Annotated in this window: 35 protein-coding genes, 6 tRNA genes and 1 riboswitch; of the genes, 16 read left to right on the top strand and 25 right to left on the bottom strand. The window is 72.5% G+C overall.

What is annotated here, in order from left to right; genetic code table 11:
• Positions 1 to 278: 278 nt before the first annotated feature.
• Positions 279 to 827 carry a MarR family winged helix-turn-helix transcriptional regulator gene (locus tag IF55_RS33245; protein WP_030888819.1) on the bottom strand — a complete coding sequence of 183 codons (549 nt, stop codon included), beginning with the start codon at positions 825 to 827 and terminating at the stop codon, positions 279 to 281.
• Positions 828 to 968: 141 nt separating this feature from the next.
• Between IF55_RS33245 and IF55_RS33240 the strand changes: the two genes are divergently transcribed.
• Positions 969 to 2,282, top strand: coding sequence for an MFS transporter (locus tag IF55_RS33240; protein WP_030888822.1), 1,314 nt, complete (start codon positions 969 to 971; stop codon positions 2,280 to 2,282).
• A 169-nt stretch (positions 2,283 to 2,451) separates the two neighbouring features.
• On the opposite strand, the gene IF55_RS33235 is transcribed toward IF55_RS33240, so the two are convergent.
• Together IF55_RS33235 and IF55_RS33230 are read right to left on the bottom strand one after the other, a co-directional pair.
• Positions 2,452 to 4,512 carry a SpoIIE family protein phosphatase gene (locus tag IF55_RS33235; protein WP_030888827.1) on the bottom strand — a complete coding sequence of 687 codons (2,061 nt, stop codon included), beginning with the start codon at positions 4,510 to 4,512 and terminating at the stop codon, positions 2,452 to 2,454.
• A 246-nt stretch (positions 4,513 to 4,758) separates the two neighbouring features.
• Positions 4,759 to 6,054 carry an NAD(P)/FAD-dependent oxidoreductase gene (locus IF55_RS33230; RefSeq protein ID WP_245661610.1) on the bottom strand — a complete coding sequence of 432 codons (1,296 nt, stop codon included), beginning with the start codon at positions 6,052 to 6,054 and terminating at the stop codon, positions 4,759 to 4,761.
• A 473-nt stretch (positions 6,055 to 6,527) separates the two neighbouring features.
• On the opposite strand from IF55_RS33230, the gene IF55_RS33225 reads away from it, so the two are divergent.
• Positions 6,528 to 7,295 (top strand): TetR/AcrR family transcriptional regulator, encoded by a 768-nt coding sequence (locus IF55_RS33225; RefSeq protein WP_030888831.1) that lies wholly within the window; start codon positions 6,528 to 6,530, stop codon positions 7,293 to 7,295.
• A gap of 1,175 nt (positions 7,296 to 8,470) precedes the next feature.
• Positions 8,471 to 10,195, top strand: a complete 1,725-nt coding sequence (locus IF55_RS33215) for a sigma-70 family RNA polymerase sigma factor (protein WP_078645672.1) — start codon at positions 8,471 to 8,473, stop codon at positions 10,193 to 10,195.
• Between the two features lie 127 nt (positions 10,196 to 10,322).
• Here IF55_RS33215 and IF55_RS33210 read toward each other — a convergent pair whose 3' ends face one another.
• A complete protein-coding gene (locus IF55_RS33210; RefSeq protein WP_030888835.1) occupies positions 10,323 to 12,440 on the bottom strand; it encodes an asparagine synthase-related protein in 2,118 nt (705 codons plus the stop codon).
• 1,044 nt (positions 12,441 to 13,484) lie between these two features.
• On the opposite strand from IF55_RS33210, the gene IF55_RS33205 reads away from it, so the two are divergent.
• The 6 genes from IF55_RS33205 to IF55_RS41285 all read left to right on the top strand — a co-directional run bounded on the left by IF55_RS33205 (position 13,485) and on the right by IF55_RS41285 (position 19,929).
• Positions 13,485 to 14,930 carry an NsdA family TPR-like regulatory protein gene (locus tag IF55_RS33205; protein WP_030888837.1) on the top strand — a complete coding sequence of 482 codons (1,446 nt, stop codon included), beginning with the start codon at positions 13,485 to 13,487 and terminating at the stop codon, positions 14,928 to 14,930.
• 395 nt (positions 14,931 to 15,325) lie between these two features.
• Positions 15,326 to 16,543, top strand: a complete 1,218-nt coding sequence (gene lhgO, locus IF55_RS33200) for an L-2-hydroxyglutarate oxidase (RefSeq protein WP_037966626.1) — start codon at positions 15,326 to 15,328, stop codon at positions 16,541 to 16,543.
• A 386-nt stretch (positions 16,544 to 16,929) separates the two neighbouring features.
• On the top strand, positions 16,930 to 17,649 hold the full coding sequence (trmB, locus tag IF55_RS33195; protein ID WP_078645670.1) for a tRNA (guanosine(46)-N7)-methyltransferase TrmB: 720 nt from the start codon (positions 16,930 to 16,932) through the stop codon (positions 17,647 to 17,649).
• A gap of 202 nt (positions 17,650 to 17,851) precedes the next feature.
• The gene (locus IF55_RS33190; protein WP_048832972.1) at positions 17,852 to 19,291 is read left to right on the top strand and encodes a PrsW family intramembrane metalloprotease; all 1,440 of its coding nucleotides are present in this window, start codon (positions 17,852 to 17,854) and stop codon (positions 19,289 to 19,291) included.
• A gap of 57 nt (positions 19,292 to 19,348) precedes the next feature.
• On the top strand, positions 19,349 to 19,804 hold the full coding sequence (locus IF55_RS33185; RefSeq protein ID WP_030888851.1) for a very short patch repair endonuclease: 456 nt from the start codon (positions 19,349 to 19,351) through the stop codon (positions 19,802 to 19,804).
• Positions 19,801 to 19,929 (top strand): hypothetical protein, encoded by a 129-nt coding sequence (locus IF55_RS41285; RefSeq protein WP_281181161.1) that lies wholly within the window; start codon positions 19,801 to 19,803, stop codon positions 19,927 to 19,929. The genes IF55_RS33185 and IF55_RS41285 overlap by 4 nt, the downstream gene beginning before the upstream one ends.
• 287 nt (positions 19,930 to 20,216) lie before the next feature.
• On the opposite strand, the gene IF55_RS33175 is transcribed toward IF55_RS41285, so the two are convergent.
• Positions 20,217 to 21,203 (bottom strand): type IV toxin-antitoxin system AbiEi family antitoxin domain-containing protein, encoded by a 987-nt coding sequence (locus IF55_RS33175; protein ID WP_048832971.1) that lies wholly within the window; start codon positions 21,201 to 21,203, stop codon positions 20,217 to 20,219.
• Positions 21,204 to 21,455: 252 nt separating this feature from the next.
• On the opposite strand from IF55_RS33175, the gene IF55_RS33170 reads away from it, so the two are divergent.
• Positions 21,456 to 21,755, top strand: a complete 300-nt coding sequence (locus IF55_RS33170; RefSeq protein ID WP_030888862.1) for a hypothetical protein — start codon at positions 21,456 to 21,458, stop codon at positions 21,753 to 21,755.
• Positions 21,756 to 21,911: 156 nt separating this feature from the next.
• On the opposite strand, the gene IF55_RS33165 is transcribed toward IF55_RS33170, so the two are convergent.
• The 6 genes from IF55_RS33165 to IF55_RS33140 form a co-directional block, all read right to left on the bottom strand.
• Positions 21,912 to 22,856 carry an aldo/keto reductase gene (locus IF55_RS33165; RefSeq protein WP_030888865.1) on the bottom strand — a complete coding sequence of 315 codons (945 nt, stop codon included), beginning with the start codon at positions 22,854 to 22,856 and terminating at the stop codon, positions 21,912 to 21,914.
• Positions 22,857 to 22,983: 127 nt separating this feature from the next.
• Positions 22,984 to 24,195, bottom strand: a complete 1,212-nt coding sequence (locus IF55_RS33160) for a M23 family metallopeptidase (protein ID WP_398245537.1) — start codon at positions 24,193 to 24,195, stop codon at positions 22,984 to 22,986.
• A 201-nt stretch (positions 24,196 to 24,396) separates the two neighbouring features.
• Positions 24,397 to 24,545, bottom strand: a riboswitch (cyclic di-AMP (ydaO/yuaA leader).
• A 276-nt stretch (positions 24,546 to 24,821) separates the two neighbouring features.
• On the bottom strand, positions 24,822 to 26,063 hold the full coding sequence (locus IF55_RS33155) for a PP2C family protein-serine/threonine phosphatase (protein WP_063764083.1): 1,242 nt from the start codon (positions 26,061 to 26,063) through the stop codon (positions 24,822 to 24,824).
• A gap of 369 nt (positions 26,064 to 26,432) precedes the next feature.
• Positions 26,433 to 27,995 (bottom strand): DEAD/DEAH box helicase, encoded by a 1,563-nt coding sequence (locus IF55_RS33150; protein WP_030888874.1) that lies wholly within the window; start codon positions 27,993 to 27,995, stop codon positions 26,433 to 26,435.
• A gap of 220 nt (positions 27,996 to 28,215) precedes the next feature.
• Entirely contained in the window at positions 28,216 to 28,419 is a 204-nt protein-coding gene (locus IF55_RS33145; RefSeq protein ID WP_030888878.1) for a cold-shock protein, read from the bottom strand.
• 181 nt (positions 28,420 to 28,600) lie between these two features.
• Positions 28,601 to 29,392: a DUF6227 family protein gene (locus tag IF55_RS33140; RefSeq protein ID WP_030888881.1), complete on the bottom strand. Its 792-nt coding sequence runs from the start codon at positions 29,390 to 29,392 to the stop codon at positions 28,601 to 28,603.
• A gap of 283 nt (positions 29,393 to 29,675) precedes the next feature.
• On the opposite strand from IF55_RS33140, the gene IF55_RS33135 reads away from it, so the two are divergent.
• Entirely contained in the window at positions 29,676 to 30,146 is a 471-nt protein-coding gene (locus IF55_RS33135) for an SRPBCC family protein (RefSeq protein ID WP_030888884.1), read from the top strand.
• Between the two features lie 61 nt (positions 30,147 to 30,207).
• Here the strand turns inward: IF55_RS33135 and IF55_RS33130 are convergent, their stop codons facing one another.
• The 11 genes from IF55_RS33130 to IF55_RS33080 all read right to left on the bottom strand — a co-directional run bounded on the left by IF55_RS33130 (position 30,208) and on the right by IF55_RS33080 (position 41,811).
• Complete coding sequence (locus tag IF55_RS33130; protein ID WP_157854520.1) at positions 30,208 to 31,515, bottom strand: MFS transporter; 1,308 nt, start codon at positions 31,513 to 31,515, stop codon at positions 30,208 to 30,210.
• Between the two features lie 67 nt (positions 31,516 to 31,582).
• The gene (locus IF55_RS33125) at positions 31,583 to 32,704 is read right to left on the bottom strand and encodes an alpha/beta fold hydrolase (RefSeq protein ID WP_030888889.1); all 1,122 of its coding nucleotides are present in this window, start codon (positions 32,702 to 32,704) and stop codon (positions 31,583 to 31,585) included.
• Complete coding sequence (locus IF55_RS33120) at positions 32,701 to 33,534, bottom strand: TauD/TfdA family dioxygenase (protein ID WP_030888890.1); 834 nt, start codon at positions 33,532 to 33,534, stop codon at positions 32,701 to 32,703. The genes IF55_RS33125 and IF55_RS33120 overlap by 4 nt, the downstream gene beginning before the upstream one ends.
• A complete protein-coding gene (locus tag IF55_RS33115) occupies positions 33,531 to 34,370 on the bottom strand; it encodes a TauD/TfdA dioxygenase family protein (protein ID WP_030888892.1) in 840 nt (279 codons plus the stop codon). Before IF55_RS33115 ends, IF55_RS33120 begins: the two co-directional genes overlap by 4 nt.
• A gap of 149 nt (positions 34,371 to 34,519) precedes the next feature.
• A complete protein-coding gene (locus tag IF55_RS33110) occupies positions 34,520 to 35,647 on the bottom strand; it encodes a hypothetical protein (protein WP_051776222.1) in 1,128 nt (375 codons plus the stop codon).
• Complete coding sequence (locus IF55_RS33105) at positions 35,644 to 36,543, bottom strand: radical SAM protein (protein WP_030888896.1); 900 nt, start codon at positions 36,541 to 36,543, stop codon at positions 35,644 to 35,646. The genes IF55_RS33110 and IF55_RS33105 overlap by 4 nt, the downstream gene beginning before the upstream one ends.
• A 67-nt stretch (positions 36,544 to 36,610) precedes the next feature.
• Positions 36,611 to 37,492 carry a TauD/TfdA dioxygenase family protein gene (locus IF55_RS33100; RefSeq protein WP_157854522.1) on the bottom strand — a complete coding sequence of 294 codons (882 nt, stop codon included), beginning with the start codon at positions 37,490 to 37,492 and terminating at the stop codon, positions 36,611 to 36,613.
• Positions 37,493 to 37,824: 332 nt separating this feature from the next.
• A tRNA-Lys gene (locus IF55_RS33095) sits at positions 37,825 to 37,897 on the bottom strand.
• 185 nt (positions 37,898 to 38,082) lie between these two features.
• Positions 38,083 to 40,383: a DEAD/DEAH box helicase gene (locus tag IF55_RS33090; RefSeq protein ID WP_030888902.1), complete on the bottom strand. Its 2,301-nt coding sequence runs from the start codon at positions 40,381 to 40,383 to the stop codon at positions 38,083 to 38,085.
• Positions 40,384 to 40,685: 302 nt separating this feature from the next.
• Entirely contained in the window at positions 40,686 to 41,321 is a 636-nt protein-coding gene (locus IF55_RS33085) for a hypothetical protein (protein WP_157854524.1), read from the bottom strand.
• A 139-nt stretch (positions 41,322 to 41,460) separates the two neighbouring features.
• Entirely contained in the window at positions 41,461 to 41,811 is a 351-nt protein-coding gene (locus IF55_RS33080) for a metallopeptidase family protein (RefSeq protein WP_030888909.1), read from the bottom strand.
• A gap of 234 nt (positions 41,812 to 42,045) precedes the next feature.
• Here IF55_RS33080 and IF55_RS33075 point away from each other — a divergent pair.
• The 3 genes from IF55_RS33075 to IF55_RS33065 all read left to right on the top strand — a co-directional run bounded on the left by IF55_RS33075 (position 42,046) and on the right by IF55_RS33065 (position 42,539).
• Positions 42,046 to 42,118 (top strand) — tRNA-Glu (locus IF55_RS33075).
• 250 nt (positions 42,119 to 42,368) lie between these two features.
• Positions 42,369 to 42,443, top strand: a tRNA-Asp gene (locus tag IF55_RS33070).
• Positions 42,444 to 42,465: 22 nt separating this feature from the next.
• Positions 42,466 to 42,539: transfer RNA gene (locus IF55_RS33065), tRNA-Phe, on the top strand.
• Between the two features lie 54 nt (positions 42,540 to 42,593).
• Here IF55_RS33065 and IF55_RS33060 read toward each other — a convergent pair.
• The 3 genes from IF55_RS33060 to IF55_RS33050 form a co-directional block, all read right to left on the bottom strand.
• Positions 42,594 to 43,055 carry a nuclear transport factor 2 family protein gene (locus IF55_RS33060; RefSeq protein ID WP_030888912.1) on the bottom strand — a complete coding sequence of 154 codons (462 nt, stop codon included), beginning with the start codon at positions 43,053 to 43,055 and terminating at the stop codon, positions 42,594 to 42,596.
• A gap of 16 nt (positions 43,056 to 43,071) precedes the next feature.
• Positions 43,072 to 44,673: an FAD-dependent monooxygenase gene (locus IF55_RS33055; RefSeq protein WP_048832967.1), complete on the bottom strand. Its 1,602-nt coding sequence runs from the start codon at positions 44,671 to 44,673 to the stop codon at positions 43,072 to 43,074.
• A 409-nt stretch (positions 44,674 to 45,082) separates the two neighbouring features.
• The gene (locus IF55_RS33050; protein ID WP_030888918.1) at positions 45,083 to 45,808 is read right to left on the bottom strand and encodes a TetR/AcrR family transcriptional regulator; all 726 of its coding nucleotides are present in this window, start codon (positions 45,806 to 45,808) and stop codon (positions 45,083 to 45,085) included.
• A gap of 152 nt (positions 45,809 to 45,960) precedes the next feature.
• On the opposite strand from IF55_RS33050, the gene IF55_RS33045 reads away from it, so the two are divergent.
• Positions 45,961 to 46,035 (top strand) — tRNA-Asp (locus IF55_RS33045).
• A gap of 4 nt (positions 46,036 to 46,039) precedes the next feature.
• Positions 46,040 to 46,113 (top strand) — tRNA-Phe (locus IF55_RS33040).
• Positions 46,114 to 46,127 lie beyond the last annotated feature (14 nt).

The following is a 46,127-nucleotide window of genomic DNA, read 5'->3' as shown; positions in this document are numbered from 1 at the left end:
CTTCCGGCGTGGTCACTACGTTAGCGGATTTCCCTGGCGACTCATAATCGAGCCGGTGGTCCGAATTCCGGCATGCCGAAATTCATCCCGTTCAGGGGCAGTGCTTGTAGTGATGTGCCGCCGGTGCGGCCGAGGTGGCTGCCGCAGAACCGTTACGGCTCCGTGGCAACTCGGAGAACACTACGGACGGAACACGGCCGTGTCAACCCACCCGGACGCATCCCAGCCGGGCCGGGCGCGTCGCGGTCGCAGTCGCCGTCGCAGGCTCGGTCGCGGTCTCAGTCGAGGTCGTTCAGGCGCCCGCCGGCGTCCGGCTGGGCGTCCTCCACGCGGCGCAGCAGCCGGGTCAGCATCTCGCCGAGCGCCACGCGCTCCTCGCCGGAGAGGTCCTGGAGGAGGTCGCCCTCGAAGATGGTCGCCATCCGCATCGCCTCCAGCCACTTGGCGCGGCCTTCGCTCGTGATGCCGATGATGACGCGGACCCGGTTGTTCTCGTCGCGCTCCCGCGTGACGAGCCCCTCCCCGACCATCCGGTCGATGCGGTGGGTCATGGCCGCCGGGGTCAGCCCGAGGCGCTTCGCCAGCTCGCCGGGGCCCATGCAGTAGGGCTCGCCGGCCAGTACGAGGGCCTTGAGCACCTCCCACTCGGTGTTGCTCATGCCGAGGTCGGCGGTCTGTCGTCCGTACGCGACGTTCATACGGCGGTTGAGGCGGCTCAGGGCCGAGACGACCTTCTCCACCTGCGGATCTAGGTCATGGAACTCGCGCTGGTAGGCGGCGATCTGTTCGTCGAGGCTCGGCTCTGGTGGGCCGGGGATGTCAGCCATGCGCCGCAGTATGGCACGAGAGATTGGCGTTAAAGCCCTTTGATATGTACTCTTTAGCTTCGAACTTTAGAGTTGAAGTCTTCAGGCTTGGACTCTACCCGCTTCAACCCACCCCAATCCTCACTTGCCTAGGAGGTGAGCGTGACCACCGCGATGGGCGCAGCGCTGCGCCGGATCCAGCTCGGCAACGCACTGAGTGCGTTCGGCAACGGCTTCACCGTCCCCTTCCTGTTCATCTATGTGTCCCAGGTGCGGGATCTCGGCGCGAGTACGGCAGGCATCGTCCTCGCGACGTTCGCCGTGGCCGCGCTCGCCGTGCTGCCCTTCACCGGTTCCGCGATCGACCGCCGGGGGCCGCTGCCGGTCGCCGTCGTCGGCACGGTGTCCGCCGCCGTCGGTTCCATGGGGCTCGGCCTGGCCCAGACGGAGCCGCTGGCCATCGCCGCCGCCGCGCTCCTGGGCGCGGGCATCGCGGTCATCCAGCCGGCGCTGGCCACGATGATCGTGTGGTGCTCCACCCCGGCCACCCGGTCGCGCTCCTTCGCGATGCAGTTCTTCCTGAACAACCTCGGGCTCGGCGTCGGCGGACTGCTCGGCGGCCAGCTCGTGGACACCTCGGACCCGTCGAGCTTCGTGCGGCTGTTCGCGATCGAGTCCGTGATGTTCCTGGTGCTGGGCGCGATCCTCGCGACCGTACGGCTGCCGAACGCGGCCAAGGTCGAGAACGCGGTGCCGCAGGAGGCCGCCGCGAAGGGCGGCTGGCGGACGCTGCTCTCCGACCGGGCGATGGTGCAACTGTGCGTGCTGGGCTTTGTGATGTTCTTCGCCTGCTATGGGCAGTTCGAGTCGGGCCTGTCCGCGTACGCCGTCGAGGTCACCCGGATCTCCCCCGCGACGCTGGGCGTGGCGCTGGCCGCCAACACCGCCGCCATCGTGCTGGCGCAGTTCGTCGTGCTGAAGCTCGTCGAGCGGCGGCGGCGCAGCCGGGTCATCGCGCTGGTCGGGCTGGTCTGGACCGTGGCGTGGGTCGCGGCCGGGGTCTCCGGCCTGGTGCACGGCGCGCAGGCCATCGCCACGACGCTGCTCATCTCGACGTACGCGCTCTTCGGGCTGGGCGAGTCGATGCTGTCGCCGACGATGGCACCGCTGGTGGCCGACCTGGCGCCGGCCCGGCTGGTCGGCCAGTACAACTCGGCCTTCGCCCTCGTGAAGCAGCTCGCGCTGGCGATCGGCCCGGCCGTCGGCGGGCTGATGGCCGGGGGCGGCATGTACGTCGCCTATATAGCGATGCTGGTCGTGTGCTCGCTCGGGATCAGCGCCCTCGCGCTGCGGCTGGGGCGGCGGCTCTCCGTACGGCAGGACAACCCGCTGCGCGCGCAGACGGCGCAGGCCCAGACGGCGGAGGCGGCGGCGGAATCGGCGGACTCGACGAGCTCGGTCGCCGTGGCCGCCTGACGCCGGCCCGCCGCCCGTACGCTCCCCCGTTCCCCCATCATCCCGTCGTCCCTCACGGCCCGGAAGCCGACGCTTCCGGGCCGCGGTCGTGTGCCCGTACGCCCGTCACGCCGCGCCCGGGCCGTCGATACGCCCGTACGTCCGTACGCGGACTCTCGTGCGTACGGGCTCACCCCATGGGGAGGGCGAATTCGCACCAGACGGCTTTTCCGCCGCCCGGGGTGCGGCGCGAGCCCCAGGAGGAGGCGATGGTGGCGATGATCGAGATGCCGCGGCCCGCCTCGTCGGCCGGCTCGGGCTTGCGGCGACGCGGGAGGTGGTCGTCCCCGTCGGTGACCTCGATTATCAGGCGGCGGTCCGTACGGCGCAGTCTCAGTCGCATGGGCGGGGTGCCGTGCTGGAGGCTGTTGGCGACGAGCTCGCTGGCGGCCAGGACGCCCAGGTCGCGCAGTTCGTTGGGGAAGCGCCAACTGGCCAGCACGCCCGACGCGAAGGCACGGGCGCGCGGGGCCGCCTCGATGCCGCCCAGCAGCTCCAGCGCGGCGTTGTGGAACAGCTCGGCGTCGTGGCCCGTGCGGGCGGGGTGCTGGAGCACGAGCACCGCGACGTCGTCGTCGTGCTCCGCGGTGATGCCGAGCGCCCGGAGCAGCCGGTCGCACATGACCTGCGGCGAACCCGTGGCCCCGGCGAAGGCGCGCTCCAGGGAGGCGACGCCGGTGTCGATGTCCTCGTCGCGGCGCTCCACCAGGCCGTCCGTGTAGAGGACGGCGCTGGACCCGGGGCCGAGCGGCACGGACCCCGAGGTGTGCAGCCAGCCGCCGGTGCCGAGCGGCGGGCCGGTGGGCTCGGCCGCGCGGCGGACGGTGCCGTCGGGGTCGCGGACGAGGATGGGCAGATGGCCCGCGGAGGCGTAGACGAGCCGGCCCTCGTTGGGGTCGTGGACGGCGTAGACGCAGGTGGCGATCTGACTGGCGTCGATCTCGGCGGCGAGGCCGTCGAGGAGCTGGAGGACCTCGTGCGGCGGGAGGTCGAGCCGCGCGTAGGCCCGTACGGCCGTGCGGAGCTGGCCCATGACGGCGGCGGCGCGCACTCCGCGGCCCATGACGTCGCCGATGACCAGGGCGGTGCGGCCGGCCCCGAGGGTGATGACGTCGTACCAGTCGCCGCCTACGGCCGCCTCGGTGCCGCCGGGCTGGTAGGTGGCGGCGACGCGCAGGTCGTCGGGTTGTTCGAGCTCCTGGGGGAGCAGGCTGCGCTGGAGCGTGACGGCGGCCTCGCGCTGGCGGCGCTCGCTGGCGCGCAGTCGCTCGGCGGACTCGATCTGGTCGGTGACGTCGGCGGCGAAGACGAGCACCCCTTGGTACGGCTCGCGGCGGTACGCGTCGTGGTGGCGGGAGTCGAGGGGCTGCGGCTCGTGTGGCTCATACGGTTCGTATCGCTCGTGTCGGGGGTGCGACTCATGAGTCCCTTGCGCTCCGCTGGGCTCATACGGCCCGCTGCGCTTGTACGCCCCGTTGGACTCGTGCGCGGCACTGGGTCCGTACGACCTGTCGGCCTCGGACTCGGCCTCGGGCCCGTACGCGGCGCGCTCGTGCGGCACGGCGGCGTCGCCGCTCGGCGGGTCGGGTGGGCGGGCCGTGGCCGGGGCGGGAGCGGTGCCGACGGCGCCGACCTCGATCGGGGTGCACGTGAAGGTGTAGTAGCCGTGGCGCGGCGTGTCGCCGCCTTCCGCGGTGACCCGGCGGGACTTGACCGTGCGCGGCTTGCCGCTGCGCAGGACCTGGTCCATGAGGGGCAGCAGTCCGAGCGCTTCGAGCTCCGGGAGGGCCGTACGGGCCGGGGCGCCGGGGGTGCGGGCGCCGAACAGCGCGGCGTAGGCGTCGTTGACGTACGCGACGCGGTGCTCCGGGCCGTAGACGACGGCGACGAGCGCGGGGAGCTGGCCGAGGACCTCGTGGACGGAGAGCCCGTCGAGGGTGGGGACGGGGCCGTCGGCCTCGGGCGCGTCCGCGGTGGCGGTGGGGGTCCGGCGTGTCGCGCCGCCCGCGGTGCCGTCGACGGCGGCAGGCCGGGTGCGCGGCACGGCCTCGGCCCTGGCGGCGGGCACGGAGCCGTTGGCACCGCCGCTCGCCGTGGTCGGGGGCTGCGGCGGGGTCGTACCGCGATCGGTGCGGGCCGCGGCGCGGCGCTGGGTTCCAGGGAGCCGGGCGCTCCAGCGGGTGAAGTTCACAGAGGATTACCTCGTGGTGTCGTTACTGGGCTGCACACCGGCGCGGTGGCCCGGCTGGGGTTGTGGGGGGAGTTCTCCGGGGAAGGCAGCAAACGTCCGAATCCTCGTGCTTGTCACTATCCTCGTGGCTGTCACTCTTCGCAGGTACGAGCCCACCCATGGTCACACGTCCAGTGTGACCGACCGGACTGACATCCGTCAGACGCCGGTGGACCGGGTGGAGTTCCCGGCTCCGGGCGGGTGGGGTCACGTGCCTTCCGGGCGGCGCCCCGTGCCCGCGGCGAGTTCGAACTCGGCGCGCGGGTTCTCCAGGGAGCCGAGCGAGACGATCTCACGTTTGAAGAGCCCGGCGAGGGACCACTCGGCGAGCACGCGCGCCTTGCGGTTGAAAGTGGGCACCCGGCTGAGGTGGTAGACGCGGTGCATCAACCAGGCGGGGTAGCCCTTGAGCTTGCGCCCGTAGAGGTACGCCACGCCTTTGTGCAGGCCCAGGGAGGCCACGGAACCGGCGTGCTGGTGCGCGTAGTCCCGGAGGGGCCGGCCCCGGAGGGACGAGATGATGTTGTCCGCGAGGACCCTCGCCTGGCGTACGGCGTGTTGGGCGTTGGGCGCGCACTCCTTGCCGGGTTCGCCGGCGCTCATGTCCGGGACGGCGGCTGCGTCCCCGGCGGCCCAGGCGTGCTCGGCACCGGCCACCTGGAGCGCCGCGGTGCACACGAGCCGGCCGCGGTCGTCGCGCGGCAGGTCGGTGGCGGCGAGGAGGGGGTGCGGTCTGACCCCGGCGGTCCACACGACCGTACGGGTGGGGAAGCGCGAGCCGTCGCTGAGCACCGCGATCCGGCCCGCGCAGGAGTCGAGGCGGGTGTCGAGCCGCACGTCGATGTTGCGGCCGCGCAGCTCCCGTACGGCGTACTGGCCCATCTCCGGGCCGACCTCGGGGAGGATGCGGCCGGTGGCCTCGACGAGGATGAACCGCACGTCGTCGGGGCGGATGTTGTGGTAGTAGCGGGCGGCGTAGCGGGCCATGTCCTCCAGTTCGGCGAGCGCTTCGACGCCCGCGTAGCCGCCGCCGACGAAGACGAAGGTCAGGGCCGCGTCGCGGACTTCGGGGTCGCGGGTGGAGGACGCGATGTCGAGCTGTTCGAGCACGTGGTTGCGGAGGCCGATGGCCTCTTCGACGGTCTTGAAGCCGATGCCGAATTCGGCCAGGCCCGGGATCGGGAGGGTGCGCGAGACGGAGCCGGGGGCGAGGACCAGCTCGTCGTAGCGCAGCTCGACGGCGCCGCCGCCCTCCTCGTCGGTGGCGAGGGTCTTGACGGTCGCGGCGCGCCTCGCGTGGTCGACGGCCGTGGCCTCGCCGACGAGGATCTGGCACTGGGGCAGGGTGCGGCGCAGCGGCACGACGACGTGGCGCGGGGAGATGGAGCCGGCCGCGGCCTCGGGGAGGAAGGGCTGATACGTCATGTACGGGTCCGGGCCCACCACGGTGACCTGCGCTTCGTCCGTCCTCAGCTTCCGCTGGAGGCGCAGTGCCGTATACATCCCTACGTAGCCGCCGCCGACAATCAGAATGCGCGCCGGTTCCTTCACAGAGGATCTCCTCGCGATGTCGCCCAGCCCGAGGGGGTGCCGCCGGGGGCCCGGAGCGGCTGGGCCGCTATCGGATGCTGTGACCCCGGGAAAGCACAGCACCCTCCCATGACGCACTGGCAACAAGCATTTGTCCACAGGCCCCGCGAAATGTATGACCGGTGCCGGAAGGGGCCGCTCCGGGGGCCCGTCGTCGTCCCGCCGGGAAAGCCCGCAGGTCAGCCGCAGGCCAAGGGGCGGTTGGCGAGCGGCGAATCCGGACCGGTCGGTTCGGTGCTCCGATCGTGGGACGGTCCGTGCGGAACTCCCCCTTCTTTCTTGACGCGGGCTCAACTATGTTCGTACCTGGTCGGGGTGGTGAGACACGCCCCGGCAGTCAGGGCGGGGAGTCTCCGGGGGGAGACGTCATTACCGGGGGAATGCTTATGCACATTCAGGGATCTCATTGGTCGGCTGCCGCTGTCGCGTCGTCCGACGCCAATGGCAGCCGCCACACGCCTTTGCGTGTGGACGCACAGCGCAATCTGGAACACGTACTCCGGGCGGCTCGCGAGGTCTTCGGCGAGCTCGGGTACGGCGCGCCGATGGAGGACGTGGCACGCCGCGCCCGCGTGGGCGTGGGGACCGTGTACCGCAGGTTCCCGAGCAAGGACGTGCTGGTCCGGCGGATAGCCGAGGAAGAGACCGCGCGCCTGACCGAGCAGGCGCGGGCCGCGCTGGGGCAGGAGGACGAGCCGTGGTCGGCGCTGTCCCGCTTCCTGCGCACGTCGGTGGCGTCGGGCGCCGGGCGGCTGCTGCCGCCGCAGGTGCTGCGAGTCGGCGTCGACGTGGACTCCGAGGCCGCCGCCGAGGAGGCCAGGGCGGCGCATTCGGTCGAGGCGCGAGTGCCGCAGCAGCGGCAGCCCGGGTCCTCGATCAACCAACTGCACGAGCTGCGGCTGGTCGAGCAGCGGCCCGTCGCCGTCGAGGAACCGGACGACGCGGGGGCCTCGGCGCTGCTGGAGGTCGTGGGCCAGCTCGTGGACCGGGCCCGGGCCGCGGGTGAGCTGCGCGCGGACGTGACCGTCGCGGACGTACTGCTCGTGATCGCCACGGCGGCGCCTTCGCTGCCCGACGCGGCACAGCAGGCGGCGGCGTCGGCGCGGCTGCTCGACATCCTGCTGGAAGGGCTGCGGTCGCGGCCCGTGGGCTGACGCTCGCGTCCAGCCCGTCCGGCGATCCTGCCCCGAATGGGTGAAGGTTACTGCTCCGGTGTGCGAAAACACCCCGGATGAGTGGTTGCCTTCCCAGCCGGGGTTGCGGTGACCGACCGTATGGCACGCTTGCCCGGTGTTCGGGAGCGACGGCATGTACGGGGGCCTCCGCGATGGGTGTTGACGGGCGGGACGAGCCGCGCGGGAGCGGTGAACCGGGCACACGTCCGGCTCACCAAGTACCGAGCCAGAAGGGCCCGTTCATGGACGGGCCCGACGGCTCGGACGCTCCCGGCGGCTCGGACGCGCCCCGCCGTCCGGGCTCGACCGGCGGTCCCGGCGAGCCCGGGGATTCGAACGCGCCCGGTGGGTTGGGTGGGTTCGACGGGACGGACGCGTGCGGGGGTTCGAACGTCGTTGGTGGTTCGAATGCCGGGGGTTCGAACGTCGTTGGTGGTTCGAACGCTGGCGGTTCGAATGCCGGGGGTTCGAATGCCGGGGGTTCGAATGCCGGGGGATGTGACGGGCCCCGTGGGTCGGACGCAGGCGAAGGTTCGGAGTCGGTAGGCGGCTCGGGGGCGTCCGGCGCCCCGGACGCTCCAGATGGTTCGGGCAGCTCAGGCGGCTCAGCGGCATCCGGTGCCTCGGGGGCTTCCGAGCGCGCGGAGAGCCCCGGCGGCACCGAGCCGAGCGTGCCGCAGCAGCGGAACAGAGGCGGCTCCCACAGGGGCGGCTCTCGCAGAGATAGCTCTCACAGGGGTGCCGTCGGCAGCGGCGACCTGGGCGGCGCTACGGGCGTCGGTACGGGCCGTGGCTCAGATTCAAGGGGCCGCGGTGGTACGGGCCCTAGCGGTACCGGCCATGGCGCTACGGGCCGTGGCGCTACCGGACCGGGGGCCACAGGCCGTGGCGATGGGCGCCCCGGGGCCACAGGCCGTGGCGCTACGGGTCGTGGCGCTGCGGACGGCGGCGACGCACGTGGCGATGGCGACGCACGTAGCGCTGAAGACGTACGCGGCGACGCCGTACGCGGCAGCGGTACGGGCGCCGGTGGTGCGGGCGCCGGTGGCGCGGCGCTCGGTGGCGCCGGCCGCGGTGGCGCGGCCGGTGGCGGCGCTGACGGCGACGACCGCGACGCCTCGGTGCCGCCGTCGGACACCGAGTTGGTGGCCCGTATGCGCGGCGGCGCGCTGGACGCGGACGCCGCGCACGCCAACGCGGCCTACGAGGAGCTGTACCGGCGGCACGCGGACGCGGTCCGCCGGTACGCCCGTAGCTGCTGCCGGGACGACCACACCGCGGAGGACCTGACCAACGAGGTCTTCGCGCGCACGCTCCAGGCCGTGCAGGGCGGCGCGGGCCCGGACTCCGCGGTGCGCGCGTACCTGCTGACCACGGTGCGGCGGGTCGCCGCGGCGTGGGGCAAGACCGCGAAGCGGGAGCAACTGGTCGAGGACTTCGCGGTGTTCGCGTCGTCCGCGGCCCGCACGTCGGCCTCGGACGAGGAGACGCTGGACCTCGGCGCGGACGTACGGGCCATGCAGGAGGCCGAGGCGTCGCTGGCCGTACAGGCGTTCCGCAGCCTGCCGCCGCGCTGGCAGACCGTGCTGTGGCACACCACCGTCGAGGAGGAGTCGCCCAGCGAGGTCGCGCCGCTGCTCGGGCTGACGGCCAACGCGACGGCGGTGCTGGCGCACCGGGCGCGCGAGGGCCTCAAGCAGGCGTATCTCCAGGCCCATGTGAGCACGTCCCTGACGTCGGACGGCGACTGCGCCCGGTACGCGGACCGGCTCGGCGCGTACGCCCGCGGCGGGCTGCGGATGCGGGCGGAGCGCGGGCTGCGCAAGCATCTGGAGGACTGCGCGAAGTGCCGCACCGCGGCCCTGGAGGTCGCGGACGTCAACGAGCGCATCCGGGAGCTGCTGCCGATCGCGGTCATCGGATGGTTCGCCGCCGCGTACACGGCCAAGGCGGCCGCCGGGGCCGCCGTGGGGCTGGCGGGCGCCGGCGCCGCCGCGGGGGCGGGGGTCGCGGCCGCCGCCACTGGCAGCGGCGCGGCGGGCGGTTCGGCGGGCGGGGCGGCCGGGGGCGCGGCGGGCGAGGGGCTCGGCGCGCCCGCGAAGGTCGGCATCGGGGCGGCCGTGGTGGTCGCGGCGGGCGCGGTCCTCGCCTACGCCCTGACCGGCAACCACCCCGACCCGCCGAAGAAACCGCAGGCCAAGCCCACAGCGGCACCGGTGGTACCGGCTCCGGAACCGCCGCCGTCGAAGTCGCCGGCCCCGAAACCGCCGCCGCCCGAGCCCTCGCCGAAGCCCGAGCCACCGTCGCCGAAGCCGCCGCCGAAGCCCGAACCCAAGCCGAAGCCGCCCGCGCCCAAGCCCAAGCCCAAGCCGCCGGCTCCGAAGCCGACGCCCGAGCCGCCGTCACCGAAACCGACGCCCAAGCCCACTCCCCCGGCGCCCGCACCGGCGGTCTTCCAGCTCAACACCTTGCAGTACGCGGGGCTGGGCGACGGCACGAAGCCGGAGGTGCGGCCGAGCGCGAGCAGTTGGCTGTGGCAGCGCTGGGGGCTGCACATCAACGACACGAAGTACGGGCACGGGGTGACGGTGCACGCCCCGTCCTCGGTGACCATCGACCTGAACCGCCCCTGCTCGTCGTACGACGCGGTGGCCGGGGTCGACGACATGACAATGGGCCTGGGCGAGGTCCGGTTCGCGGTGTACGGGGACGCGGCGCGGCTGTGGCGGTCGGGCGTGGTGCGCGGCGGGAAGCCGGCGGTGCCGGTGCATGTGCCGCTGACGGGCCGCAAGACGCTGCGGCTGGTGGTGGAGTCGACGTCGCCGATGAGCACGGTGGCCCTCGCCGACTGGGCGCAGTCCCGCCTGAGTTGCCGGTAGCCGGGCGTCCGTGACCGCGTCCGTGGCGGCCGCGCGATCGGCGGCGGCATCCACGCGGCCGGGCCCCGCGCCCGCGCCCGGCCGCCGGTTACGGGCGTGGGCGCTCCCGCCCGTAACCGGCGGACGCTCACAAGCTGGTACGCGGTATGACCCCGCCCGCGACGGCCCGCTGCCGGGGGGCCTCGGAGCCGGTCCAGCAACTGCCGCGGCGGGAGAGGAGGCGGCGCAGCCACAGCTCCGTGGAGACGAGTTCCGCTAGCCCGTCGAGCGGCAGGATTTCTCCCTCGGCCGCCGCGCGCAGCGCCTTGCGGACCACGCGGGCCTCGACCAGCCCGGCGTCGGCCAGCAGCGGTGTCTCGAATATCTCCACCAGGCGCCCCACGGACATCCGCAGCCCCGCCCGTACCGCTGCCGCGTGCGAGGCGTGGGAGGTGGCTCCCCAGCCGGGCGGAAGTTCGCGGATGCCGGAGCCGGCCAGGACGGCGCGCAGGACAGAGGCGCGCGCCCCCGGTTGCACGCGGAGGGATTCGGGGAGCGCGCGGCAGGCCCGTACGACCTGGTTGTCCAGGAAGGGCGCGTGCAGCCGCTGGCTGCGCACCTCCGCGGCCTGCTCGAAGATCCGGTGGTCGGCGGCGTGCCGGGCCAGCGCGGCGGAGGCGCGGCGTTCGCCGGGGCGGCGGAGGCCGCCCGGACGGGCCGCCGCGCTCCCCAGGCGAACCGATACTTCAGCAAGCGCCTCGCCCGTGAGCCAGCGCGCGGCGGGGCCCGGCCGGAACCAGGTGAGGGCGGCCAGGGAGGCGCCCACGGCGCCGGGGACGGCGGGCTCCAGCTCCGAGCCCGGCCGGCCGGCCTCCAGCAGCCGACCGGCGGCGGCCTCAAGACCGTCCTTGTACGGCGTACGGGCCAGCTTGCGCGCCGCGCGGTAGACGGTGAAGGGGACGAAGAAGGAGTGCGCGGCCGGCCCGTCGGCGCGCGCGAGGGCCGAGACGGGGCGCAGCAGATGCCGCCGGCGGCGGTCCATGAGCAGGTCGGCGAGGCGCGCCGGGTGGGCGTCGAGCACCTGGCGGGCACCGTGGCCCACGAGGTGGTCGGCGCTGCCGGAGGCGAGGCGTCGGCGGTGGCGCTCGGCGGTGACGAGGGAGGGGGCTGGCTCGTCGGTGAGGGGGCCGGACTCCAGGTCGGCGTAGGGCAGGGCCTCCTCGCCCGCGGTGACGACGACGTGGTGCAGCCGGGGGTTGTCGGCGATGGCGCGGGCCCGTTCCAGCTCGGCCTGGCGGGAGCGGCCGTTGCCCGTCGCGAGGTCGTTGAAGGTGACGGCGAGCAGCCGCTCGCCGGCTCCGGTGCCGTGGCCGAAGAGCGTGCCGGGGACGCCGGGCAGCCCGGCGGCCAGCAGCGCGAGGGTCCCGGAGGCGCTGCCTCCGGACAGGTCGGCTCCGATGCCGGGCGCCGGCCCGCCGCGCGAGGCACGCCGGTACGCGGGCCCCATGCCCGGTACGGGGCCGGGGTCGAGGTCGCCGAGGTCGGTCTCCGGCGCGTGGCGCGGCGCGTCGAGCCGGGTCCGTACGGCCTCCACGAGGGCCTCCCGGACGCCCGCCACCGCGTCGTCGGCGGCGAGTTGGGGGGCTGCGACGGCGAGCGAGGCCGTCGGCTCGTAACCGATGATGTCGCGCGCGCCGTCCCGCAGTACGAGCGCGTGGCCGGGCGGCACGCGCCGCACCCCGAGGTAGGGCGTGCCGTCGCCGAGCGCCTCCGGGGAGTCGGGGCAGGCGAGCAGCGCCGCGAGGTGGCCGACGTCGAGCTGCGCCTCGGCCAGGTCGGCCAGCGGCAGCGCGGCGGTGGCGTAGGCGGTGCCGCGTTCCCATTCGGTGTGGAAGACGGGCCGGGCGCCCGCGAGGTCGCCGGCGACCGTGACGCGCCGGCCGACCTGGGCCACCGCCGTGTAACTGCCGCTCCACGCCGTCAGATGCCTCAGTGCGCCCCCGCGCGCCGCAAGCAGGCCGACGCGCAGTTCCTCGTCGCTCGCGCCGCAGCAGCCGAGGATGGCGAGGCGGGTGAAGGGGTCGGCCTGGACGACGCGGACCTCGTCCGGCCGCCAGTCCCCGACGGCCCACAGCGGGTCGGGGTCGCCCCACAGGAGCTGCGCGCCGACCGGATGCACCGTGGAGCCGTCGGCCCCGGCGCCCCGCCGGGTGGCACGGGGTCCGGTCCCGGAGGCGGCACTGCTCCACCCCACCAACCACCGCATCGCCGCCTCCACAGGGTGTGGACAATCAACAGGTAGCAGTCATCATGCACAAGAGGCTGACAGTTTCGGCACCGCTCGGTCAGCGTGTTGATCACGCCTTATCGACCAACTCGGCCTCAACTGGGGCGAAATGCCGCAATGCCGCACCGTCATGGACCGTGCTGGGTCCATGCTGCCACGAGTGGGGCGCGCGAGCGGCGCGCCGGAGGTGCATAGGGGGCGTGCGCAGGATGGCGACGCGCGGGGCGCGTGGGAGCGCGGCGGGTGGCGAGTGGGTCACGAGAGGGTGGAGAGGGGCAGGGAGGGGGCCGCGCGGGTGCGGGGAGGGGCCGCGGCGGGGCACCGAACCATCCCAGGGGCGCAGCCGGTTCGTAGCCGGGTCGCAACCGCTTCGTAGCCGGGCGGCAGCCGGTTCGCGGCCGCGCCGCCGTCCGGAAAAGGCGCATAAACGCGGAAGTTGAGGGCGCGCGGAAGGGAGAGGGGCGGCCTGGCCGTCGTGCACCGGGCTGCCGTGCACCGGACCGCCGCACACCGGGCCCGACCCATTGGACCGATGCGCACCAGGCCGTTACCCGCCGGGCCGCCCCCTCCCCGGCCCGGGCGGGAGTTCGGCTCGACCGTGCGCGCCGGCCACAACGGCATGCACCATATTCAGCCAAACTCGGCCGCGCCCCAGTTGGGCGCGTGCGTCCCCGATGCCCGGACCGCGATGTCACAGTCCGGGAGGCGGACTCCGCCCCCCGGACCGTTCCGCCGCCCGCGGGGAATGAGGCGGCGGTGTCCCCCAGCCCACTCGATCCAGTACAGCGGGCCGACCCACGCAACTCCCATGGAAGCGCTCCCGCGACGAGCCGGGCAGAGCGCACGGTAGGCGCACGGCCACACACAGGCGGAGCACATGCCCCTCACTGCACGTGCATGTGGACCAGAATCCCGCCATCCGGGTCTTCACCCCTTAACGGTAGGGATGCGGGGAACTACGCTGGGTTTACGAATGCCTCGCGCCTATGCCGGGGCGGCCGTCGGTGCTGGCGAGGGGTGCGCATGTCCAGGGAGCTACGCGGGCCGAATGAGAAGCTCGGGACCGTACTCGCCCTCGCGGGGATCAGTAACGCCGGTCTCGCGCGCAGGGTCAACGACCTGGGCGCCCAGCGCGGTTTGACGCTTCGGTACGACAAGACGTCGGTCGCGCGGTGGGTGTCCAAGGGCATGGTGCCCCAGGGCGCCGCGCCCCACCTGATCGCCGCCGCGATCGGCAGCAAACTCGGCCGCCCGGTGCCGCTGCACGAGATCGGGCTGGCCGACGCGGACCCCGCGCCCGAGGTCGGTCTCGCCTTCCCGCGCGACGTGGGCCAGGCCGTACGGGCCGCCACGGACCTCTACCGGCTGGACCTGGCCGGGCGGCGCGGAGGCGGCGGCATCTGGCAGAGCCTGGCCGGTTCCTTCTCCGTCAGCGCGTACGCCACCCCGGCGTCCCGCTGGCTGATAACCCCGGCCGACGGCTCGGTGGCGCGCGAGGCCCACCAGGTCGCCCGGGAGGCGGACGCGGGCGGCGGACCGGAGGGCTTACCCCAGCGCGTGGGCCACTCCGACGTGAACAAACTGCGCGAGGCCGCGGACGACGCGCGCCGCTGGGACTCCAAGTACGGCGGCGGGGACTGGCGTTCCTCGATGGTGCCCGAATGCCTGCGGGTCGACGCCGCGCCGCTGCTCCTCGGCTCGTACAGCGACGACGTGGGGCGTTCGCTCTTCGGCGCCACCGCCGAACTGACCCGCCTCGCCGGCTGGATGGCCTTCGACACCGGCCAGCAGGAGGCCGCCCAGCGCTACTACATCCAGGCGCTGCGGCTCGCGCGGGCGGCGGCGGACGTGCCGCTCGGGGGGTACGTGCTGGCGTCGATGAGCCTCCAGGCGACGTACCGGGGGTTCGCGGACGAGGGCGTGGACCTCGCCCAGGCCGCCCTGGAGCGCAACCGCGGCCTCGCCACGGCGCGCACCATGAGCTTCTTCCGGCTGGTCGAGGCGCGCGCCCACGCGAAGGCGAACGACGGGCCCGCCTGCGGCACGGCCCTGAAGGCCGCCGAGGGGTGGCTGGAACGGGCCCGGCAGGGCGACGGCGACCCCTCCTGGCTCGACTTCTACTCCCACGAACGGTTCGCCGCCGACGCGGCGGAGTGCTACCGCGACCTGAAGATGCCGCGTCAGGTGCAGCGCTTCACCGAGCAGGCGCTGGCCCGGCCGACGGAGGAATACGTCCGTTCGCACGGTCTGCGCCTGGTCGTCTCGGCCGTCGCCGAGCTGGAATCGGGCAATCTGGACGCGGCGTGCGCGGCCGGTACGCGGGCGGTGGAGGTGGCGGGCCGGATCTCCTCGGCCCGCACCACGGAGTACGTGCGCGACCTGCTGCACCGCCTGGAGCCGTACGGCGACGAGCCCCGCGTCGTCGAACTGCGGGAACGGGCGCGCCCGCTGCTGGTCACGCCGGCGTGAGGAAGGCGGGCGGGGGCGGTTCGGGCGGGAGCGAAGCGACGGGCGGGAGCGGGCCGACGGGCGAGCGCGGGCCGGTGGATGGGTGGGCCGGGTGAGGGAGCCGGGCCCGTTGGTGTGGCCCCGCGCCCGTACGTACGTACCGGAGGACGGGCGTCTCGGCGGCCCGAGGCCGGGCGGCACGGTTCCGGGGCGGCCCGAGGCCGGGCGGCGCCCTTCGGGGCGGCCCGAGGCCCGGCGGCCCGTCCGCCGGCCCGATCCCAGCCGGCGCGAACCCCGGCGGCCCTTGGATTTCACCCCCATGTCAGTGGCGTTGTCAGTGGCACGCGCCATGATGGGGAACGCTGGGAGAGGGGCCGGTGCGGCGCCTCGGGGGAATCGGGGCGGGAGGTGACGTGGTGGCGGCGTACGAGTGCGATGTGCTGGTGATCGGGGGCGGGATCGTCGGCCTGTCGACGGCGTATGCGATCACCCGTGCCGCGCCCGGGACGCGCGTGACCGTGCTGGAGAAGGAGTCCGGCCCGGCCCGCCATCAGACCGGCCGCAACAGCGGCGTGATCCACAGCGGCATCTATTACCGCCCGGGGTCGCTGAAGGCGCGGTTCGCGATGCGGGGCGCGGCGGAGATGGTCAAGTTCTGCGTCGAGCACGGCATCGCGCACGAGGTCACGGGCAAGCTGATCGTCGCGACGGAGCGGGCGGAGCTGCCGCGGCTGCACGCTCTGGTCCAGCGCGGCCGGGAGAACGGCATCCCGGTGCGGGAGCTGGGCCGCGCCCAGATAGCGGAGTTCGAGCCCCATGTCCGCGGCCTCGCGGCGATCCATGTGGGTACGACGGGCGTATGCGACTTCGGCTCGGTGGCGCGGCGGCTGGCGGAGCTGGCGACGGACGCCGGGGCCTCGGTGCGCTATGGGGCGGAGGCCCGGGTGATCGGCCGGCGCGGCTCGGCGGTGGCGGTCCGTACGGCGGCGGGCGAGGTCGTACGGGCGCGTGCCCTGGTGAACTGCGCGGGGCTGCGCTGCGACCACGTGGCGCGGCTGGCCGGGGACGACCCGGGGATGCGGATCGTGCCGTTCCGCGGTGAGTATTTCGAGCTGGCCCCGTCCCGTACGGACCTGGTGCGCGGCCTGGTGTACCCGGTGCCCGATCCGGCGTTCCCCTTCCTCGGGGTCCATCTCACCCGAGGCGTGGGCGGCGGCGTGCACGTCGGCCCCAATGCCGTCCCCGCCCTGGCCCGTGAGGGGTACGACTGGCGGACCGTACGGCCTGGGGAGCTGGCCGGGACCCTGGGGTACCCGGGCGCGTGGCGGATAGCGCGCCGCCACTGGCGCTACGGGGCGGGCGAGCTGCGCCGCTCGCTGTCCAAGCGGGCCTTCACCGAGTCGGTGCGCCGGCTGCTCCCGGAGGTGGCCGAGGACGACCTGATACCGGCGGCGGCCGGGGTGCGGGCCCAGGCGGTGCTGCGGGACGGGACGCTCGTGGACGACTTCCTCTTCGCCGAGTCGCCGCGGGTGGTGCACGTGCTGAACGCGCCGTCACCGGCGGCTACGGCGTCGCTGCCGATCGGCAGGGAGGTGGCGCGACGGGCGCTGGCGGCGATGGGCGGCGGAGAGTAGGCCCTACGGGCGTCGGCTTCCGTGCCACCGCCGTCCGGCCCGTGCCGTCTGCCTGCATGCCATCGACCTCCATACCGTCTGCCCCCGCGCCATCGACCTCCGTGCCATCGACCTCCGTAGATTCGGCTGCTTCCCGGATTCCGTAGAATCGAGTAATTGTGTCCGAGAACCCCACCGCGAACCCCAGTGCGAACCGCGCTCCGCACCCGGCTGCCCCCGAGACTGATGTGACCGAGGGGGCGAGCGCGTCTGACCCGGTCGTGGCGATTGATGCGTCTGACGCGTCTGACGGATTGGCGACCGGGGCGACGACCGGGGCTGCTGAGCCCTCCCGGGAGCTATCCGGGGCGGACTCCGGGGGGCGCATACGTGACCGTCGGGCGCCGATGTTCCCCGACGGCCCCGCGCCGGACCCGGCGGGTTCGCATCATGAGCGCCGCATCCGCTCGTTCCAGCCGCGCCGCAGCCGCGTGACCGCGGGCCAGGGCGACGCGCTGCGCCGCCTGTGGCCGCAGTGGGGGCTGGACATCGACGGGCTGCGCAAGCTGGACCTCGGAGAGCTCTTCGGCGACCCGGAACTGCCGGTGGTGCTGGAGATCGGGTTCGGCATGGGCGAGGCGACGGCGCGGATGGCGGCGGCCGACCCCGGCACGGGCATCCTGGCCTGCGATGTGCACACGCCGGGCCAGGGCAATCTGCTGAGCCTGGCGGAGCGGGCCGGGCTGGCCAATGTGCGGGTGGCCAATGGTGACGCGATCATCCTGCTGCGGGAGATGCTCCAGCCCGACGCGCTCGCGGGGATGCGGGTGTACTTCCCGGACCCGTGGCCGAAGAAGCGGCACCACAAGCGGCGGCTGATTCAGCCGGAGTTCCTGGCGCTGGCCGCGGCGCGGCTGGCTCCGGGAGCGGTGCTGCACTGCGCGACGGACTGGGAGCCGTACGCGGAGCAGATGCTGGAGGTGCTCGATGCCGATCCGCACTTCGAGAACGTACAGCCGGAGGGCGGTTTCGCGCCGCGCCCCGAGTTCCGGCCGCTGACGCGGTTCGAGGGCCAGGGCCTGGACAAGGGCCATGTGGTCCATGACCTGCTGTTCCGTCGCCGCTGAGGGCTGATGGCCCCGCTGGTGGCGTTGTCAGCATTGGCGGCGTTGCCAGCGTTGTCAGCGTTGGCGGCCATAATCCGACTATCTCCCACTCCCCCCTGGTTAGGGTCTTCGAGTGCCTGAGTCCCCGCCTCCCCGTCAGCCGACCGACCGCTCCGCCGCTGCTCAGCCCTGGGGACCGACCGCGCCCCGGGGCCCGGAGCCGATGGCCGGCCGGCCGACCGGGGACCAAGTTCAGCAGCCGGCTCAGTTCGCGGTGCCGGCGTACGAGCGGCGGCCGCGGTTCGAGGCGGTGCCGGCGCCGTCCGGCTGGCACTACAAGCCGCGCCGGGCGCTGTGGGAGAACAAGGCGCTGCGGGCCACGGCGCTGATCATGCTGCTCGCCCTGTCCGGTCTGGTGATCCTGGCGCTCGTACGCGAGCAGACGGGCACCGAGGGGTTCCTGGTGGGGCTCGGCCTGGCCGTGCTGCCCGTACCGCTGCTGGTGGCGGCGTTCCGCTGGATGGACCGGGTGGAGCCGAAACCCTGGCGTGACCTGGGCTTCGCATTCACCTGGGGGGCGTGCGCGGCGACGTTGGTCGCGCTGCTGGCGAATGGCTTCGCCACGAAGTGGCTGCTGAACACGGTGGACGCGGCGCAGCACGCCGACGCGAACACGTGGGGGGCGACGTTCGTGGCGCCGGTGGTGGAGGAGTCGGCGAAGGCGGCGGCGGTGCTGCTGCTGTTCCTGTTCCGCCGCCGGGATTTCAACGGCATCGTCGACGGGGTCGTCATAGCGGGCATCACGGCGACGGGCTTCGCGTTCACCGAGAACATCCTCTACCTGGGCAACGCCTTCGCCTCGGACCAGAACTTCGGGTACTCGGGCATGCAGTCGACCACGATGGCGACGTTCTTCATCCGCGTGCTGATGTCGCCGTTCGCGCACCCGCTCTTCACGTCGATGACGGGCATCGGCTTCGGCCTCGCTGCGACGTTCGCGCCGCGGCGCCGCGTCCCGCGGGTCGTGGTGCCGCTGGCGGCCCTGCTGACCGCGATGGTCCTGCACGGCGTCTGGAACGGCGCGTCGGCCCTGCCCGGCTTCGGCTTCCTCGTGGTCTACGGGCTCTTCATGGTCCCGGTCTTCGGCGTGCTGACCTGGCTGACCGTCTGGTCCCGCCAGAACGAGCTACGGACCATACGCACCCACCTGCCCGCCTACCAGGCCGCCGGCTGGCTCACCCCGCCCGAACCGATCGCCCTGTCCTCGATCCGCGCCCGCGGCATAGCCCGCCACCTGGCCCGCCGCACCGGCGGCCCCGAGGCGGCCCGCGCCGTGACGGAGTACATCTCCTTCGCCACGTCCCTGGCCTTCCTCCGCCAACGCGCCTACCGCGGCACCGCGGGCCCCGACTTCACCGCCCGAGAACAAGAACTCCTCCACCACCTCTGGCAACGCAAACCCATAGCCCAACCAGCCTTGACCCACGCCACCCCCCAGCCCCCGTGGCAACCGCAGTACGGCCCATACGGCCCGTACGAACCACCCGCCCCATACGGCCCGCAAGCCTCACACGCACCACAAGCCCCATACAGCCCGCAGCCCCCATACGGGACACATGCCCCCTACGGCGCGTATCCGCCACCTCCGGGACAACAACGCTGAGGTCCGTGCGCCTCCGACCTCATGGACCGTGACAGTGCCGGGTAGGACACTGGAGCGATGCGCAACGCACCCCCTTCCAGCCCCGACGTCTCGGCTCGGATGAGCCGGCAGACCAACCAGGACACGAGCGCCGAACGGGCGGTGCGGCAGCTCCTTCACGCCTCCGGGTACCGCTACCGGACTCACTATCCGGTGCCGGGCATGCGCAGACGCAAGATCGATATCGCGTTCACCCGCACACGACTCGCCGTCCTCATCGACGGCTGCTTCTGGCACGGCTGCCCGGAACACGCCACCAGCCCCAAGGCGAACGCGGAATGGTGGCGACAGAAGCTCGACCGCAACATCGAACGGGACCGGGAGACGAACGCACAGCTTCTGTCCGAGGGCTGGACAGTACTGCGCTTCTGGGAACACGAGTCGCCGGACGCCGTCATGCGCCAGGTGGTCGCGGCCGTCGACCGCGAGAAGGCAAGCAGAGAGAAACGACAGCAGGGGGGCGGGGGCCTATGAGCGGATTACGGTTCGTGGACTTGTGCGCGGGCGGGGGCGGCCTGGCCTCGGGCATCGAAGCCGCCGGCTTCCGGCCCGTACTGCTCCTGGGACAGTGCGCCGCCCCGAAGGTTCCGCCCCTGTGACGCCCCATCAGGATCGTGAATGCGGCCAGTATGAAGGGCTTGGAGTTCGACAGCGTTTTCGTTCCGGATTTGGACGCGTATACGGAGGACGCGACCAGCGTGCAAGCTCGGCTCCGCCTTCTTGTCCTGTGCACGCGTGCCCGGGAAGATCTGCACTTCGCTCACCGTGGGGCTCGTGAACCCGACATTCTGTCGGAAGTCCCCGATTCCTTGTTGACCCGTCACGGCAGTTGATGTTGCGGCACCGAGGGGCGCTGACGATGCCCCGCGCCCCCGCGCTCCAGGCATCACTCCGTTTCCACTCGGATGCCCCGGGGTGGAGCCGAACGGTGGCCGTTTTTTAGGGCCTCTGTGAGGGAGGTGATGAGGGCGGTTGGGGTGTGGCGGAGGGTGGTGGGGGTGGTGGTGAGGACGTGGATGGCGTGGGGGGTGAGGCGTTGGAGGCGGGTTGGGGGGTGGGTGGGGGAGGTGATGACGAGGGCTACGCCGGCGCGGGGCCAGTAGGCGTCGGGGCTGGCGATGAAGTGGCCGGTGGGGGTGTAGAGGTCCGGGTGCCACAAGGGGGGTGGGAGGGGGGACGCCGCGATCACCTTTCTCGCGTGGCCCATCGCCCAGGACGTCACGCCCGAGGTCAGTTCCTCCGCTGCCAGGGCGACCGTGGGGACGCGGTCCAGGCCGGCCGCGGAGAGTTCGTCGACCAGGTCGCCCGCCGTGCAGAAGTCGCGCTGGACCGTGGTGGTGAGGATGGCCCGCAGGGCGTTCGGGCGGCCGGTCCAGCGGGCGGCCGTGTCGGCCGCGGCGCGGGCCGCGCCGGTGATGGGCATGCTGTCGACCAGGAGGTGCCGGGCCGGCCAGCGGCGTGTCCGGATGACGCGGACGTACCCGGCGTCCACCACCCGGCGGTCATCCGGAATGAGCACCTCCACCGGCGCCAGCCGCGCCGCCTCGTGCCGCGTCGTGGAACCCGGCGCCATATGGAGCGCCGCCCGGCCCGTGAGCAGCGCCGACCTGCCCGAGAGCGGGGCGGCCGCCGCGCGCTGACCCGCCGCGTACAGGACCGCCGCCAGCAGGCGCTGGACCGTATCCGGCGCGCCGGAATGGAGCAGGTACACGCGCGGCAGCACGCGTTGCCACGGCCCGTTCTCGCGCGCTCTGTTCCAGATCGCCCCCTGGGAGACCCCCAGAGCGCGCAGTTGCGCATGTGTGGCGAGGCCGTGCTGGCGGCGGACCAGCCGGGCCAGTACCGCCCTGTCGTACGAGATCGGCGTAGGCATGGCCAGTTGCTGCCCAGCAGGAACGGTCCCTCCGCCTGGAATCCCCCCGCTTCACCCCGCTCCTCTTCGTACGCGCCGTCCTCGCGCTCACCCGTACGCGCCTCCCCGCGGTAATCCGCACCTCATCATCGGGTGGCTTCCTCCGCGACGCGCCATCCGCCCGCCGATACCATCCCCACCCGGCGTAGGGTCGAGGAAACGTTCGAGTTGGTTTGTCGTAGTAGATCGTCGTAGATCGTGGAGGTCGCGGGAATGGCTGGGGTTCCGACGTCTGTAGTGGCCGCTGGTGGGCTCGTCGGTGGGTACGGGGTGGCCCGGTGGACCAAGAAGCGGCCGCTGGGCGGGGCCGCGCTGGCCGCCGCCGGCGCCGTCGCCGCGCGGCAGTGGCAGCAGCGGTCCGGCACCGGCGCCGCCGCCGCGCTCACCGGGCTGTACGTGGCCGCCTTCGCCGGCTCGCACCCGCTCGCCAAGAAGGTCGGCGCCTGGCCCTCCGTCTTCGCCGTGGCCGGCGGCGTCGCCCTCGCCTCCTGGGCCGTCGAGCGGCGGGGATAGCCGAGCGGCGGGGGCGATCGAGCGGCGCGGATAGTCGAGCGGCGGGGGTAGTCGCGCCCCCGGGGCCGGGTGCCCCCGGGGCCGGGTGCCCCCGGGGCCGGGTGCCCCCGGGGCCGGGTGCCCCCGGGGAGCCCGGGGCCCTGGAGCCCAGGGCCCCTACGCCGACGCCTCCGTCAGCATGTCCACCTCATCCACCGTCAACTGGAGGTCCGCCGCCGCCAGCAGCGCCGGCAACTGTCCGGTGTTGCGCGCGCTCGCGATCGTGGCGGCCACCGTCGGCTGGGCGGCGAGCCAGGCCAGGGCCACCGTCGCCGGCTCGGCACCGTGCGCCCCCGCGACCTTGTCCAGCGCCTCCAGGACGCGCGGGCCGCGCTCGGTGCGCAGATACTCGGCGGCCTTCTCCGACCGCTCGCTGTCCACGGTCGTGCCCGGCCGGTACTTGCCGGTCAGGAAGCCCGACGCCAGCCCGTAGTACGGAACCGCCGCCAGCCCGTGGCGCGCGGCGGTCGCGGAGAGCGCCCCCTCGTACGTACCGCGCGAGACGAGGTTGTACGGCGGCTGGATCGCGACGTACTTGGCCAGCCGCTCCGCGTCGGAGAATGCCAGCGCCTCCGCCAGCCGCTCCGCCGTGATGTTGGAGGCGGCGATCTCCCGGACCTTGCCCTCCCGCACCAGGTCGTCGAGGGCCGTGATGAACTCCGACACCGGCACGGACGTGTCATCCCAGTGCGTGTAGTAGAGGTCGATGTAGTCGGTGCGCAGGCGGCGCAGCGACTCCTCGACGCCCGTCTTGATGGCGTCGGCGGTCAGGCCGCGCCGCTTCGGAACGCCCCCGCCGACCTTGGTGGCCAGGACGACGTCCGCGCGGTTGCCGCGCGTCGCGAACCAGTCGCCCAGGACGGTCTCGGACTCGCCGCCCGAGTTGCCGGGGACCCACGCGGAGTAGACGTCGGCGGTGTCGATGAAGTTGCCGCCCGCCTCCGTATAGGCGTCGAGTACGGCGAAGGACTCCGTCTCGTCGGCCGTCCAGCCGAAGACGTTGCCGCCGAGGCAGAGCGGGTGGACGGAGAGGTTTCCGATCTTCTTGCGCTTCTCAGCCATAGATCCATTTAACGCCTTGCACACGCGTCACAACGGGTCGTACGGACGCGTCCGTTCCGTTCAGGCCACCCGCCCGGCCACCGCGACGCCACCGCGACGCCACCGCCCCGCTTTGCCGCCGCCGCCGTTACGGCCGCAAGCCGTGCTCCCGCAGCCACGTCATCGGGTCCACCGGCGCCCCGCCGCCCGGCCGCACCTCCAGATGCAGATGCGGCCCCGTCACATTGCCGGTCGCCCCGACCCGCCCGATGACGTCGCCCGCCTTCACCTTTCCGGAGGTCACCGTGATCGACGACTGGTGGCAGAACCACAGCTCAGTGCCGTCGTCGAGGGTGAGCACCGTGCGATAGCCGTACGAGCCGGCCCACCCGGCATGCGTGATCGTGCCGCCCCGGACCGCCTTGATCGGCGTACCCGTCGGCGCCGCGAAGTCCTGCCCGGTGTGGTTGGCGGACCACATGTCGCCCGACTGGCCGAATCCGGCGGTAAGCGTGTACGAACCGACGGGCAGCGTGTACCCGGTGGCGGGCTTCGCCGATCGCCCCTCCCCCGCCGCGGCCCCCTTCTCGGCAGCGGCCGCCTCCTCGGCCTGCTTCGCCTCCTCGGCCTGCTTCGCCTGCTCCGCCTGTTTCGCCCGCTGCTCGGCCGCCACCTTCTCCTCGGACTCCGCAGCCTTCTCCTTGGCCTCCGCCTCGGTCGCGGCCTTCCGCTTCGCCGCCTCGTCGGCGGCCTCGGCCGCCGCCGCCTTGGCTACCGCCTCGTGCGACTCCTCAGCCGCGGCGGCCTGCTGATGCTCGGCCTGCTGAAGGATGCGGGCGCGCAGCGCCTCGCCCGCGTCGGCGGCGCCGTTCGCCGCGTCCTCCGCGGAGAGGCCGAGCCGCGACAGCGGCTGGTCCGCACCGTGCGCCTCAGTGCCCTCGACGGTCGCAGCAGCCTCAGTGGCCTCAGTGGCCCCGGTGTTCTCAGGGGCCTCCGAGCCGGAGTCGTCCGGCACCAGCGATCCGACGACCGGCAGCTTCCCCGGCAACTCGCCCACCTGGTCGGCCAGATGCGCCAGGTCGGGCATGGATATCGGAGGCGCCGGACGGTCCTCGGCGCTCGCCATCCCGCCTGCCCCGACCGCCGCTATGACGCCGACGCCGAGCACCGCTCCGCTACGGGCCATCGTGCCGCCGCGCTGCTTGCCGACCCGGTGCTTGCCCCGGGCCGGGCCGTCCGCGGAAGCGGCATCCGCAGCGTCGGCCCCCATGGCCTCCTCCGCGAAACCCGCGTCCAAGTCCCCGCCGAAGCCCGCCTCGAAGCCCACGGCAGCGCCCGCACCGGCCACCGGCCCGGCCACCGGCCCAACCACGTCCTCAGCACCGAAGCCCTCAGCACCGAAGGAAGGCCCGTACGAGGTAGGCACAGAAGGAGCAGCAGTAGCAGAAGGCCCGGAGGACACAGAGGGTACGAACGAAGGGTCGTACGGTGCGTCGTACGTCGGCGCGTCGTACGTCGGCTCGTCGAGGGCAGGCTTGTTGGACGCCACGGGGGCGCACTCCTTTCCTTCCTTCTCGCCTACCGGGTTAGCTGACGGGTTCGGAGCAGGAAGGTCTCCTACGGGCCCCTTCTCGCGAAGGCGTCCGACTCACCCCAAGGTTGGTGGTTCCCCGGTTCCCTGGTGCCTCGTGTTGCCGGTGCTGCCGATGGTGCTGGTGTACGTACGGTGTGGCCGGTGCTGCTGGTGCCTGCGGGATTCGGCGAAGGCGCACGGTGCCGCCTCTTGCGGCGGTTGTGACGACCGCGCTGCGTTATCGAACGTTAATAGAAGCGAGACCCGGATACCAAGCCGTTGCCCGTAATCCGCTCAGGCTTTGGCAAGGACTTTATGGACAGCCGTCGGCGAAAGCGGTCGAGTCGCCTCATCGGCCGAAACCCCCGCGCGACGATCGTGCGCCAGTCGTTATGCACAGGGATCAAGATCCACTACGCACCGTGTCCCCCGCGCCCGCCGGAATCCTCGTCCCGCCGGCCCGCATCCGGCCCCGGCGCCGACTCCGCTCCCGGCCCCGGCTCCGCCCTCTCTCCCGCTCCAGCCTCCCCCCGCCCGCACCGCCGAATCGCCAGCAGCGCCATATCGTCCGCCGTGCCCCCGCCCGTATGCCGCGCGACGTCCACGGAGAGGGCCTCCAGCAGCAGGTCCGGCCCGTCGAAGAGCCGCCCGTTCAGCCGGACTTGCGGGTCGTAGAACTCGCCCCGCTCGTCCCTGGCCTCGGTGACCCCGTCCGTGAACAGCAGCAGCGTCGCCCCCGCCGGAAAGTCCCATACGTCCACCCGGTCCGGCCATACGCCCAGGTCGCCCATGCCCAGCGGCAGCGCCGGGACCTCCGGCGCCGCCTCCACCGCCTTGCCGTCCGCGTACAGCAGCAGCGGCGGCGGGTGGCCGCGGTTGACGATGCGCAGCTCCGCGCCGTCCGGAACCGTCACGATCGCCTCCACGAGTACGGCCGTGGTGAACCCCTCGAACTGGTCCAGCCCCTCCCGGCGCGCCCCCTCCCGCTGCAACGCCCGCTCCAGCCGCGCCGCCAGCGCCTCCAGGGTGGGCTCCTGCTCCGCCGCCTCCCGGAACGCGCCGATCACCACGGCGACCGCCTCGACCGCCTCCAGGCCCTTGCCCCGGACGTCGCCGACGATGACGCGTACGCCGTGCGGGGTGTCCTGCACCGCGTACAGGTCGCCGCCGATACGGGCGTCCGCCTGGGCCGCCACATAGCGGGCCGCGATGAGCAGGTCCGAGCCGATACGGGCCGGGGGCGTCGGCAGCACGGCGCGCTGGGCCGCCTCCGCGATGCCGCGCGCGGACTCCAGTTGCTGGTCGCTGTGGCGCACGATGCGGTTGATGCCGAGCGCGAGGACGGCGACGGTCAGGACCGTGGCGGTCTTGGTCGCGGACTCGAACGAGTTCACCGCGCGGTGGTACGCGTTGGTCCCCGCCGCGGCGGCAACGGCCGCGAGGGCCGTGACGATCGTCCCGCGCCGCCCGTAGAGCGGGGCCGCGACCAGGGGGGCGGCCGAGAGGAAGGGGGCTCCGGTGTACTGCGGCGGGGTCAGGAGGTCGAAGAGGACCCCGATGACGATGAGCAGGGCGGGCGCCCAGCGGGCGAGGCAGTTCGCGGCCGCGCCGCGGCGCGAGCGCTCCTTCACCGGGCCCTTCGCCGGATTGTTCACCGGACCCTTCCCCGGTCCGTTCCCCGGGCCGTTCGCCGGTCCGTCGGCGGGCCGGTGCGGGGGTACGGGCGTGGGCGCGCCCGTGGGCTTCCCCCTGCGTGCCCTGCCTCCGGGACCTCGCTTCCCCACCGTTCTCTCCTGACCGGTCCGTCCCGCGCGGCGCCCCTTCCAGGCTTCCGGCGGACGCCGGTCCCGGCGACCGCTGTTCGTCCATTCGGGTGGCCGCCGCCCGCGCACGGCAAACGGGGCCGAGGACGGCGGACAGGGGTGAGGTACGGGCGTACGCGCAGGTGGGGGTGGTGAGGCGGGACCGCGCGAGCCCCAGCCTCAGCCCCTGTCGAACCTGCGGGCCATCAGACCACCAGGGCCTCAGACCGCCGGAGTCCTCCCGCGCCCGCGCCCCGAGCCGCCGTTCCCGCCGCCATTGCCGCCGCGGCCGCTGCCGCCCCGGCTACCCCGGCCACGGCCGCCGGAACGCGAGCCTGCGCCCGTACCCGAGCCCGGCCGGGAGCCGCGCGACTTCGGCTTGCCCTGGGGCTGCGGCGGGGCCGGCGGCGTGATGACGACCGGGACGCCGCTGGGCACACGGGCACCCGTGATCCGCGCCAGCTCGGCGTCCTCCGGCCCCACCTTCGCGACCTGCGGGGTGATCTTCGCCGTGACCATCATCCGGCTCATCTCGCGCCGCTGCTCCGGCAGGACGAGCGTGACGACGGTGCCGGACTCGCCGGCCCGCGCCGTGCGGCCGCCGCGGTGCAGATAGTCCTTGTGGTCGACGGGCGGGTCGACGTTCACGACGAGGTCGAGGCCGTCGATGTGGATGCCGCGGGCGGCGACGTTGGTGGCGATGAGCGCCGTGACCTGCTCCGTACGGAACTGGTCCAGCGTGCGGTTGCGCTGCGGCTGGCTCTTGCCGCCGTGCAGCGCCGCGGCCCGTACGCCGCTCGCCAGCAGCCGCTTGACCAGCCGGTCGGCGCCGCGCTTGGTGTCCACGAACATGATCACGCGGCCTTCGCGGGCGGCGATCCGGGTCACGGCGTCGCGCTTGTCGTCGTCCGAGACGTGCAGCAGGTGGTGCTCCATGGTGGAGACCGCGCCGACGGAGGCGTCGACGGAGTGCGTCACGGGGTCGCTCAGGAAGCGGCGTACGAGCCGGTCGACGTTGCGGTCCAGGGTCGCGGAGAACAGCATCCGCTGGCCGTCCGGGCGCACCTGGTCGAGGAGCCGGGTGACCTGCGGCAGGAAGCCCATGTCGGCCATCTGGTCGGCCTCGTCGAGCACCGTGATGGCCACGTCGCCGAGCGCGCAGTCGCCGCGCTGGATGAGGTCCGCGAGCCGGCCGGGCGTGGCGACCAGCACCTCGGCGCCGCGCGCGAGGCTGTTGGCCTGCCGACCGATCGACATGCCGCCGACCACCGTGGTCAGCCGCAGGTTGACGGCGGTGGCGTACGGCGTGAGCGCGTCCGTGACCTGCTGTGCGAGTTCGCGGGTGGGGACGAGTACGAGCGCCAGCGGGCGCCTGGACTCGGCGCGCCGGCTGGCGGTGCGGGCCAGCAGCGCGAGCCCGAAGGCGAGGGTCTTGCCGGAGCCCGTACGGCCGCGGCCCAGGACGTCCCGGCCGTGCAGGGCGTTGGGCAGCGTGGCGGCCTGGATCGGGAAGGGCTCGGTGACGCCCTCCCGGTCCAGCGTGGCGAGCAGGCCGGTGGGCATGTCCATCTCGGCGAAGGCCGCCACGGGCGGGAGCGCCGGGGTGGTGCTGACGGGCATGGCGAACTCGCCGCCCTCGGACGCGGCCGGCCGCCGGCTCGGCTGCCGGCCGCCGGAGGGACGACCGCCGCCGGAGGGCCTGTCGCCGGCCGGACGACCGCCGGAGGGACGGCCGCCGGAGGGACGGGTGCGGGGCGTGCGGGCGGGGCGTTCGGAACGTGTCATTCGAGAGGACCTTCCCTCAGTGGGGTGGCACGCCTCAGGAACGACTTCGCGTCGCAAGCCCGTACCGGGACGGACGGGCGCGGAAAAAGCCGGGGCGCGCGGGGAGAACTGGATGGTGGAGCGGTGATCAGGTGCGGGCGGACGGTGCGTTGGAGCAGCGATGGGGCCCGCACCCAGCGGTGCGGGCCCCATCGCGGTGGTGCAACGTCCGATCGAGCGATCAGGCGGCGACGATGTTCTCGGCCTGCAGGCCCTTCTGGCCCTGCGTGACGTCGAAGGTCACCTTCTGGCCCTCAAGCAGCTCGCGGAAGCCGGTGGAGGCGATGTTCGAGTAGTGGGCGAAGACGTCGGGGCCGCCGCCGTCCTGCTCGATGAAGCCGAAGCCCTTTTCCGAGTTGAACCACTTCACGGTGCCGGATGCCATGTCTATCTCCTTCAATGGGGTGGGCCCCACACCGGAATAGACCGGCGAAAAACAAAAATGCGCCTTCGGCTACATAACCGTCAGGCGCACACGAGTTCATGGGTACCACAACTGCAACTCGAACAACCATAGCACATCCGGGGCCCGGCTCGCACTACGAGCCGGGATCGGGACATTCGGATCAGAGTTCGACGCCCTTGGCGCGGGCGTGCCGGTCGGCGGCGACCTCGGCCTCCGCCTCGTCGAGATAGACCTCGCAGACCAGCCGGCCGCCCTCGGTCATGTTGTGCTCCAGCTCCCACAGGCTGACCTCGCCGCCGCCCTCCAGCAGGAAGGCGTGCTCGTAGAACCGGCACCAGGTCGTGTCCCGCCCGCAGCCGCGCCGCCGCGGCTTGGTGATCAGCGAGATGTGGTGCCCGCGGGCGTCCTGGAGCAGCTCGCGGACCACCTCGCCGGGGCCGTCCTCGTTCTCCGCGCGGCGCAGCAGCCGGCGCGCGTGGTCCGGGGAGTCCTCGGCCGCGTACTCCCGGCGGGGCTGCGTCGGGACCATGGCCAGCAACAGCTCCTCCGCGAGCCAGGGCGGCAGCTCCTCGGCCTCCGAGGCCGGGCCGCTGCCGCCGATCCACTCGTGCACCCGCCGCTCGGCCCGGTCCAGGGCCGCTTCCTCGGCGTAGAGCTCGTACAGATACCGCTCGTCGGGGCCGGCGTCGTGTTCCAGCTCGTACAGCAGCAGGCTGCTGCCGTCGGCGAGCAGGAAGATGTGCCGGTACGTGTTGCACCGCAGCGGCCGGGGCGGCTCGTTGCGCTGCCGGTACGAGCGGAGCTCGGCCTGGTGCATCAGCGCGGTGCCGATCCGCGCGAGCACCGGCTCGTCGATCTCGAACCCGTTCTGGGCGCGGGCCAGCAACCGCGACAACTGTGCCGCGGGCGTCCCGCACCCGCCGCCGCCCTCACCCACTCGCGAGCCCTCCATCAATCCGCACCTCCCGGCTGTCGCCGAACCCGCCCCGCGCACTTGGTACCGCGCACTTACCGTAGCGGCGCGAACACGCGGCACGGGCCGGATTCGGCCGAAGTGGCTCCGCATCCCCGTCGCTCCGGCCCCGCCTATGCACTGCTTACGCACGTCAGAAGGGGGCCGAGGGGCGCGTGGGGGCGTGTCTGCCGGATTCCGGGCGCTGCCGCCCGCCCAGCACGCGGGTCGTACGCTCCGCCGCGACGCGCGCCGCACCGTTCGTCATGGTTACGTGGCGCGCATGAGCAATGACCCGATTCGTACCCCGGATCTGACGGACCGGCCCTACCGCCTGACCGCCGAACGCGCCATGGAGGCGTCGCCCGAAACGCTCTACCGCGCCTGGACCGACCGGCTCGACACCTGGTTCGCGGCGCCCGGGTCGGTGCTGATGCCGGCGGTCGAGGTGAACACGCCGTTCTTCTTCGAGACGGAGTACCGGTTCCAGTCCGAGGAACCGGCGCGCCGCCACCCCCACTACGGCCGTTTCCTGCGGCTCAAGCGGCCCGAACTCGTCGAACTGACCTGGGTCACCGGCGCTGGCGGCACCGAGGGCGCCGAGACCGTCGTCACGGTCGAACTCGCCCCGCACGCCGGCGGCACCCATCTGCACCTCACCCACGCGGGCTTCCCGCACGACAAGGCGCGCGACCGCACGGCGGACGCCTGGCCGATGGTCCTGGAACAACTCGACCGCCAAACGGCCGCCTAGCGGGCCCGCGCGAACGCAGCCGCGCCCCGTGGCGTGAAGCCGTCGCTCCGGGCGGCGGCGGTCACGCTACGGCCGCCTCGGGCGTTCGGAGCTCCGTCCCCCGGCGGGACAGGGCGCGGACGTCGCCGAGCACCAGCGGGGCGGCGGCCACGGCGAGGACGATGACCGCGCCGAGGCCCAGCGCCGTGTGCAGCCCCACCGCCGCCATCGCCGGGCCGGCGAGGACGTAGCCGAGGGGCACCAGCACCAAGGGGCCCACGTTCGAGAAGGACAGGACACGGCTGAGCTGTTCCACGGGGATGTGCTCCTGCATCAGACCGGTCCAGGTCACCATCGCCGTATCCACCCCGACTCCGGCGATCAGCATGGCCAGGCACAGGGCCGCGAGTTGCCCGTGCGCGGCCATCACCGCCATCGGGAGCGCCATCGTCGCCATGCACCCGCAGACGAGTGGGCCGGCATGGCGCGGGCGCCATGCCATGGCCATCGCCGACCCGGCGGCCAGTCCGGCGGCGAGCGCGGTGGCCGCCAGGCCCCAGGGCCGCGGGCCGCCCAGCTCCTCGTTCGCGTAGACCGGTCCCAGGACCTGGGCGCCCGCCAGCCACAGCATCAGGGCGACGGCGTTCTGCAGGACCATCACCCACAGCCACCGTCGGCTCCTGAAGGCACGCCAGCCTTCGATCACATCGCTGACGACCTTGGTCCGTTCGCCGCCTTCCGTACGCAGCGGGGGCACGCCGGCCCGCGACAGCAGCAGCGCCGCGCCGAAGAAGCTCAGCGCGTCGCAGGCGATGGCCCAGCCGGGCCCGGCGAAGGCGACCACGATGCCGCCCACCGCGCGGCCCGCCATCTTCGAGGCGTTCTGCGGAAACCTGAGCAGGGCGTTGGCCTGCTGCCTCGCTTCCGGCTCGACGATCTGCGGGACGACGCTCTGCTGCGCGGGGACGAAGAAGCCGTTGGCGGCGCCGGTGACGAGCGCCAGCAGCGCCAGGTGCCATACCCGGGCGGTTCCGCTGAGCAGCAGGACCACGGCCGCCGACTGCGCCAGCCCGGAGACCAGGTGCGCGCTGACCATGACGCGTTCCGTCGAGGTCCGGTAGGCGGCCGCGCCGCCGACCACCGCCATCAGCGGCTGCGGGATCATCCGCGCGGCGAGCACCAGCCCCAGGCCGCCGGGCCCGCCGCCGACGGCGAACACCGCGAAGGCGAGGGCGACGACGGAGATGTCGGAGCCCAGTTGCGACAGCACCTGTCCCGCCCAGTACAGCCGGTACGGCCGGTTCCGCAGCAGCGCGAGCACGACGCGCCGACGCCCCCGCCCGCCACCGCCGCCGCGGTTTCTCCTCGCTCCGGCACCGAACAACGTCAACGCCAACAGCCTCCGCTCCGCCGTCCAATACGCCCAGCACACGGACCCACCACCGACGCGCTCCGCGTCAGTGTTCCGCGAGCAATCTCGCGAGGACCCCGGCGATGCGCTTCAGCGGGGCGGGCCTGGTCATTTCCAGGTGGGTGCAGTCCACGGGATATTCGGTGACCGGGCCGTGCACGAACGGCTGCCAGTTCTCCCCGCGACGGCCGTTCTGTTCGCCTTGGGTGGCGGAGAAATACGCCATGGGCCCGTTGAACCGCTCGCCGGGGACGTACTGCCGGGACAGCACATAATGACGCCGATGCGCCTCGAACATGTGCCGGAAGGTGTCCTGTCCCAAAAATCCGTACGGGCTCCCGGCGGCGGCCAGTTCACCCCTGAGGGCTTCGAGATCCAGTTCTCCGGCGTCCGGGGGCCGGTCGGTGGCGCCGGGCGACTCGGCCTCGTCGTCGAGTTCGCCGAGCATGACCAGGAAATACCGCTTGATGGCATTCTCCAGCACGAATCCGTCGGATTCGCCGTCGGCCGGGAACGCCCGGCGTTCCTTGGGGGGCGGCGCGCTGTCGAGCAGGGCGAGGGTTGCCACGTTCTCCCCGGCCCGCCGGAGCCGCACCGCCGCCTCGAAGGCGACGCGCCCGCCGAACGACCAGCCCAGGAGGTGGTACGGGCCGTGCGGCCGCACCTTCCTGATCTGCTGGACGTAGTCGTCCGCCATCTCGCCGACCGACCCGGGCAGCGCGCCGCCGCTCAGCGCCCGCGACTGCAGCGCGTAGAGCGGCCGGTCTCGCAGGTGGCGGAGCAGACCGGAATACCCCCAGCTCAGGCCGGTGCCGGGATGGACGCAGAACAGGGGCTGCGCCGTCCCGATCGTACGCAGCGGCAGGAGGACGTCGAGTGCGGCGCCGGCGTCGGCGGGGACCTCGCATCGGCCCGCCAGCGCGGCGACGGTGGGATTTTCGTAGACCGTGTCCAACGCGATGTCCACGCCGAGCGTTTCACGGATCGCCTCGACGAGGATCACGACGCTGAGCGAGTCCCCGCCGATGTCGAAGAAGTCGTCGTCGATGCCGACGCGATCCCGGTTCGCCGCCTCGGCGAACAGTGAGCACAGGGTGTGCTCCTGCGGGGTGCGGGGACTCCGGTACGAACTGCCCGCCGACTCGCGAGCGCGGACTGTGTCGGTCATCGCGCCGCCTCCGCCGGAATCTGGCCGTCGCGGTCCGCCGCGGCGGCGTCGGGAGCGAATCGCAGGACGCCTTTCAGCAGACAGCGCTCGCCGAAGAACGAGTTACGGCCGTGGAGCACGGGGCGGTTGTGCATGAACACGGCCTCTCCCGGCGCCAGCAGCACGGGCTCCGCCAGGCCGCCGTCGACGATCTGATGCTCACAGAACTCCGCGAAGCGGCGCGCCATCTCGATGACTTCGGGCGGATTCCCCGCGGAGACGCGGGTGCTGCTCCAGTTGAACGACGGGGTGCCCTGATCGTAGAAGAGAATCGTGGAAATCCGGCGCTTCCCGCCCTTCTCGAAGAGCACCTTCGTCGTCAGGAGCCGCTGGAACAACGCGGGGTCGAACGCCTCCAGGTAGTCGTATACGTCGGTCCCGTCGGCGACGACCGTCGCGCCGCCGAACCGCGCCTGCCGCACGCAGTAGAAGAAGAAGATGTCGAACTCGACATCCGTGTACGCCCCGTCGATGTGCAGCGGCATCCGCGTATTGCCGTAGCGGTACAGGGACTGGTCGACCGCGGCGGGGTCGTACCGGATGTCCAGCCAGCCGTCGGATTCCAGCGAGGCCGTTTCCGCGTCCTCGTTCTTGAAGTGGAAGTCGCCGAGCCGCGAGGCCAGCCGATGGTAGAAGCGCCCGTGATCGACCTCTTCGGGCACTCCGCGCACCGTGACCACTTTGGCGCGGCTCAGCGCCGAGGCCACGTCCTCCGCGCACTGTTCCGCGCTCCGGTACCGCACCGTGGAGGAGAATTCGGTGAATCGCGGCGATGACTGCCCCGCTTTCATGGAGACACCTTCCCTCGGCGCGTCGGGCGGCGGCCGTCGGTGATCTGGATCCGGTGGATCTCGCGGCGCCGGCCCGGATAGTCGTTGAGTGCCTTGTGCTGGACACAGCGGTTGTCGAGGACGGCCACGGTCCCGCGCGTCCAGCGGATGCGGGCGGTGAATTCGTCGCGTACGACATGGTCCGCGAGGTAGTCGATCAGCGAGTGCGCCTCGTCGGCCGGGAGGCCGGCCAGCCCCGACATGTGGCAGGCGCTGACGTAGAGCCCCGGCAGTCCGGTTTCCGGGTGGGTACGGACGAGGGGGTGCCGGAATTCCTGATCGGCGCGCTTCCTGTCCGCCACCCGTTTCACGTCTCCCAGTTCCAGGCCGGCCCCGGCGCTGCCGTGCACCCTGGTCGCCGTGAAGATCCCGTCCATATCCCGGATGCGGTCCTTCACCTCCTGCGGAAGGGCCTCGTACGCGGCGCGCATATCGGCGACGAGGGTGTCGCCGCCCCCTTCGGGGATATCGATGCCCATGATCACCGTATGTGACGGCGGAATCTCGTGATAGGGGGAATCGGTGTGCCAGACGCCGCCGAAGTTTCCTTTGCTGGACGGCTCCTTGATGATGCGCAGAATCTCCGGAACGCCCTCCATCGGCTCCCCGAAGGGGTAGGGCGTGACGTCCCCGAAGCGCCGCGCGAATTCCAGGAACCGCGTGGGGGCGAGATGCGCCTGGCCCCTGACGCACAGCACGCGCCTCTCGCGCAGGATGCCGGCGAGAGCCGCGAATCCGGTGTCGTCGAGTGCGGCGAGGTCCACACCGGTGATCTCCGCGCCGAACGCGCCGTTCATGGCGGTCACGCGAAGCCCCGCCGACCGCGCCGCGTCTCCGGCTACGGGCCCCGCTGCGGCGCCCGTGCCGGCTACGGGCCCGGGGCCGGGCTCCGCGGGCCCCGCCGACCGCGCGGCGGCCGCGGCAGGGGGCGTACTCATCGCGTGCGTCACGGCGCGCCCCCCGCCGGGACAGCGGCGTCGCTCGCGGGGACAGCGGCGTCGCTCGCCGCGACCGAACGCTCGCCGTCAACCGGCCCGGGTGTGGTCGTGCGGTCCCAGTCGAGGGCGACGCCGCACTGCCGCGGCTTGGGCCGCTCCGCGGCGGCCAGCACGTCGGCGTGCAGGGGCACGGACTCGTTCCAGAGCGACGCGAGGAACTCGGGGTCGTTCTTCGACAGGTAGGGGCTCCGCAACCCCCTGTACCGCGCCGGGACGCAGGTCAGGGTCGGCACGCGCAGATCGGCGTACATCCGGCCGCTCCACAGGTCCCTGGTGTCCGCCGTGGGGCGGCAGGCGTCGAGGTCGATGGCGTCGAGGACCGGGGAGCCCGGCACGAAGCGCAGGCTGTTCTCCCCCATCGGGAAGTCCCGCTCGCGGAAATACTCCACGATGCGGTCCTGCCTGCGGGCCAGTGCCGCGTCGCGGAACGCGGCCGTCATGATGGTCGGCACGGCCACCCCGCCCAGGCCGCGGTACTGCTCGGCCGCCGTCATCCTCATCCGCAGTTGCGGTCTGCTGTCGAAGGCGCTGACGGAGATGCGCAATTCCGCGCCGAGACCGGCCAGGGCCGCGGCGTCGTCGTCGGACAGCGCCTTGAACATCTTGGTGATGAAGACCGTGTGGTGGCCCGATTCGCGGATCAGCTCGGTCAGCCGTACGGCCTTCGGCCAGTCCCATGAGGCGTCGCTGTTCCAGCCGTTGCGGAGATAGCCCTGGCCGGCCGGGATCGCCGCCAGGTCGGCGCGGAACACCTCCTCGTCCAGCACATTGGGCACCCGGGTCCCGAAGTCGTACCCGGACTCGAAGGCCCCCTTGGCGGCGAAGCAACTGCCGTAGCAGACCTGCGCGGCCGGCAGGCAGCCCAGCATGAGGTCGGTGGTGAGCGAATCGAAGGGCAGCCCGCCCGCGCGGCCCGCCCGGATGCGGCCCCCTTCCGGAATCTTCAGCGAGGCCCCCTTGCCGTAGGGCTGGTACGCGCCCGCCGCCAGCCGCCGCAGCCGCTGCGCCGCCTCGTCGCTCCCCTCCGTGAGCTCCGCCAGTCTCCCGGCCACCGTCTCGGCGCTCGCGGCGGTCATACGTCGCTCCTGGCGTCGGCGGCCGACGGCGTGCCGACGAACGTCCGCCGCGCCCGCTTCATCTCACGGTGGACGCTGCGCAGTTGTCCGCAGCCCCCGCCCACGTCCACACCCGCGCTCACGCAGATGCTCACATCGAACCCGGCGGCGTCCAGGCCGTCGCGGAAGTGCTCGTACCGGGCGGACGGCGACGGGATCAGGCCGGCGTCCGGCACCTCGTTCCACGACTTGAGCTTGACCGAGAACACGTCGCGGTCCAGGAGCGCCACCAGCCGGTCCAGGTCGGCGTCGGTGTCGTTGACGCCGTCGAACAGCAGGTAGTTCATGATGACCGGGACCCCGGAGGCCAGCCGGTACTCCCGGGCGGCGGCCACCACGTCCTCCAGTGAGTACGTCTTGTTCGTCGGGATCAGCCGGGTGCGCACCTCGTTGGTCGTGGCGTGCAGGGAGACGCTCAGCAGGCTGATCGGCATGCTGGGCAGCCGGCGCATCTGGGGGACGATGCCGGAGGTCGTCACCGTCACCTGCTCGGTGAGCCCGTCCGCCAGCAGCCGGATCGCGGCATCCCGCAGATTGTCGAAGTTGAGCAGCGGTTCGCCCATGCCGGCCACGACGACCTTGGTGAACCTGCCGCCCGGCACCCCGTCGGGCAGGTCGGCGGCGGTCAGCGCCACCTGGTCGTAGATCTCCTGGCTGGTGAGATCGCCGAGGTTGCGCTGCTTCCCGGTCTCGCAGAAGACGCACCCGACGTTGCAGCCGGCCTCCGTGGAGATGCAGGTGTGCGGTTCGTCGCCGAGCTGGTAATAGATGCTCTCGACGGTGCTCCCGGAACTGGGGACCTGCCACAGGTACTTGACGCTGCCATCGGCCGACGTCTTCTTTTCAGCGATTTTCATGCGCTTCCGCTCTCCTCGATTTCCGTCATGCGGCACCGGCTCCGCGTCTCCGCCGGACCATTTACCATTACGCGGGGGCCGACACACCCACGACTTCTCCGGCGGGCACCGAGAAATAATCCTGAGGGGCGAAAATCTTCGTCCCTTTCAGCCAGCGCATTCCCTCGAAATCCTCCCGTCGGTGGAGAACTTGAGCGTTGTCGTAGACGACGAAGTCGCCCATCCGCCATTCGTGGGCGTAGATGTTCTGCTCGCTCAGGCAGTACCGCAGCAGTTCGGCCTTCAGCAGGTCGTCTGCTCCGTCGGCTCCGTCGGCTCCCGCGAACTCGCCGGCTTCTTCGCCGGGCGCGCCGATGAACCGTTCCGTGTTCTCGCTGACGTAGACGTACTCGCCCTCCCCCCGGGGAGAGGTCAGGAGCACGGGGTGCGACACCTCGACGTGCTCCACGTTGTCGTGCGTGGGCGCCGGCCGCCGGGTGGACCACAGCGGGCGGATCCGCTCGACGAGGTCGGCCGGGAGGGCGAGCCGGTCCACGGCCGTCGTGGCGAAGCTCGTCGCGCCGCCGCGCGTCGGCGGGACCAGGCAGTACAGCGAGGCCAAGGTGGCCGGGTCGCGGCGGAATTCCTGGTCGGAATGCCAGTAGTCCGTGTGATTGTCGGCCACGCCGATCGGTTTTCCCGACGCGTCCTGGAATCCGGTGAGGTAACTGACGAAACGGGTGGAGGGCGCGTGCGACCAGGTGCGCGCCGGCTCTTCCAGCCGCCCGTCGCCGATTTGTCTGCTCACGCGCTCCAGCGCGTCGTCGTCCAGCACTTGGTCCCGGAACACCAGGACTCCGGACCGCGCCAGTTCGACGCGGATCACATGAAGGGATTCGGCGTCGAGGGAACGTACATCGAACCCGGTGATCTCACGACCGAACCGAGGGTGAAGGGTATTCAGTTCCATGATCATCCTAGATTTTCCGCGAGGCGATCCAGGGGGCACGTTGCGTGACGATGCAAGCACAGTAGGTAGCGACGCCGGGAGAGGGGGCCCCGCATACGACGCCAATTGGTGGAAAACCTTCCGCGGAAGCACGGAAACCGTCAGGAAGCAGCAAGAAACAGAACGCTCGCGCCCGGAGATGACCGCCTCCGGGCCCGGCTGCGGGAGTGCGTCTCTCACGCACGAGCGCGCCGCTCACGCACGAGCAGAAACGCGACAGCGCCCCGGCCGACCCGAGAGCCGGCGGGGCGCTGTCGCGCGGGCCGGAGGAGGTCTCCCCGACCGGTGAACGGTGGGCCATCAGGGGCTCGAACCCTGAACCAATGGATTAAAAGTCCACTGCTCTGCCAATTGAGCTAATGGCCCGCACCCCGCAGCATAGCCCGGCGACGCGCCGAGTCCCGAGTCGTATCCCCGCGAGCCGGTGCGGGGAGCCCGTCACGGACGGTTCGCGCGGGGTTCGCGGGCGGGCCGTGGCGGGGCAACGCGCAGGGCCCGTACGGCACTTGGGTGTCGTACGGGCCCTGGCGGTCAGCCGGTCATGTCAGATGTCAGCCGTTGCGCTTCCAGCGCGGCTTGTCGTCGCGGCGGCCGAAGGAGCCGGTGCTGGTGGCGCCGCGGTGGCCGGAGGTGCGGCCCTGGGGGCGGTCGCCGCCGGAGCGGTAGCCGCCGCCCGAGGAGGGGCGCTCGTCGCGGCGGTCGCGGTTGTACGGACGGTCGCCGCCGGAGCGGAAGCCGCCGGACGGGCGGTCGTCGCGACGGTAGCCGCCGGAGGACGGACGGTCGTCACGGCCGAAGGAACGGCCCGGACGATCCCGGTCCCCACCACGGTTGAAACCACCCGAGCGCTCATCACGGCGCTCGTACGAACGGCCGCCACGGTCGTCCCGGCGGTCACTGGAACGGAAACCACCCGACGACGGACGGTCGTCACGACCGAAGGAACGGCCCGGACGATCCCGGTCCCCACCACGGTTGAAACCACCCGAGCGCTCGTCACGGCGCTCGTACGAACGGCCGCCACGGTCGTCCCGACGGTCACCGGAACGGAAACCACCCGACGACGGACGCTCGTCACGACCGAAGGAACGGCCCGGACGATCCCGGTCCCCACCACGGTTGAAACCACCCGAGCGCTCATCACGGCGCTCGTACGAACGGTCGTAGGAACGCCCACCCCGGTCATCGCGGCGGTCGTCCCGCCGGTCGTCACGGCGGTCGTCACGGCGCTCGAAGTTGCCCCGCTCGTCGCGGCGCTCGTGCGCCTGGGCGGGCACCGACGCGGCGGCGGCCTGCTCCTGGGCCTTCTCGGTGGCGGCGGCCTCGGCGGCGGCGGCGACGGCCGCCTCCGGGTCCTCGCCGCGCTCGCGGGCGGAGCGCGCCAGCAGCCGGTCCGCCTCCTCGCGCAACTCGGCCGCCCGGCGCTGCACCCGCTCAAGCTGCCGGCCGAGGTCCTGGGCCTCGCGCTCGGCCTGCTTGGCGGCGTTGTTCGCGGAGTCCGCCTGCACCTCGGTCAGCGAGCGGGCGCCGGTGATCTGGGCGACCTCGTCGTCGAACGCGCCGGCGCCGCCGACGATGTGGCGCGAGGCGTCCACGCCCGCGTCCTCCATCAGCCGGAAGATCTGCTTGCGCTGGTGCGGCAGGGCGAGCGAGACGACGGTGCCGGACTGGCCCGCGCGGGCCGTACGGCCGGAGCGGTGCAGGTAGTCCTTGTGGTCGCCGGCCGGGTCGACGTTGAGCACCAGGTCGATGCCGTCGACGTGGATGCCGCGGGCGGCGACGTCGGTGGCGACGAGGACGTTGACGTAACCGTCCTTGAAGTCCGCCAGCGTCCGGGTGCGCGCGCCCTGCGTCATGCCGCCGTGCAGCGCGTCCGCGCGCACGCCGGACTCGATGAGCTGCTCCGCGATGCGGTCCGCGCCGAGCTGGGTCCGCACGAAGATGATCGTGCGGCCCTTGCGGGCGGCGATGGCGGCGGTGACCGGCGCCTTGTCCTTCGGCTTCACGACGAGCACGTGGTGGCTCATGGTGGTGACGGCGCCCTGGGCGGCGTCGACCTCGTGGCTGACCGGGTCGGTCAGGTACCGCTTGACCAGGGTGCCGATCTCGTTCTCCATCGTGGCGGAGAACAGCATCCGCTGGCCGTCGCTGGGCACCAGGTCGAGCAGCTCGGTGACCTCGGGCAGGAAGCCCAGGTCGGACATCTGGTCGGCCTCGTCGAGTACGGCCACCTCGACCTTGTCGAGGGAGGCGGCGCCGCGGTTGATGATGTCCCGCAGCCGGCCGGGGGTGGCGACGAGGATATCGACGCCGCGCTCCAGGGCGTAGATCTGGTTGCCCATCGAGGTGCCGCCGCAGACGACCTTCATCTTGAGGCCGAGCACGTCGCCGTACGGCTGGAGCGCGTCGGCGACCTGCATGGCCAGCTCGCGGGTCGGGGTGAGGATCAGGCCGCGGGGGCGCTTCTTCTCGGTGTGGCCGCCGGCGAGCTGGGTCAGCAGCGGCAGGCCGAAGGAGAGGGTCTTGCCGGAGCCCGTACGGCCGCGGCCGAGGATGTCCTTGCCGGACAGGGCGTCCGGGATGGTCGCGGCCTGGATCGGGAACGGCGTGGTGACGCCGTTCTGCGCGAGCTTGCGGACGATGTGCTCGTTGAGTCCGAGGTCGGCGAAGGTGACGGCCGGCTCGCCGGCGCCGCCCTCGGAGCCGGAGGCGTCCGCTGTGTCGTCGGCGAGCTGGGGGTTCTCGGTGATGTCAGCGGTCTCGACGCCGTTGGCCACGGCGCTGTCAACACTCTCGGTGTTCACTGCGGTGTCGACGGTGTCGGCGGAGACGGCTGTGCTGGAAATGGACATGCGAAATGCGAAACCTTCCGGAGTCTCGGCACGCGCCCAAGCTCCGTGTCGGCTTCACAAATAACCGCCTCAATGCGGTCAGCCACGGCAAGGTAAGGAACGCGCCACGCGGCGCGCTTCGGTTCGGCGCCGGGCAAATGGGATCAAACGATCTACCACCATACGCACCCCACCCCGCGCCACGCAAGTCGCCCCCCGAACCACCGCCCCCCGGGCCCCGCGCGCGGCCGTACGCCCTCCCGTACGGCCCCCGCGTACCGCCCTCCGTACGACCCTCCCGTACGGCCCCCGTCGTACGGTCGCTACGCCACCGGACCGGCCTGCGGCGAGACCAGCGGCGTGCGCTGCGGCGCGGACGCCGCCGAGGAGGTCGTCGGGGACGCGGGCGGCTGCGAGACGGTGGGCTGCGGGGTCGGCTCGACCGGGTCCGAGGGCGTCGGGTGCTGCCCCGGGCCCGGACCGTGCCCCGAGCCCGGGCGCGAGGGGTCGCCCGGCGTGGCCGGCGGGCCGGGCCGCCCCGGCGACGGCTTGGGCCGGGTGCCCGGCCGGCCCGGCCGCTCCGGGCGCTTGCCCGGCTTGGGGTCGCGGGCGTCGGCGGAGGCGGAGGACGAGGCGTTGGCCGGGGTCGCCGATCCCTTCTCGTCCCCCTCCGGCTCCGGCTCGCCGTCACGCCCCTCGGGCCGCTGGCTCTTGCCGCCCTTCACCGCCTTCGCGCCCGCGCCGGTGCCCGCGGGCGCCTTGCCGTCGCTCTTCTCCACGCCGCCGTCGGGCTGCGGCCCGCCGCCCCGGTGGCCGGCCGACTTGGCCGGTGCGGGCTTCGCGGGGTCGCTCACGCTCATGCAGCCGCCGAGCGCCACGGCCGCGACGGCTACGGCCGCGGCGCGGACGAGGGCGACGGGTACCGGGGACACGGGCGAGGACGTCGCGCGCATGGGCATGGGGACCACCTTCGGGTCGCGGAGCACGGGCCCCCTGCCCAACTGGCCTCCCCCCGCGCAGGACACGCGGCCCGCGCGTGCCCGGCGCGGTTCGCCCGGCCCCGCCACCCCACCCGCCGGCCGCGGCCGGCCGCCCGCGTCACCCGTAGCCGAGCGCGTGCAGCCGCTCGTCGTCGATCCCGAAGTGGTGGGCGATCTCGTGAACGACCGTCACCTCCGTCTCCGCGACGACCTCTTCGCGGGACGCGCACATCCGCAGCGTCGGCCCCCGGTAGATCGTGATGCGGTCCGGGAGCACGCCCGCGTACCACTCGCCGCGCTCGGTCAGCGGCGTCCCCTCGTAGAGCCCGAGCAGCTCCGGGTCGTCCGCGGGCGGCTCGTCCTCCACGAACACCGCGACGTTGTCCATCAGCCGCGTCAGCTCCGGCGGAATCCGGTCGAGCGCCTCGGCGACCAGTTCCTCGAACTCCTCGCGCGTCATCTCCAGCACACCCGCCATTGTCCGCGACGCCCCCGCACCGCGCCGGGCGGACCGCCCCTCCGGATGCGACCGGACCCGCCCATACCCAGGGACGCGCCCCTCGCCCGGTGGCCCCCACCGGCCCCCATCGGCCCCGCGGACCCCATTTGCAGCTCTTCGGGAAACCGTTTTGGCGATACCTCCCCGCATCCCATATGCTTCTCACGTCCCCGACGCGCTGCGAAGCGCCCAGGCGGGCCATCAGCCCTCATCGTCTAGTGGCCCAGGACGCCGCCCTTTCAAGGCGGTAGCACGGGTTCGAATCCCGTTGGGGGCACAGTGCTTACCCCCCCTGACCGGCGGAAACGTCGGCCGGGGGGATTTTTTTGCGTCTCTATGTCTATAACGTCAGCACCATGTCAGCGCGGTCGGTCCCCACGACCGTCGCCCGCTGCGGACGAGGCGGGCAAGGCAGTCATTTCAGTCCGTCGGCCTCCGTCGGGTATAGTCGGTATCCGGTTCAAGCGCCAGCGCCGGAACCACCCCCGACATCACGTACTTCTCAGTTGGATACGTGACGCGCGCAAGGTCCTGTGGAGCAGTTTGGAGTGCTCGCCACCCTGTCAAGGTGGAGGCCGCGGGTTCAAATCCCGTCAGGACCGCTGAAGTTCCGTGAACTTCAGCGGCTGGGTAGCTCAGTTGGTACGAGCGATCGCCTGAAAAGCGATAGGTCGCCGGTTCGACCCCGGCCCCAGCCACAGCGAAGGCCCCAATCCCAGGATTGGGGCCTTCTTTCATGCTCGACAGGGTCGTCAGGCGGGGCCGCCGTTGCTGCCGCGGACCATGGTTCCGAAGCCTATGAGCACGCTCTGGATGCGCCAGCCCTCGTCGGTGCGGGTGTAGGTCATGTCGGCGCTCATGTAGACCGAGCGGGGGCTGTCGCCCATGACGGAGCCGACCCACATCAGCCAGTTCCCGGTGGCGGTGTCGCCGTCGACGGTGATGACCGGGTTGAGGAAGGTGTGCATGGAGAACTGGACGACGGCGGTGGCCTTGGGCAGTTCGGCCGCGATCGCGTCCGCGCCGTGGGTCACCTCGCCGTCGAAGTTCTCCCAGCGGGCGTCGGCCGTGAAGATGTGCGGGATCGCGTCGGGGTCGACGGTCTTGCCGTTCCAGCCCTTGTTGATCGCGTCGGCGTAGCGGGCGGTCAGGTCACGGATCGCTTCGAGGTCTTCGAGGCGGAGGATGCGCTCCTCAAGCGTGGTGGCGGTCATGATCAGGACTCCCTTGCTAGTTGGTGTGGGTGGGTGCCGCGGCAGCGTTCAACGCGGTGTCGAGCGCCTGGGCGGGGTCGGTCGGGGCGGTGGTGGTGCGCCAGGCGAGGTATCCGTCGGGCCGGACCAGGGCGGCCCCGGTGGCTTCGAGTCCGTAGGCGGTACGGAAGGCGTCGGGGTCCACCGGCTTCGCGTCGGCGCCGATGTGCACGAACGTGACGGGGACACCCGACCGCTCGGCGGCACGGGTGGCGGCGGCGGCCCAGCGGTCGTCCTCGGACAGCAGCACCCAGTCGCGCCGGAACAGGTCCAGCGTCGAGCGCTCCTCGCCGTCGACGGTGATCCACACGTGCGGGGCCCGGGTGCCGGGCTGGCCGGCCCACTCCTCCGGTCGCCGCGCGGGCGGCAGGTCGGCGTCCGCGCCCAGCACCGCGGCCGAGCGGTAGAGCTGGCCGAGTTCGACGGCCGCGTCGTCGAGCACCGGCACGTCGGACTTGGGGGCCGTCAGGTAGGCCTTGTAGTCGGCGCGCGCGAACAGTTGGTCGTGGCGCAGGTCCGCCACGGGCCGGCGTTCGGCGTCGTAGGTGTCCAGGAGCCGGGGCTCGGACTTCCCGGCCAGCACGGCGGCCAGCTTCCAGGCCAGGTTGTGCGCGTCGTCGATGCCGGTGTTGGCGCCGAAACCGCCGCGGTTGGGCGGCAACTGGTGGGCGGCGTCGCCGACGAGGAACACCCGGCCGTCGGAGAAGCGGTCGGCGATCAGGCCGGCCAGGTCCCAGCGGCCGGTGGTCACCAATTCGATGGGAATGTCGGTACGGCCGACCGCCTGCTGCACCACCCGCCGCTGCTCGTCGGCGTCGCGCTCGATGTCATCACTGAGCATCAGCACCCACCGCCCGTCGGAGTAGGTGGTGAGGAACGCCTTCAGGTCCGGCTGCTCGATCTCGAACTGGACCACGCCGTGCTGCAGGTACTCGTCCAGGGGCGCGCGGAAGAGGATGCTGCGCTGCACCGACAGCGGCCCCGCCCCGTGCCGGCCGATGCCCAGCTCCTCACGCATGGCGCTGGTCGCGCCGTCCGCTGCCACCACGTACTGGGCGCGCAGGCGGTACTCGTGGCCGTCGTCGCGGCGGCGCAGTGTCGCCGTCACGCCGTCGGCGTCCTGGACGAAGCCGACCAGTTCGGTGCCCAGCCGCAGGTCCGCGCCCAGCTCGGCCGACCGCTCGCGCAGGAGGGGTTCGAGCCGGTCCTGGGTGATCGCGATCGCGTGCACCGGGGACGCCTCGGCGCCGTAGGCGCCCTTGCCGCCCGGTGTCCACGGGTACTCCTCCAGCCAGGTACCGGTCAGGCTCTCCACCCGCGCCCGCCGCGGCGGCTTCATGCCCTGCTGCGACGGCGGCACCTCGACCCCCGTCTGCCGGAAGTGCTCGACCGTGCGGGTGGTGAAGCCGATCGCACGCGGGTGCGGGGAGCTGCCGCGGTGCTTGTCGATCAGGACGACCGGAACGCCGTGCCAGCTCAGGAAGACCGCGGTGGACAGCCCTACCAGGCTGCCGCCGACGATCAGTACGGGCGCCGATTCGGTAGTCGCGTCGTCGGCGACATGAGTGTTCTCGTTCATGACCTACTCCTTTGCGCGTAGTGAAGGGTGCGCGCCTCCATGTCGGTTCGGCCTACGGCCGTGCCGCGCCGAAGACGCCGCTGACCAGCACCGAAAGCGCGTATCCGGCGCGGGACCGGCCCGCGGGCCAGGTGTTCCCGAAGGCTCCTGCCGGCTAACGGTCCGTTCAGCGTAACGAACAAGTTCGTTACGAGCAAGGTCGGAACGAGCGTGTTCGGAATAGCGGAGTCCGGGGCGCGGGGTCGGAGCGAGCGGAGAAGCGACCGACCGGGAAGCGGCCACATAGGCCACTTTCAGCCAGGCGAGTGCATTCGGCAACAGAGAGTGCGCGGCGGGCCGCGAGGGGACCCGGCGCACAAGGGGGCGCGGGCCCGCCCGCCGGCGCGCGCCGGCGGGCGGGCCCGCGGGCTCAGTCGGCCCGGCCGGGCAGAGGGGTGCCCGTGATGCCGTTGACGAGCACGTCGAAGCTCCAGCGCATCCGGTCCTCGGCCGTGCCGCTGACCAGGTGCGGCAGGTGCGCGCTGATCGCCGGATAGGCCGTCTCGTCCACAGCGCGCAGCGCGCCGACGGCCGCGCTCCAGTCGTCTTCCGAGCCGGGTTCGTGCTCGCGCGTCGCCTGCTCGGCGGCGGTGGCCGTCGCGTCCTGGAGGAGCTTGTCCACCCCCCAGGCGACCTGCTCGCGGCCGGCCCCGCTGCGGGAGAGGAGGTCGAGGACGCGCTCCACCAGCCGCAGGTAGTTCTCACCGCTCGGCCGGGCGACGAGCGCCGACCGGGCGAGCTGCGGGTGCTCGAAGAGCATCAAGGTGTAGGACGTCATGACGGCGCGGAGCTGGCCGCGCCAGTCCTCCCCGTCCTGGCTGCCCTCCCGGCCGCTCAGGTCGACCTCGCCGAGCAGGGCGTCGAGGACGGCCGCGTGCAGCTCGGCGGTGTTGGCGACGTACACGTAGAGCGAGGCCGGGCCGGTGTCCAGCTCCTGCGCCAGGCGACGCATCGTGACCTTCTCCAGCCCCTCGGCCCGCATGATCCGCACGACCGTGTCCACGATGCCGCGCCGGGACAGGGCAGGCTTGGCCGGCCGCTCCCGGCGACTGACCGGCTCTTTTCTCACACCCACGACGCCCATCGTAGCGAACATGTTCGTGCAGGGAGGCGCGCATGTTCGAATACATCCCGCCCGCTCCGGCATCCCCTCAGGTCAGCGAGGTAGCGACGGCGGGTTCGAATCCCGTTGCGAGAGCACACCGCACCGTGTGCGAGACTGGTCCACGCCGGTTTCGCACCGGGCGAGGTCCTGTGGAGCAGTTTGGAGTGCTCGCCACCCTGTCAAGGTGGAGGCCGCGGGTTCAAATCCCGTCAGGACCGCTGCGGCTGGGTAGCTCAGTTGGTACGAGCGATCGCCTGAAAAGCGATAGGTCGCCGGTTCGACCCCGGCCCCAGCCACACCCTGTGGCACA

It is taken from the genome of Streptomyces varsoviensis (assembly GCF_000718635.1).
In the GTDB taxonomy this organism is placed as follows: Bacteria; Actinomycetota; Actinomycetes; order Streptomycetales; family Streptomycetaceae; genus Streptomyces; species Streptomyces varsoviensis.
This window is presented reverse-complemented; position numbering and strand designations above follow the sequence as displayed.

Bases quoted from the DNA above. Each gene is read 5' to 3' on its own strand.
- IF55_RS33245 (WP_030888819.1), bottom strand. From the start codon at position 827: ATGGCTGACATCCCCGGCCCACCAGAGCCGAGCCTCGACGAACAGATC.
- IF55_RS33230 (WP_245661610.1), bottom strand. From the start codon at position 6,054: ATGTATACGGCACTGCGCCTCCAGCGGAAGCTGAGGACGGACGAAGCG.
- IF55_RS33225 (WP_030888831.1), top strand. From the start codon at position 6,528: ATGCACATTCAGGGATCTCATTGGTCGGCTGCCGCTGTCGCGTCGTCC.
- IF55_RS33215 (WP_078645672.1), top strand. From the start codon at position 8,471: ATGCGCGGCGGCGCGCTGGACGCGGACGCCGCGCACGCCAACGCGGCC.
- IF55_RS33210 (WP_030888835.1), bottom strand. From the start codon at position 12,440: ATGCGGTGGTTGGTGGGGTGGAGCAGTGCCGCCTCCGGGACCGGACCC.
- IF55_RS33205 (WP_030888837.1), top strand. From the start codon at position 13,485: ATGTCCAGGGAGCTACGCGGGCCGAATGAGAAGCTCGGGACCGTACTC.
- trmB (WP_078645670.1), top strand. From the start codon at position 16,930: ATGTTCCCCGACGGCCCCGCGCCGGACCCGGCGGGTTCGCATCATGAG.
- IF55_RS33190 (WP_048832972.1), top strand. From the start codon at position 17,852: ATGGCCGGCCGGCCGACCGGGGACCAAGTTCAGCAGCCGGCTCAGTTC.
- IF55_RS33185 (WP_030888851.1), top strand. From the start codon at position 19,349: ATGCGCAACGCACCCCCTTCCAGCCCCGACGTCTCGGCTCGGATGAGC.
- IF55_RS41285 (WP_281181161.1), top strand. From the start codon at position 19,801: ATGAGCGGATTACGGTTCGTGGACTTGTGCGCGGGCGGGGGCGGCCTG.
- IF55_RS33175 (WP_048832971.1), bottom strand. From the start codon at position 21,203: ATGCCTACGCCGATCTCGTACGACAGGGCGGTACTGGCCCGGCTGGTC.
- IF55_RS33170 (WP_030888862.1), top strand. From the start codon at position 21,456: ATGGCTGGGGTTCCGACGTCTGTAGTGGCCGCTGGTGGGCTCGTCGGT.
- IF55_RS33165 (WP_030888865.1), bottom strand. From the start codon at position 22,856: ATGGCTGAGAAGCGCAAGAAGATCGGAAACCTCTCCGTCCACCCGCTC.
- IF55_RS33150 (WP_030888874.1), bottom strand. From the start codon at position 27,995: ATGACACGTTCCGAACGCCCCGCCCGCACGCCCCGCACCCGTCCCTCC.
- IF55_RS33145 (WP_030888878.1), bottom strand. From the start codon at position 28,419: ATGGCATCCGGCACCGTGAAGTGGTTCAACTCGGAAAAGGGCTTCGGC.
- IF55_RS33140 (WP_030888881.1), bottom strand. From the start codon at position 29,392: ATGGAGGGCTCGCGAGTGGGTGAGGGCGGCGGCGGGTGCGGGACGCCC.
- IF55_RS33135 (WP_030888884.1), top strand. From the start codon at position 29,676: ATGAGCAATGACCCGATTCGTACCCCGGATCTGACGGACCGGCCCTAC.
- IF55_RS33125 (WP_030888889.1), bottom strand. From the start codon at position 32,704: ATGACCGACACAGTCCGCGCTCGCGAGTCGGCGGGCAGTTCGTACCGG.
- IF55_RS33120 (WP_030888890.1), bottom strand. From the start codon at position 33,534: ATGAAAGCGGGGCAGTCATCGCCGCGATTCACCGAATTCTCCTCCACG.
- IF55_RS33115 (WP_030888892.1), bottom strand. From the start codon at position 34,370: ATGAACGGCGCGTTCGGCGCGGAGATCACCGGTGTGGACCTCGCCGCA.
- IF55_RS33110 (WP_051776222.1), bottom strand. From the start codon at position 35,647: ATGACCGCCGCGAGCGCCGAGACGGTGGCCGGGAGACTGGCGGAGCTC.
- IF55_RS33105 (WP_030888896.1), bottom strand. From the start codon at position 36,543: ATGAAAATCGCTGAAAAGAAGACGTCGGCCGATGGCAGCGTCAAGTAC.
- IF55_RS33100 (WP_157854522.1), bottom strand. From the start codon at position 37,492: ATGGAACTGAATACCCTTCACCCTCGGTTCGGTCGTGAGATCACCGGG.
- IF55_RS33090 (WP_030888902.1), bottom strand. From the start codon at position 40,383: ATGTCCATTTCCAGCACAGCCGTCTCCGCCGACACCGTCGACACCGCA.
- IF55_RS33085 (WP_157854524.1), bottom strand. From the start codon at position 41,321: ATGCCCATGCGCGCGACGTCCTCGCCCGTGTCCCCGGTACCCGTCGCC.
- IF55_RS33060 (WP_030888912.1), bottom strand. From the start codon at position 43,055: ATGACCGCCACCACGCTTGAGGAGCGCATCCTCCGCCTCGAAGACCTC.
- IF55_RS33055 (WP_048832967.1), bottom strand. From the start codon at position 44,673: ATGAACGAGAACACTCATGTCGCCGACGACGCGACTACCGAATCGGCG.
- IF55_RS33050 (WP_030888918.1), bottom strand. From the start codon at position 45,808: ATGTTCGCTACGATGGGCGTCGTGGGTGTGAGAAAAGAGCCGGTCAGT.